General features: G+C 57.9%; 56 protein-coding genes, 2 tRNA genes and 2 pseudogenes (1 of these 60 cut by a window edge). 29 read left to right on the top strand and 31 right to left on the bottom strand.

What is annotated here, in order from left to right; genetic code table 11:
* Together FUU19_RS06130 and FUU19_RS06125 are read right to left on the bottom strand one after the other, a co-directional pair.
* A protein-coding gene (locus tag FUU19_RS06130; RefSeq protein WP_164098892.1) for a methylglyoxal synthase crosses the window boundary here: on the bottom strand, positions 1-209 show its start. The gene continues 250 nt to the left of window position 1, outside the view; the window shows 209 of its 459 coding nt (coding positions 1-209); it begins with the start codon at positions 207-209; the stop codon falls past the left edge of the window.
* Positions 210-331: 122 nt separating this feature from the next.
* Positions 332-997, bottom strand: coding sequence for a DUF2057 family protein (locus tag FUU19_RS06125; RefSeq protein ID WP_230490305.1), 666 nt, complete (start codon positions 995-997; stop codon positions 332-334).
* 255 nt (positions 998-1252) lie between these two features.
* Here FUU19_RS06125 and FUU19_RS06120 point away from each other — a divergent pair, with 255 nt between their 5' ends.
* A complete protein-coding gene (locus FUU19_RS06120) occupies positions 1253-1666 on the top strand; it encodes a CoA-binding protein (RefSeq protein WP_230490306.1) in 414 nt (137 codons plus the stop codon).
* Positions 1667-1723: 57 nt separating this feature from the next.
* Here the strand turns inward: FUU19_RS06120 and hspQ are convergent, their stop codons facing one another.
* Positions 1724-2041 (bottom strand): heat shock protein HspQ, encoded by a 318-nt coding sequence (gene hspQ / locus FUU19_RS06115; protein ID WP_033637900.1) that lies wholly within the window; start codon positions 2039-2041, stop codon positions 1724-1726.
* A 60-nt stretch (positions 2042-2101) separates the two neighbouring features.
* Positions 2102-3292: a 23S rRNA (cytosine(1962)-C(5))-methyltransferase RlmI gene (gene rlmI, locus FUU19_RS06110; protein ID WP_197832779.1), complete on the bottom strand. Its 1191-nt coding sequence runs from the start codon at positions 3290-3292 to the stop codon at positions 2102-2104.
* Positions 3293-3385: 93 nt separating this feature from the next.
* On the opposite strand from rlmI, the gene yccX reads away from it, so the two are divergent.
* On the top strand, positions 3386-3664 hold the full coding sequence (gene yccX, locus FUU19_RS06105; RefSeq protein ID WP_230490307.1) for an acylphosphatase: 279 nt from the start codon (positions 3386-3388) through the stop codon (positions 3662-3664).
* Between the two features lie 34 nt (positions 3665-3698).
* On the opposite strand, the gene tusE is transcribed toward yccX, so the two are convergent.
* Together tusE and yccA are read right to left on the bottom strand one after the other, a co-directional pair.
* Positions 3699-4028, bottom strand: coding sequence for a sulfurtransferase TusE (gene tusE / locus FUU19_RS06100; protein WP_004928095.1), 330 nt, complete (start codon positions 4026-4028; stop codon positions 3699-3701).
* A 111-nt stretch (positions 4029-4139) separates the two neighbouring features.
* On the bottom strand, positions 4140-4799 hold the full coding sequence (gene yccA, locus FUU19_RS06095) for an FtsH protease modulator YccA (protein ID WP_004928091.1): 660 nt from the start codon (positions 4797-4799) through the stop codon (positions 4140-4142).
* A 229-nt stretch (positions 4800-5028) separates the two neighbouring features.
* Here yccA and FUU19_RS06090 point away from each other — a divergent pair.
* The 8 genes from FUU19_RS06090 (at position 5029) to FUU19_RS06055 (ending at position 12550) form a co-directional block, all read left to right on the top strand.
* Positions 5029-5116 (top strand) — tRNA-Ser (locus FUU19_RS06090).
* 228 nt (positions 5117-5344) lie between these two features.
* Positions 5345-5557, top strand: a complete 213-nt coding sequence (locus FUU19_RS06085) for a hypothetical protein (RefSeq protein ID WP_060419649.1) — start codon at positions 5345-5347, stop codon at positions 5555-5557.
* An 810-nt stretch (positions 5558-6367) separates the two neighbouring features.
* Positions 6368-6952, top strand: coding sequence for a fimbrial protein (locus FUU19_RS06080; protein WP_230490308.1), 585 nt, complete (start codon positions 6368-6370; stop codon positions 6950-6952).
* Positions 6953-7000: 48 nt separating this feature from the next.
* Entirely contained in the window at positions 7001-7696 is a 696-nt protein-coding gene (locus tag FUU19_RS06075; RefSeq protein ID WP_141969690.1) for a fimbrial biogenesis chaperone, read from the top strand.
* Positions 7697-7710: 14 nt separating this feature from the next.
* Positions 7711-10206 (top strand): fimbria/pilus outer membrane usher protein, encoded by a 2496-nt coding sequence (locus FUU19_RS06070; RefSeq protein WP_141969688.1) that lies wholly within the window; start codon positions 7711-7713, stop codon positions 10204-10206.
* Between the two features lie 15 nt (positions 10207-10221).
* The gene (locus tag FUU19_RS06065; protein ID WP_141969686.1) at positions 10222-11286 is read left to right on the top strand and encodes a fimbrial protein; all 1065 of its coding nucleotides are present in this window, start codon (positions 10222-10224) and stop codon (positions 11284-11286) included.
* A gap of 135 nt (positions 11287-11421) precedes the next feature.
* Positions 11422-11946, top strand: coding sequence for a hypothetical protein (locus FUU19_RS06060; RefSeq protein WP_141969684.1), 525 nt, complete (start codon positions 11422-11424; stop codon positions 11944-11946).
* An 82-nt stretch (positions 11947-12028) separates the two neighbouring features.
* The gene (locus tag FUU19_RS06055) at positions 12029-12550 is read left to right on the top strand and encodes a LuxR C-terminal-related transcriptional regulator (protein WP_185742305.1); all 522 of its coding nucleotides are present in this window, start codon (positions 12029-12031) and stop codon (positions 12548-12550) included.
* A gap of 47 nt (positions 12551-12597) precedes the next feature.
* Here FUU19_RS06055 and soxR read toward each other — a convergent pair whose 3' ends face one another.
* Positions 12598-13071, bottom strand: a complete 474-nt coding sequence (gene soxR, locus FUU19_RS06050) for a redox-sensitive transcriptional activator SoxR (RefSeq protein WP_141969680.1) — start codon at positions 13069-13071, stop codon at positions 12598-12600.
* Between the two features lie 144 nt (positions 13072-13215).
* Here soxR and FUU19_RS06045 point away from each other — a divergent pair, with 144 nt between their 5' ends.
* The 3 genes from FUU19_RS06045 to FUU19_RS06035 are packed head-to-tail and all read left to right on the top strand — an operon-like array spanning position 13216 to position 17817.
* Positions 13216-13644: a DoxX family protein gene (locus FUU19_RS06045; protein WP_141969678.1), complete on the top strand. Its 429-nt coding sequence runs from the start codon at positions 13216-13218 to the stop codon at positions 13642-13644.
* On the top strand, positions 13641-14726 hold the full coding sequence (locus FUU19_RS06040) for an efflux RND transporter periplasmic adaptor subunit (RefSeq protein ID WP_197832776.1): 1086 nt from the start codon (positions 13641-13643) through the stop codon (positions 14724-14726). Before FUU19_RS06045 ends, FUU19_RS06040 begins: the two co-directional genes overlap by 4 nt.
* A gap of 10 nt (positions 14727-14736) precedes the next feature.
* The gene (locus FUU19_RS06035) at positions 14737-17817 is read left to right on the top strand and encodes a MexW/MexI family multidrug efflux RND transporter permease subunit (RefSeq protein WP_197764768.1); all 3081 of its coding nucleotides are present in this window, start codon (positions 14737-14739) and stop codon (positions 17815-17817) included.
* A gap of 49 nt (positions 17818-17866) precedes the next feature.
* On the opposite strand, the gene FUU19_RS06030 is transcribed toward FUU19_RS06035, so the two are convergent.
* From FUU19_RS06030 to FUU19_RS06015, 4 genes are all read right to left on the bottom strand, one after another.
* A complete protein-coding gene (locus FUU19_RS06030) occupies positions 17867-18667 on the bottom strand; it encodes a DNA/RNA non-specific endonuclease (RefSeq protein WP_015377376.1) in 801 nt (266 codons plus the stop codon).
* A 186-nt stretch (positions 18668-18853) separates the two neighbouring features.
* Positions 18854-19168, bottom strand: a complete 315-nt coding sequence (locus tag FUU19_RS06025) for a hypothetical protein (protein ID WP_016928271.1) — start codon at positions 19166-19168, stop codon at positions 18854-18856.
* Between the two features lie 236 nt (positions 19169-19404).
* Positions 19405-20004: an NAD(P)H:quinone oxidoreductase gene (gene wrbA / locus FUU19_RS06020; RefSeq protein ID WP_141969672.1), complete on the bottom strand. Its 600-nt coding sequence runs from the start codon at positions 20002-20004 to the stop codon at positions 19405-19407.
* A 78-nt stretch (positions 20005-20082) separates the two neighbouring features.
* Entirely contained in the window at positions 20083-20700 is a 618-nt protein-coding gene (locus tag FUU19_RS06015; RefSeq protein ID WP_141969670.1) for a LysE family translocator, read from the bottom strand.
* Positions 20701-20768: 68 nt separating this feature from the next.
* On the opposite strand from FUU19_RS06015, the gene FUU19_RS06010 reads away from it, so the two are divergent.
* Positions 20769-21692 (top strand): LysR family transcriptional regulator, encoded by a 924-nt coding sequence (locus tag FUU19_RS06010; RefSeq protein WP_230490309.1) that lies wholly within the window; start codon positions 20769-20771, stop codon positions 21690-21692.
* On the opposite strand, the gene FUU19_RS06005 is transcribed toward FUU19_RS06010, so the two are convergent.
* Both FUU19_RS06005 and FUU19_RS06000 read right to left on the bottom strand, forming a co-directional pair.
* Complete coding sequence (locus FUU19_RS06005) at positions 21676-22146, bottom strand: helix-turn-helix domain-containing protein (RefSeq protein ID WP_147823343.1); 471 nt, start codon at positions 22144-22146, stop codon at positions 21676-21678. The two genes, FUU19_RS06010 and FUU19_RS06005, sit on opposite strands and share 17 nt — an antisense overlap.
* A gap of 117 nt (positions 22147-22263) precedes the next feature.
* Positions 22264-22839: a helix-turn-helix domain-containing protein gene (locus FUU19_RS06000; protein WP_141969664.1), complete on the bottom strand. Its 576-nt coding sequence runs from the start codon at positions 22837-22839 to the stop codon at positions 22264-22266.
* 67 nt (positions 22840-22906) lie between these two features.
* Between FUU19_RS06000 and FUU19_RS05995 the strand changes: the two genes are divergently transcribed.
* A complete protein-coding gene (locus FUU19_RS05995; protein WP_015377382.1) occupies positions 22907-23830 on the top strand; it encodes a DMT family transporter in 924 nt (307 codons plus the stop codon).
* Between the two features lie 51 nt (positions 23831-23881).
* On the opposite strand, the gene cycA is transcribed toward FUU19_RS05995, so the two are convergent.
* On the bottom strand, positions 23882-25282 hold the full coding sequence (gene cycA / locus FUU19_RS05990; RefSeq protein ID WP_107227744.1) for a D-serine/D-alanine/glycine transporter: 1401 nt from the start codon (positions 25280-25282) through the stop codon (positions 23882-23884).
* Positions 25283-25631: 349 nt separating this feature from the next.
* On the opposite strand from cycA, the gene FUU19_RS05985 reads away from it, so the two are divergent.
* Positions 25632-25707, top strand: a tRNA-Lys gene (locus tag FUU19_RS05985).
* 220 nt (positions 25708-25927) lie between these two features.
* Here the strand turns inward: FUU19_RS05985 and FUU19_RS05980 are convergent.
* Together FUU19_RS05980 and FUU19_RS05975 are read right to left on the bottom strand one after the other, a co-directional pair.
* Complete coding sequence (locus FUU19_RS05980; protein ID WP_197832772.1) at positions 25928-26431, bottom strand: DedA family protein; 504 nt, start codon at positions 26429-26431, stop codon at positions 25928-25930.
* Between the two features lie 74 nt (positions 26432-26505).
* A pseudogene (locus tag FUU19_RS05975) lies at positions 26506-27743 on the bottom strand (MFS transporter).
* Between the two features lie 459 nt (positions 27744-28202).
* Here FUU19_RS05975 and FUU19_RS05970 point away from each other — a divergent pair.
* Positions 28203-28505 (top strand): putative quinol monooxygenase, encoded by a 303-nt coding sequence (locus FUU19_RS05970; protein ID WP_141969657.1) that lies wholly within the window; start codon positions 28203-28205, stop codon positions 28503-28505.
* A 128-nt stretch (positions 28506-28633) separates the two neighbouring features.
* On the opposite strand, the gene FUU19_RS05965 is transcribed toward FUU19_RS05970, so the two are convergent.
* The 7 genes from FUU19_RS05965 to FUU19_RS05935 all read right to left on the bottom strand — a co-directional run bounded on the left by FUU19_RS05965 (position 28634) and on the right by FUU19_RS05935 (position 35707).
* Entirely contained in the window at positions 28634-29176 is a 543-nt protein-coding gene (locus FUU19_RS05965; protein WP_141969655.1) for a hypothetical protein, read from the bottom strand.
* Positions 29160-29726, bottom strand: coding sequence for a GNAT family N-acetyltransferase (locus tag FUU19_RS05960; RefSeq protein WP_141969653.1), 567 nt, complete (start codon positions 29724-29726; stop codon positions 29160-29162). Before FUU19_RS05960 ends, FUU19_RS05965 begins: the two co-directional genes overlap by 17 nt.
* 122 nt (positions 29727-29848) lie before the next feature.
* On the bottom strand, positions 29849-30568 hold the full coding sequence (locus FUU19_RS05955; RefSeq protein WP_230490310.1) for an enoyl-CoA hydratase-related protein: 720 nt from the start codon (positions 30566-30568) through the stop codon (positions 29849-29851).
* The gene (locus FUU19_RS05950) at positions 30561-31733 is read right to left on the bottom strand and encodes an MFS transporter (RefSeq protein ID WP_141969650.1); all 1173 of its coding nucleotides are present in this window, start codon (positions 31731-31733) and stop codon (positions 30561-30563) included. Before FUU19_RS05950 ends, FUU19_RS05955 begins: the two co-directional genes overlap by 8 nt.
* Positions 31730-32941: a 5-aminolevulinate synthase gene (gene hemA / locus FUU19_RS05945; RefSeq protein ID WP_230490311.1), complete on the bottom strand. Its 1212-nt coding sequence runs from the start codon at positions 32939-32941 to the stop codon at positions 31730-31732. Before hemA ends, FUU19_RS05950 begins: the two co-directional genes overlap by 4 nt.
* A 15-nt stretch (positions 32942-32956) precedes the next feature.
* Positions 32957-34168, bottom strand: a complete 1212-nt coding sequence (locus tag FUU19_RS05940; protein ID WP_202669290.1) for an acetyl-CoA C-acyltransferase — start codon at positions 34166-34168, stop codon at positions 32957-32959.
* Positions 34169-34177: 9 nt separating this feature from the next.
* Complete coding sequence (locus FUU19_RS05935) at positions 34178-35707, bottom strand: 3-hydroxyacyl-CoA dehydrogenase NAD-binding domain-containing protein (RefSeq protein WP_230490312.1); 1530 nt, start codon at positions 35705-35707, stop codon at positions 34178-34180.
* Between the two features lie 335 nt (positions 35708-36042).
* Here FUU19_RS05935 and FUU19_RS05930 point away from each other — a divergent pair, with 335 nt between their 5' ends.
* From FUU19_RS05930 to FUU19_RS05920, 3 genes are all read left to right on the top strand, one after another.
* A complete protein-coding gene (locus FUU19_RS05930) occupies positions 36043-36759 on the top strand; it encodes a LuxR family transcriptional regulator (protein WP_141969642.1) in 717 nt (238 codons plus the stop codon).
* 179 nt (positions 36760-36938) lie between these two features.
* Positions 36939-37367, top strand: coding sequence for a universal stress protein (locus tag FUU19_RS05925; RefSeq protein WP_025302347.1), 429 nt, complete (start codon positions 36939-36941; stop codon positions 37365-37367).
* A gap of 176 nt (positions 37368-37543) precedes the next feature.
* Positions 37544-38224 carry a hypothetical protein gene (locus tag FUU19_RS05920; protein ID WP_230490313.1) on the top strand — a complete coding sequence of 227 codons (681 nt, stop codon included), beginning with the start codon at positions 37544-37546 and terminating at the stop codon, positions 38222-38224.
* Between the two features lie 44 nt (positions 38225-38268).
* On the opposite strand, the gene FUU19_RS05915 is transcribed toward FUU19_RS05920, so the two are convergent.
* The 5 genes from FUU19_RS05915 to FUU19_RS05895 form a co-directional block, all read right to left on the bottom strand.
* Complete coding sequence (locus FUU19_RS05915) at positions 38269-39282, bottom strand: Ldh family oxidoreductase (RefSeq protein ID WP_197832764.1); 1014 nt, start codon at positions 39280-39282, stop codon at positions 38269-38271.
* A gap of 19 nt (positions 39283-39301) precedes the next feature.
* A complete protein-coding gene (locus FUU19_RS05910; protein ID WP_230490314.1) occupies positions 39302-40867 on the bottom strand; it encodes an APC family permease in 1566 nt (521 codons plus the stop codon).
* Between the two features lie 44 nt (positions 40868-40911).
* Positions 40912-42528 carry an aldehyde dehydrogenase (NADP(+)) gene (locus tag FUU19_RS05905; RefSeq protein WP_230490315.1) on the bottom strand — a complete coding sequence of 539 codons (1617 nt, stop codon included), beginning with the start codon at positions 42526-42528 and terminating at the stop codon, positions 40912-40914.
* 54 nt (positions 42529-42582) lie between these two features.
* Positions 42583-43503, bottom strand: coding sequence for a dihydrodipicolinate synthase family protein (locus FUU19_RS05900; protein ID WP_141969632.1), 921 nt, complete (start codon positions 43501-43503; stop codon positions 42583-42585).
* 209 nt (positions 43504-43712) lie between these two features.
* On the bottom strand, positions 43713-44567 hold the full coding sequence (locus tag FUU19_RS05895; RefSeq protein ID WP_141969630.1) for an AraC family transcriptional regulator: 855 nt from the start codon (positions 44565-44567) through the stop codon (positions 43713-43715).
* A 389-nt stretch (positions 44568-44956) separates the two neighbouring features.
* Between FUU19_RS05895 and FUU19_RS05890 the strand changes: the two genes are divergently transcribed.
* The 4 genes from FUU19_RS05890 to FUU19_RS05875 are packed head-to-tail and all read left to right on the top strand — an operon-like array spanning position 44957 to position 48546.
* Entirely contained in the window at positions 44957-45904 is a 948-nt protein-coding gene (locus tag FUU19_RS05890) for a 4-hydroxyproline epimerase (RefSeq protein ID WP_141969627.1), read from the top strand.
* On the top strand, positions 45904-47028 hold the full coding sequence (locus FUU19_RS05885) for an NAD(P)/FAD-dependent oxidoreductase (protein WP_141969625.1): 1125 nt from the start codon (positions 45904-45906) through the stop codon (positions 47026-47028). The genes FUU19_RS05890 and FUU19_RS05885 overlap by 1 nt, the downstream gene beginning before the upstream one ends.
* On the top strand, positions 47025-47285 hold the full coding sequence (locus FUU19_RS05880) for a (2Fe-2S)-binding protein (RefSeq protein ID WP_141969624.1): 261 nt from the start codon (positions 47025-47027) through the stop codon (positions 47283-47285). The genes FUU19_RS05885 and FUU19_RS05880 overlap by 4 nt, the downstream gene beginning before the upstream one ends.
* A complete protein-coding gene (locus FUU19_RS05875) occupies positions 47278-48546 on the top strand; it encodes an FAD-dependent oxidoreductase (RefSeq protein ID WP_230507090.1) in 1269 nt (422 codons plus the stop codon). Before FUU19_RS05880 ends, FUU19_RS05875 begins: the two co-directional genes overlap by 8 nt.
* Before the next feature lie 47 nt (positions 48547-48593).
* Here FUU19_RS05875 and FUU19_RS05870 read toward each other — a convergent pair whose 3' ends face one another.
* Positions 48594-48953 (bottom strand): hypothetical protein, encoded by a 360-nt coding sequence (locus FUU19_RS05870; RefSeq protein WP_141969620.1) that lies wholly within the window; start codon positions 48951-48953, stop codon positions 48594-48596.
* A 545-nt stretch (positions 48954-49498) separates the two neighbouring features.
* On the opposite strand from FUU19_RS05870, the gene FUU19_RS05865 reads away from it, so the two are divergent.
* Both FUU19_RS05865 and FUU19_RS05860 read left to right on the top strand, forming a co-directional pair.
* On the top strand, positions 49499-49813 hold the full coding sequence (locus FUU19_RS05865; protein ID WP_141969619.1) for a hypothetical protein: 315 nt from the start codon (positions 49499-49501) through the stop codon (positions 49811-49813).
* Positions 49814-49983: 170 nt separating this feature from the next.
* On the top strand, positions 49984-50415 hold the full coding sequence (locus FUU19_RS05860) for a hypothetical protein (protein WP_141969617.1): 432 nt from the start codon (positions 49984-49986) through the stop codon (positions 50413-50415).
* Between the two features lie 18 nt (positions 50416-50433).
* Here the strand turns inward: FUU19_RS05860 and FUU19_RS05855 are convergent, their stop codons facing one another.
* Both FUU19_RS05855 and FUU19_RS05850 read right to left on the bottom strand, forming a co-directional pair.
* Positions 50434-50775 carry a GlpM family protein gene (locus FUU19_RS05855; protein ID WP_197832758.1) on the bottom strand — a complete coding sequence of 114 codons (342 nt, stop codon included), beginning with the start codon at positions 50773-50775 and terminating at the stop codon, positions 50434-50436.
* Between the two features lie 121 nt (positions 50776-50896).
* Positions 50897-51121: a DUF2594 family protein gene (locus tag FUU19_RS05850; RefSeq protein WP_004927950.1), complete on the bottom strand. Its 225-nt coding sequence runs from the start codon at positions 51119-51121 to the stop codon at positions 50897-50899.
* Between the two features lie 705 nt (positions 51122-51826).
* Between FUU19_RS05850 and uvrY the strand changes: the two genes are divergently transcribed.
* The 3 genes and pseudogenes from uvrY (at position 51827) to pgsA (ending at position 54915) form a co-directional block, all read left to right on the top strand.
* Entirely contained in the window at positions 51827-52483 is a 657-nt protein-coding gene (gene uvrY / locus FUU19_RS05845) for a UvrY/SirA/GacA family response regulator transcription factor (protein WP_004927947.1), read from the top strand.
* Positions 52476-54308, top strand: a pseudogene (gene uvrC / locus FUU19_RS05840) (excinuclease ABC subunit UvrC). The gene uvrY and the pseudogene uvrC overlap by 8 nt, the downstream one beginning before the upstream one ends.
* 58 nt (positions 54309-54366) lie before the next feature.
* Positions 54367-54915: a CDP-diacylglycerol--glycerol-3-phosphate 3-phosphatidyltransferase gene (gene pgsA, locus FUU19_RS05835; protein ID WP_004927937.1), complete on the top strand. Its 549-nt coding sequence runs from the start codon at positions 54367-54369 to the stop codon at positions 54913-54915.
* Positions 54916-55059: the final 144 nt, after the last annotated feature.

The raw sequence follows: 55059 nt of genomic DNA, 5'->3' as shown, positions 1-55059 counted from the left end.
CCGCCCATCGGGCCACTCAGCATGCTGGTGACAGGAATGCTGCTGGCGCGCTGGATCAGATTACCGGTCGTGCCGGTGGCGTACAGCTGGTGCTGCGCCAGAATAGTCTTGTGGCTTTCTACCCACTCCAACAGAGCCTGTTTGCGGTGATCGTGCGCCACCAGCGCAATGTGTTTGCGCGCGGCGATAGTGCGGGTGGTCAATTCCATCTCGGTGTCCTTCGCTAATCGGGGATGTGCGACAGATTACTGAAACTGTTTTTCACTGCCTAGCGTTTGCGCTTGAAAATGCGAAGAGAAGGCGCCTTTGCGGGGAAAGGCGCCGGAAAGGATCAGCGAACCGGTTGTTTATTGGCCCACCGCAGAAAACGCTTCTGTGTTTCCTTGTCGGCTTGCTGGAACCAATATTGCAGCATCTGCTCCGACACGTTTTCACCTTTCAGCGTGACCGTTGGGGCGTTCAGCGGCGTGCCGGCCAACGAGGGCATTGAGGGATTACCGGCGTTCGCCTGAACGAAGGCCGCGACGGAGGCGGAGCGATTCTGGCGGTTGTAATCCGTCATCACCTTTTCCAAATCGGCATTGAAGGTGACGCTGTCGGGATGCAGCACATCATGCCGGAACGGCAGGGCGTTGCCGTCTTTATCGACCACCAGATAATTTAACGTTTTGTCAAAGCGTTGCGCATCGCGGTCGTTCTCGATGCGCGGCAGTTCGATCGCCACCTGGCTGATTTTTTGCGTATTGAAGGAGGCAACCAGCGGCAAGGAAGCATAGGCCTGCGTATGCTGGCCGGCGTGGACGTTTTTGGTCACTTTAAACAGCAGTTGGTGCTGTCCGCCATCCAGTTCAAGACTGTCGGCGCCTTTTAACAACGAACCTGTCATTTTCTTGCCGTCGACCACCAGCAGGTCGATGTCCGGGGAGAGTTTCAGGGTCGTAGCCGCGGCAGGCATGCTAATGCTGAGCAACGCCGCAACCACCAGACCAAATTTCATCATTATCTCCTTATAAAGTGACGTAGCTCTAAGTGTTGAACACGGCATAGGTTGTGTCAAAATTTTTCAATCGGGCATTATGTTCACATTTTTACATATTTAATCGCGATTAGACACGACCATGAGCAGCTGAACCGCGACAGCCTATGACCATAAGATTGCGCTGAAGTTTCCCTCGCGTTGCGTTTAGCTGAGCGGATGCCGATCGGTTACACTCGAAGCGGAGAGTGACGGAGTGATAAACGGGAGTTGAAGATGCAAGATCAAGAGATTGTCGAGCTGTTGCAGCAGGTGAAAACTATCGCGCTGGTGGGTGCCAGCGATAACCCGTCGCGGCCCAGCTATGGGGTGATGGCGTATCTGTTGACGCAAGGGTATCAAGTGATCCCGGTCAGCCCAAAATTGGCGGGGCAGACGCTGCTGGGGCAGCCGGTTTACGCTACGCTGGCCGCTATACCGCAGCCGGTGGATATGGTTGATGTGTTTCGCAATTCGGAGGCGGCTTACGGCGTGGCGCAAGAGGCGATAGCGATCGGCGCCAAGGCGCTGTGGCTGCAGATCGGCGTGATTAACGATCAGGCGGCGGAGCTGGCACAACAGGCCGGGCTGCGCGTGGTGATGGATCGCTGTCCGAAAATCGACATTCCGCGTTTGGGGCTGGAGCGCTGAATAAAAAGGGCCTGGCGCGATGCCAGGCCCTCTCGGGTTTCTCAGGTCTTGGCGCGGTCAATTGCGCAAGCGTGGCGCCTGTAGCTGGTGACGGATGGATTCCGCCAGTTCATCCAGCGATGGTTGCTCGGGGTGTGCCTCCTGGGCTTCGCTATCCAGCTGTGCTTCCGCCAGATAGGTGTGCACCGGTTGGCCCTCCTCGTCTTCCATCACCACGTGGTACCAAGGGGCGGAACGCAGTTCATCGTTCGCCGCTATTTCGTCAGCTTTGGGTTGTTCCAAAGAGTATTCCGGGTCGATATCGATCACGACACCCAAATACCCCAGCAGTTTATGCCTAACCTGTTGTCCGATACCGAATTTGCTGGCAATCATGATGACCTCCTGAGAAACAATGCCTTACTCATATATGGGGGCAAGGCAGCGCATTTCAAGTTACATCACCCGACAAGCGAATCCTTTCAGATACAGCCCCTCAGGATACGTGGCGATCACTGGGTGATCGGCAGCCTGCCGGAACTGTTCTATAAATTGTACATCACGTCCGGCATCTACAGCGGCATCGGCCAAAATTTTCTGGAACAGGTCGGTCGGCATCAGCCCGGAGCAGGAGAAACTGAGCAGAATGCCACCCGGATTCAGCAGCTGCAGCGCCAGCATGTTGATGTCTTTGTAGCCACGGCAGGCGCTGGCCAACTGGTTTTTGTTCTCGACGAACTTCGGCGGATCCATGATGATCAGATCGAATTTCTCGCCCTGGGTACGGTAGTTGCGCAGCAGTTGGAACACGTCATCGCGGACGAACTCTGCCTTGCTCAGGTCCAGCTTGTTGAGCTCGACGTTTTGTTTGGCGATGTCCAGCGCTGCCTGTGAGGTATCCACGCTGATCACTTGCTCGCAGCCGCCCATCAGAGCGGAAACGGCGAAGGCGCCGGTGTAGGAGAAGCAGTTCAGCACCCTGCGGCCGGCGGAGTAGTTACGTGCCGCCAGGCGGCTGTCGCGCTGATCGAGGTAGAAGCCGGTTTTGTGCCCTTGCTGAATGTCCACCAGCAGTTTCATGCCGTGCTCGGTAATAGGCAGCAGCTCCGGCGGCAGATCGCCCAGCACCGGGCCCTGCGCCAGCGGCAGGCCTTCTTTTTTGCGCACCGCAACGTCGGAGCGATCGTAAATCGAGCATTCCGGGTAGCAATGCTGCAGGGCGGAAAGCAGGGCTGGGCGCTGGTATTCGGCACCGGCGGACAGCAGCTGCAGCACCAGGAAATTCTGGAAGCGATCGATAGTGATGCCCGGCAGGCCGTCGGATTCGCCGGCGATCAGGCGGTACCCATCCAGACCGTCGCGCTGTGCGACCCAATCACGCCAGCTTTGCGCTTGCTGCAGGCGGCGAATGAAGAAATCGATGTTAATCTCTTCATCCTGCTGGAAGGTCCAGACGCGTGCGCGGATCTGCGACTCGGGCGAATAGGCGCCGCGAGCCAGCCATTTGCCTTGGCTGTCGAGAATATCGATGGTTTCACCGGAGAGAGCTTTGCCCTCGACGCGTTGAACGGCGCCGGAGAACACCCAAGGGTGGCGACGGAGTAAGGACTTTTCACGTCCTTTGGCGAGAAACAGGCGTACGGTCATAATTAATAATGCTGCCAGCTAGGATAGAAAGAGTGACATGGCGGTGCAAAAGCACGGCAATGCCATAACGAAAACTGAATTAAGGGGGCGATTATGACACAAGTTTGCATTGCTGCGTATGTGTATGGCGTAGTGCAGGGCGTAGGGTTTCGCTATTCCACTCAGCGGCAGGCCGAGGGGCTGGGGGTGACCGGCTATGCGCGCAACCTTGATGACGGCAGCGTTCAGGTGGTGGCCTGCGGCACACAGACGCAGGTGGACAAGCTGGTGGAGTGGCTGAAACAGGGCGGCCCGCGCAGCGCGCGCGTTGAACGGGTGCTGGTGGAGCCGCAGGGTGTAGCCGACTACGATGGGTTCGGCATTCGCTATTAAGCGTTCGCCTGCAGCAACGCTGCGGGCAGAGCGATCAGATACATTTTACCGGTTTCGGCAACCCGGCTATCTTGGTGGCTTGTTTGGCCGGCCCTTTCGGGAACAGGCGATACAGATAGCGGCTGTTGCCTTTTTCTTCGCCGTATTTCTGTGCCATCGCTTTGACCAGCATGCGAATAGCCGGTGAGGTATTAAATTCCTGATAGAAGTCGCGCACGAAGCGCACCACTTCCCAGTGTGCTTCGGTGAGCACGATCTCTTCCTGCGCGGCCAACAGCGGCGCCAGGCCCTCATGCCAGTCGGCGCTGTTTTTCAGATAGCCCTGCGCGTCAGTGTCGATAACCTGACCTTCAAACTCCAACATACTGCCTCGATAACGGATAATTCGGAACGGCCGCCAGTTTAGCAAATTTTTTCGGCCGCAAAAAACAAAGCCCCGCCGGAGCGGGGCCTGGAAGGCAAGCGTAACGTGCGATCAGTTGCTGCGGGCGAAGCCCAGAATGCTCAACAGGCTGATGAACATGTTGTAGAGCGACACGTACAGGCTAACGGTGGCGCGAATGTAGTTGGTTTCGCCGCCGTGAATGATGTTACTGGTTTCCCACAGGATCGCGCCGGCGGAGAACAGGATGAACAGCGCGCTGATAGCCAGGTGCAGGGCAGGGATCTGCAGGAACAGGTTGGCGATCACCGCCACCAGCAGCACCACAAAACCTGCCATCATCATGCCGGACAGGAACGACATGTCTTTACGGGTGGTCAGCACATACGCCGAGCAGCAGAAGAACACGGCTGCGGTGCCGCCCAGCGCCAGCATGATCAGGTCGCCCGCACCGGCGTTCAGGAACGAGCTGAGGATTGGGCCGAGGGCGTATCCCATGAAACCGGTCAGCGCGAACGCCGCCAGAATACCCGCCGGGCTGTTGGCCAGTTTATGGGTCAGGAACATCAGGCCATAGAAACCGACCAGCATCAGCAACAAACCCGGCGCCGGCAGCCCCAGCATCGTGCTGGCGGTGGCGGTCAGGGCTGAGAAGGCCAGGGTCAGGGATAACAGGAAATAGGTGTTGCGCAGGACTTTATGCGTGCTGAGCAGCGAGTCGCGCGAAGAAGATGAGACGACAATGCGGTCCATAATGCTCTCTCTTATCAAGCCATCACAAAATAATCCCGATAATAGGCAGCGCAAGCGGTTGATTAAAGTTTGTTTACCAATCTTTACCCTTAGTTATCATTACGGCAACAGAGGGGGGAAGAGGTGTGCGTTTGTTCGCCGCTTGCTGCGCCTTCGCTGATTTTTCGCGCGGTTGAACGCGCCCGGGCTTTACAAGCGCATGCGGTCTGTTTATAGTGCGCGTCGTTGCGGAGGGGTGGCCGAGTGGCTGAAGGCAACGGTCTTGAAAACCGTCGACGGGAAACCGTTCCAGAGTTCGAATCTCTGCTCCTCCGCCATATATTTTGACCCCGTGCTCTTTGAGCACGGGGTTTTTTGCTTTTGCGTGCGAAGAAACCGAGGCGTTTCTGCAGGAAACGCGATCGGCTATTGATAAGGGCTACGCATCGGTGAGATTATGCGGTCATCAAGGTTGGCTGCTCGGGTGCCTGCTGTGGTCAGGCGTGACCGGCGCGATAATTAACGCCGCCTTACCTATTTTCGCTTAATGCTCTATGGAGACAGAGATGAACTGGTATCAAGTCGCCTTATGGACCATGATCTTTCTGAAGTCCGGCGCTTTCCTGGTGTTCGTGTGGTGGTGGATGTTCAAGCGTGCGACCAAGCCTTATGTGCGCCCGCAAGACGTCGTAGTAGACGATAAGCCGTACGACGAAAATCTCACCATGGAAGAGGTGATGAAGAATCATGGCATCGTTCGGGCTGAAAAACAGCTCTGATCGTCGAATGTCTGTCTTGCTATAAACCCGAGCCGGTGTGTTCGGGTTTTTTATTCCTGCCATTTCTCTTTCTGCGTTTTTTCTCTCCCCATCGTGATCAGCCCCTGTAGCGCTTTATTGGAGTGATTTATCTCTTGGTATATTAAAAAATATACCTAAAAGGTGACTGCGGAAGATATATTCTAGTCTGACGCGTTTAGCCTCGTCGGCTGATGGATGAAATTAATGGGGGCTGTTTTTGATAGGTATAGATATCCAAACGTAGATGGCATCGCGTTTCTGTTCTACTCCTATATCGGTATTTTAAGGTGGAAATAAGCTAGCCCTATGTGGGAGTTAAGAGGGCTAATTAAGAAATTTAAGATTTTTCTTCCTGTATTTTTTCTTTTTATTTTCAATGGTTTTTTGTTTTTATCCCACGCCATACTTCATGCAGAAATGGGTATGCGCATTTAACCTGCGTAGTAAGCTGCATACCGTGCCCACTCTTTTATGAGGCACTGCCTCCCGTCTATTACCTGATTTGTTTTTTTTATTGTTATGAAAATTATTTGATTCGATGTTGCAATCTTTTTGTCTTTGGAATTAATATGTTCTGCATCTGGCGGTGAATGAGACTTTTCCCATTGCTGGATATATTTTAAAATACACTTGGATATATAAAAACATATACCGTCAAATATAAACTTTGAGATGGCAGGATGCTGTCAATGCTCTGCTATTGCCTAAGCTTCGTTAGCCTCTGAACGGTTTAATGGTATAGGTCATTTTATATATGCTCTTTCAGCGAAGAAAGTAATGGAGTTTATTATGATTAATCAAGGTATCTCTTTGGCGGTATTGGCTGCCGCGTTAGCTTCTGTGAGCGCAACGGCGGCAGATAATTCTGCCGGTGGCGTTATTTCGTTTAGCGGTGCCGTTACGGATACCACTTGTACCATCAACGGCGGAAAAAGCGCTGACTTTACCGTTGCGCTCAGCCCAATTTCCGTAACTGATGCGGGCAAAGTCGTCGGGCCAATCACCAAAAACAAGAAATCTTTCTCGCTGACGTTTTCCGGTTGTACGCCGGCTGCGGGAACGGCTGGCACACCACTGAAGATCTACTTCTCTTCGGCGAATAATATCTCTACCGACGGAAAGTATCTGTTAAACAGTTCTGTTAATGAAAACGACGCCGCCGTAGCAAAAAACGTCGGTTTCTCTTTGGCTGAGCCGGGCTCGTCCACACCGATTCCGCTGAATGTGCCTTATCTCACCAAGATCAAAGGTGATAAAACGGCACCTGACGCAGAGACCCTGACGTTGGATGCCTACTACTACAAGACCAATGTGACCGAGGCGAAAGTGGGGGAATTGAGCTCCAACGTGACTTACACCATTTCCTACCTGTAATCGCAATTAAGCCAGGCCTGTGCCAGAGGCCTGGCTTCTGAGGTGACTATGAAACAATGCTTAATCTTTGTTGGGCTATTTTTCGGCAGCTTTTTCGCCGATGCCAACATTGTAATTAATGGAACGCGTGTTATTTATCCCGAAAAAAACAAAGATGTTATCGTTCAGTTGGTGAACAGCGGTAACGATCCGGCGCTCGTGCAGGCATGGATTGATGACGGTGATATAAACTCGACACCTGAGACGGCAAACGTACCATTCTTGTTATCTCCACCGGTGGTGAAAGTGGCTGGAAATAATGGCCAGCAATTGCGCATACAGAAAATGGGAGCCGCGTTTCCTGGCGATCGTGAGTCTGTATTTTATTTGAACGTGTTGGATATTCCACCCACGCCGGAGAATTTGCAGGGTGTCAATACGCTGCAGTTGGCCATAAAGTCGCGTATCAAGTTATTTTATCGTCCGGCAGGATTAAGCAGCAACGCTAATGCCATAACGGATTTTATTGAGTTACAGGCGGCAGGGACGGGATTTAAGATTATCAACAAAAGCCCTTATTTTTTTACGTTGGCTAATGTTGACCAGAAAGGTAAAAAAAACCTGTTGGTTGATTCAGTGATGGTCGCGCCATTTTCCAGCCTATTTGCCGCGACGAAATCTGGAGTGAGCCGAAATGTTGCTTATACCCTGCTGTATATCGACGACCTGGGGGCTTATAAATCTAAAGCCATTACTGCCCGCTAACGTGAAGAATAGCAATGAAGCTTAAAATAAAATTGCTTTCGATACTGACCGTATCTGCATTCATCTCGCCGAGTAAAGTATCGGCAATGAAATTTGACACCTCTTTATTGGCAGGAGCATCCAGCGAGTCAGACCTGTCGCGCTTTTACCTCAACAATGATATGCCGGCGGGCACGCAGACTGTCGACGTTTATGTCAATCAAAGCTGGAAAGGCCGATTCTCGCTGCTGTTCGGTGAGCACCAGGGCGATATTCGCATTGCCGGTCGCGATGCCGCTTTATTGGGCATCGATCTGGACTCATTGCTCGCTGTTGCGGACAACGACCTTATTCCCATTGATAAGTTGGTGCAAGGAGGGCGTTTCGATTTTGACGTGGCGACGCTTAGCCTGAAGTTGACGGTACCTCAGTCGCGAGTCATTCGCGCAGAAGCCGGCTATGTTGACGCCAAATTTTGGGATCGTGGCGTACCGGCGCTGTTGTTGGCTTATAACGCTACCTATTACCACGTGCAATCGTTGCAGGGCGATAAAGCGTCTGCCGACGATTTTTATACCGGCCTGGAGTCCGGGTTTAACCTGGCAGGCTGGCAATTCAGAGACAGCAGCAATTTCCGTAGCAGTTCGCGGCAAGGTAATGATTGGCAAAATAATACTCGCTATGTGCAGCGTGGCTTCGCTGCCATCAAATCAAACTTGACCATGGGCGATTTTTACTCGCCAGGCGATTTGTTCGACTCGATCAGGGTGCGGGGCGGCGCCTTAGCGTCAGACATCAATATGCGACCCAATTCGCAGCAGGGGTTTTCTCCGATAGTGCGGGGTGTCGCGCAGAGCAACGCCTTGGTGAAAGTGCTACAAAACGGCAACCTTATCTATCAGGAGAACGTACCGCCGGGCGCTTTTACGTTGGACAACATCCTGCCTACCGGTTCCGCGGGTGATCTGCTGGTGGTGGTTAAGGAAGCGAACGGGCGAGAGCAGTCCTTTACCGTACCGTTTTCCGCCGTACCCAATATGTTGAAGCAGGGCGTCAGCAAGTACGGTCTGGTTGCCGGTAAAGTCAATCAGGCAAATACCGACTACTCTCCCGCTTTCGTGCAGGGTACGCTGCAGTATGGATTCAATAATCTGGTCACCGGCTATGCCGGCACGATCCTCAGTGAGGATTACCGCGCCTGGCTGCTCGGCAGCGGTTGGAACTTGCCGATAGGCGCAGTATCCGTCGATGTAACTCAAGCCTCGACGTCTTTGCAGGATCGCAAAGAGAATGGGCAAAGTTTTCGCATCGCCTACAGCAAATTTCTGGATGCCACCGCGACCAACTTCACGCTGGCCGCTTATCGTTATTCGACGAAAGGCTATTACAGTTTCAACGATGCCATCTATACCCATCAAGGTTACCGAGAACGCGACAAACACTTTCACGACTACGGGAACAGCCAAGATGACGATGAGCTTGCACCGCTGGATTTGAATACCTGGGATGCCGTTCGCGCCGCTCGTCCGCGCAATACCTTCAATCTGAACCTTAATCAACGGCTCGGTGAGGGATGGGGAACGCTGTATTTTTCCGGCACCCAGCGTGATTACTGGTCGAATACGAATAAAAGCCGGGAATATCAACTGGGGTATTCAAACGCCTTTGAACGTATCAGTTATAACGTTTCCGCCAGCAGGGTAAGAAACTCCGATCGAAAAGAGGAGACGCGGTTTTATCTTTCGCTGAGCGTGCCGCTTTCGGTATTCGACAATAATGCCTATCTCAGTACCGGCTTATCGGCTACCGATTCACATTATCAACAAAGCACGCTAAGCCTGAGCGGCAATGCGCTGGAATCGAACCGATTGAGTTATGCGCTTGCCGGCAGTAATCAAAGCGGTGGCAACAGCATGGCGAGTGTGAATGCAGCCTATCGTGCCAACGCGACGACCGTCGGCGGCTCCTACAGTGAATCCTCTGACTATCGACAATTGGGGATGAGCGCCCGCGGTAGCCTGGTGGCGATCCCTTGGCATTTGTTGGCGTCAAACGAAATGGGCAACACCATGATGGTGGTGGACGCGCCCAAGGCCAAAGGGCTGATGGTGAACGGTGACGAGAGCATCGTCACTAACGACGAAGGGCTGGCTTTGGTGCCGTACGCCACGCCGTACCGGCAAAACTCCGTGACGTTGTCGGATTCAGGCAATAGCTCCGGGGCGGAGATCGTCGGCAATATCGCCAACAGCGTGCCTTATGCCGGCGCCGTCAACTATCTGAAGTTCGAAACCGATCAGCGTCGGCCTTATACGCTTCGCGCTTTTAAGCGCGGAGATGTGCCCTTGCCATTTGGTGCGGAGGTGACGGATCAAAGCGGGCACGCCATTGGCTTTGTCGGGCAGGCCAGCGTCCTGTATCTGCGCGTGGAACAGCAACCCATGTCACTGGAAGTCCGGTTGAATGACGGTGTTTGCAAGATTGAACGCCCGCAAATCTCGATGGACAGCGCAGCCAACATTTGTCGATAAAAGGATAATTACACCATGCTCAGGATACTCGTACTGGCGCTGTCCTTAGTGTTCAGTGGTTACAGTTACGCTTCATGCTACGGCAACGGCATCCAATACGCGCCGCCTATCTACGTCGACTTGTCGGATAAGCTCAGCGACAAGACACCGGTTTGGGATGGCAGTTTTTATACGCAATATAGCGGTTCATTCAGCTGTTCAACCTCGAGCAGTGAATTCGGTTATACCCGCATCCTGTCAACCGACAGCTCGAAAGCGACCATTCTGGGGTTCAGTAATGGAAAGTATTGGGTGCGGGCAGAGATAATCAACGATGTCGCCAACAAGAAACTCAGTGGTTGGGGAACGCACAACGCCTCGGAATTGAATGAGCCGATGAATATTCGCTTCAGTTTGGTCAGCAAGACAGGCACATCGATACCCGGCGATACTGTCAGCCTTAAAGACGTGATGTTCGTGACCGATCTGAGCGGAATGTCGTTGTTGGAGATTATTTTGTGGCCGGCCAAGCAGTTGCTGAAGATTTTGACCTGGCTGCTCAATGGTTTCAACTGGCCTTACGATCAGCGCGACATGTATGGGCAGCCGATGACTATCAAATATGCGCCTAAAATGACGACCTGTTCTTTTGACAACGCCGGCTTGGCGGTGAAACTGCCGACGCTGGGAGTGTCCCAGATAACTCAGGGCGCGAAAAATGGGCTGACGCCTTTTACGCTCAATTTCAGTTGTCAGAATCGACAAAACGACGGGACGACCGATCGTGATATCAATATGTTTTTATCCAGCAACAACCTGCTGTCATCGGATAATTCGGTTTTGATTGACAAGAGTGCCGGGGCGGCGAGAGGTGTAGGTATTCGCCTGGTGAATGCTAACACACCGGATACGCCCGTTATGTTAGCGCTTTCCAACACGGTACAAGGCTCGGCGACATCATTATTTCATGCTGGCGTCGGTAATGCGTTAGATGCACAATTTTCCATCGGCATGGCGGCCTATTATTATCCTTACGACAAGGTTACCGTGAGCAGCGGGACGATTAACACATCCGCCACGCTTAATATTATATATAAATAAATCTTCTGTTGTTTTTAATAATAAAAAACAGGTTGATACGAATAAGAAAAATCTTAACATGGTAATTGATGGCAAATATTATCACTTGAATAATATTGGTTTTTAATCAGGATCTCTATGTTGAGGATGAACTGTATGACGGAACAAATCCAGATCGGTGTTAAGGTGGAAAAGTCGCTAAAAGATGAGGTTGACGTAATTCTTCGCGGTTTGGATATTAAACCGACGACGGCGATAAATGGACTTTATCAATATATTTCGCAGCACGGTGAACTGCCTTTTGTCATATCAACCAGTGTGAAAACCCCGAAGGACATCGCCGGAGGGTTGTTCAAAAGCCTATTTACCTTACAGAACACACTTCGCGTTTTTTTTGATAAAGTCCAATTAAAACAGGGTGTAAGCAGGGGTGAGGTGCTGATTATTCTCGATATACTGCGCGATTTCGTCGTTGGATTCCGCCAGAATGAGCAATATCTAGGGATCTCGCCATTTGGCCAGCGTGTCGTCTGGAAGGATGCGGTATGTGCGGTAGAGGGTATTCATGAGATTTTAGATAATAATGTAAAATACAGTGAAGAAGGTGTTATGTATCTGGATGATTTTTATCTTTCATCGTTGTCCGGGTTGTTGCGCTCATTATGTACTTCTCTGAAGTAAGTTAACCAACATCGATTAACTCACATCGTTTTCATGGGCTGTCTAAAAAATGGCCCATGACGAATGGCAATGGAATGACTTTATGCAAGTGGCTATCTTTTCTGACGATTACTATTTATTTTATGGGATGTCGCAGCTCTTGATGCCTTTTGAGGGTATTGAGGTCATTAATCTCTATTCACCTGCCGGCGGCAGAGTGCATGCCGTTTATTGTCATGCGGATATGGTTATTGTTTCTTTTTCTTCTATATGCCGGATCATGAATTTTTTGTCGCATATTATAGACATGCCTGCCCATGCTATCGTGCTGACCGGTGTGGAAACGCCGCGCCTGTCGAATTTTAATTGCCTAAAAAAAAGCATCGGGTTGGTAGCGTTCACGGAGGCAATCACGTCGTTTGTTGCAAGCGGCAAAGGGCAGCGCCTGTCGTCGAGAGAGATTGCGGTGTTGGCCATGCTGTTGACGGGAAAACCCAATACTCGTATCGCCAAAGCATTAGGCATTTCCGAGAAAACCGTCAGCCAACATAAAATGAATGCCATGCGTAAGCTGGAGATTGAACGTTTTCATCAGTTCATTTTGGCAGCGGATGAACGAGTGTAATCGCTATCTCACGGGCGGGGGGATTGGGTCGCAAGGAGTGCGTCTACTCACCCGTGCTCGTCCGGGCGTTCGAAAATATGCGCGCCGGCGCCCTGTTGGCCCAAAATATCGTTTGGGTTGCGCAGCGGGCAGTCGGTGAGCGACAGGCAGCCGCAGCCGATGCAGCTGTCGAGATGGTCGCGCAGCGCCGTCAGCCGTTGAATACGCTCATCCAGCGTTTTGCGCCAGGCAGAGGACAAAATCCCCCATTGTTCGGCGGTTAGCTTGCTGCCGGTGGGAAAACGCCCCAGCGTGGCGCGGATCTCCTCCAGCGGAATGCCCGCGCCTTGCGCGATCTTGATCACCGCGATGTAGCGCAACACTACCGGCGTATAGCGGCGCTGGTTACCGGCGTTGCGCGTCGCCTGAATCAGCCCCTTGCTTTCGTAAAAGTGCAACGCGGACACCGTCACGCCGCTGCGCTTCGCCACCTCTCCCACGGTCAATAGCCGATTGATGCCAATCGGTTCATTTCTTGCCATTCCGTACCTCTCTGCTTGACCTCAAGTTAACCTGAGGTTTTATAGTTCAGCCAGCTGGGCTTGGCAACCGGCATCTCTCGAGACCTGCCCCCGCCGCGCCGGGGAGAAGGATGGCTTTGGCTGTAAAATCAGGAAGAAACTGCTATGCAACGCTATATCAATACCGCTTTGGACAGTGGCTGGCTTTGGCTGCTCGCGCGTCTGTGTCTGATGGTGATTTTCATTTCGTCGGGGCTGGCCAAGCTGCTTGACGTAGAAGGGGGCATGACAGAGATGCGCGCCGCCGGTTTGCGCCCGGACTGGTTGTTCACCCTGGCGTCGGCGGCGGTGCTGTTGATCGGCGCGGCATTAATCCTGCTGAATCGCTGGGTTTGGCTGGGCGCCGGCATGCTGTCAGTGTTTTTGATCCTGACCATTGCGATCGTACATACGTTCTGGACGATGTCCGCTCCCAGGATGCAAATTTCCCTCTACTTCGCGCTGGAACACATCTCGGTGATCGGTGGCCTGTGGGTGACGGCTATCGCCAGCCGATTGCGCCAACGTCTGGCAGATGTCTGCGAGGAGTCATGATGAAACGATACCTCATTATTGCCGCGCTGTTGGCGGCGCTCGCCGTTGCCGCCGTTGCGATGCGTTCCACCGCGCGACAAAGCGAAGGCGCGCCGGCCTATCCGCCGGTCAAAGTGGCGCTGGCGCCCGCCCTGCGTGAGCAGGCGGCACGCAGCTATGCCGGCGTGGGCGAGCTGGAGGCGGCCAGCCAGGTGGAAGTGGCGGCAGAGACCAGCGGCCGTATCACGCGCATTCTGTTCGAATCCGGCCAAACGGTGCGGCAGGGGCAACTGCTGGTGCAGCTCAACGATGCGGTCGAGCAGGCTGAGCTGGTGCGCCTGCAGGCGCAATTGCGCAATGCCGATATCCTGTTGGCGCGCATGCGCAAGCTGATGAACCTCAACGCCACCGCGCGGCAACAGCTGGACGACGCGCTGGCCGAGCGGGATATGGCGTTCGGTGCGGTGCAGGAAACGCAGGCCAAAATTGCGCAAAAGGCGGTCCGCGCACCGTTCTCCGGCACCATCGGCATTCGCCGCGTGCATGAAGGGCAATACCTCAACGCCGCCGAGGCGGTGGCGAACCTGGTGGACGCCGATACGCTGCGCGTCAATTTCTCGCTGGACGAACAAAGCAGCGCCGGGCTGGCATTGGGGCAGGCGGTGTCGGTGCAGGTTGGGGCGTATCCCGATCGCGCTTTCCCCGCCACCATTACCGCTATCGACCCGATGATCGGCAAATCCCGCACCGTGCAGGTGCAGGCGACGTTGACCAACCGTGAGGGGTTGCTGAAGGCGGGCATGTACGCCGGCATTCGCGTCACGCAACGGCAACGCGTGGCGGTGCTGACGGTGCCGGAAACGGCGCTGACCTATACGGCGTACGGCGATACTGTGTTTCTGGCGCAGCAGGGTGAAAAGGGCATGACGGTCAAACGCATTTCGGTCACCGTGGGTGAGCGCAACGACGGGCGCGTCGAGATCGTCAACGGCCTGCAGGCCGGCGATCGGGTGGTGACTTCGGGCCAGCTCAAGCTGAGCGACGGCATGGCGGCCGAGCCGGTGGCGCAGGATACCCTGAGCGCCGCCCCGGCCGGTTCCTGAGGAGAGACCGATGACATTTACCGATCTGTTCGTGCGCCGGCCGGTGCTGGCGTTGGTGGTCAGCACCCTGATCCTGCTGTTCGGCGCGCTGGCGCTCAGCAAACTGCCGATCCGCCAATACCCGTTGCTGGAAAACTCCACCATTACCATCAGCACCGACTATCCCGGCGCGTCGTCCGAGCTGATGCAGGGCTTTGTCACGCAGCCGATCGCCCAGGCGGTGTCGTCCGTCGAGGGCGTTGACTACCTTTCTTCCTCGTCGGTGCAGGGGCGCAGCGTGGTGACGGTGCGCATGGCGCTGAACCGCGATTCCACCCAGGCGCTGACCGAAGTGATGGCCAAGGTCAACCAGGTGCGCTACAAGCTGCCGGAGCAGGCTTACGATCCGGTGATTGAGCGCTCCGCCGGTGAAGCTACTGCCGTGGCCTATGTCGGTTTTTCCAGCAAAACGCTGTCCACGCCGGCGCTGAGCGAATACCTGACGCGGGTGGTGGAGCCGATGTTCACCACCATCGACGGCGTCGCCAAGGTGGAAGTGTTTGGCGGGCAAAAAATGGCGATGCGCCTGTGGCTGGACAGCGATCGGCTGGCTGGCCGCGGCCTGACCGCCGCCGACGTGGCCGACGCGGTGCGGCGCAACAACTACCAGGCGGCGCCGGGCAAGGTGAAAGGGCAGTATGTGGTTGCCAACGTGCGGGTGAATACCGATCTCACCAGCGTGGAGGAGTTTCGCAATCTGGTGGTGCGCAACGATGGCAACGGGCTGGTGCGCCTGAAAGATGTCGGCACCGTGGAGCTGGGCGCCGCGGCCACCGAAACCAGTGCGCTGATGGATGGCGAACCGGCGGTGTTCCTTGGCGTCTTCCCTACGCCGACCGGCAACCCGCTGGTGATCGTCGACGGCATTCGTCACCTGATGCCGGCGATCGACAAGATGCAGCCGCCGGGCGTGAAGATGGCACTGGCGTTCGAGACCGCGCGCTTTATTCAGGCCTCGATCGATGAAGTGGTGCATACCCTGCTCGAAGCGCTGGCGATCGTGGTGGCGGTGATCTACCTGTGTCTGGGGTCGCTGCGCACCGTGTTGATCCCGGTGGTGACCATTCCTCTGTCGATCCTTGGCGCTGCAGGGCTGATGCTGGCTTTCGGCTTCAGCGTCAATTTGCTGACGCTGCTGGCGATGGTTTTGGCGATCGGTTTGGTGGTAGACGACGCCATTGTGGTAGTGGAGAACGTGCATCGCCATATCGAAGAGGGGAAAACGCCGTTGGCGGCGGCGATGATCGGCGCCCGCGAGGTGGCGGGGCCGGTGATCGCCATGACCCTGACGCTGGCGGCGGTTTACGCGCCGATCGGCCTGATGGGCGGGCTGACCGGCGCGCTGTTTCGCGAGTTTGCGCTGACGCTGGCCGGGGCGGTGGTGGTGTCCGGCGTGGTGGCGCTGACGTTGTCGCCGGTGATGAGCTCGCTCCTGCTGCCGGCCAAACAGAGCGAAGGGCGCGTGGCGCACGCCGCCGAGTGGTTCTTCGGCGGCCTGACGCGGCGCTATGCTCGCGCGCTGGATTTCTCGCTGCACCACCGTTGGTTGACTGGGACGCTGGCGCTGCTGGTGATGATCAGCCTGCCGCTGTTGTACCTGATGCCGCAGCGCGAGCTGGCGCCGACCGAGGATCAGGCCATCGTACTGACCGCCATCAAGGCGCCGCAGCACGCCAACCTGAACTATGTCGAACGCTTCGCCTACAAGCTGGATGAGGTCTACAACCGCATGCCGGAAACCGAAAGCCGCTGGATCATCAACGGCAGCGACGGCACGGCGTCCGGCATTGGCGGCATCAACCTGACGCTGTGGCAGGCGCGCCAGCGCTCGGCGTCGGCGGTGCAGGCCGATCTGCAGCGGGCGGTGAACGACGTCGAAGGCACCAGCATTTTCGCCTTCCAACTGCCCGCGTTGCCAGGCTCCACCGGAGGGCTGCCGGTGCAGATGGTGCTGCGTACGCCGCAGGACTACCCGCAGCTCTACCGCACCCTAGAAGAGGTGAAGCAGAACGCCAGAAACAGCGGCCTGTTTATGGTGGTGGACAGCGATCTGGACTACAACAACCCGCTGGCGGAGGTGCATATCGATCGCGCCAAGGCCAACAGTCTGGGGATCCGCATGAGCGACATCGGCGAATCGCTGGCGGTGCTGGTGGGGGAGAACTACCTCAATCGCTTCGGCATGGACGGGCGCGCCTATGACGTGATCCCACAGAGCCTGCGCGAACAGCGGCTGACGCCGCAGACGCTGGCGCGGCAGTACGTCCGCACGCAGGACAATACGCTGGTGCCGCTCTCCACCGTGGTATCGGTGGCCGTTAAGGTCGAGCCGAACAAGCTGACCCAGTTTAACCAGCAGAACGCCGCCACCCTGCAGGCCATTCCCGCCCCCGGCGTTTCGATGGGCGAAGCGGTAGCCTTCCTCGAACGGCAGGCCAATGCGCTGCCGGCCGACTTTAGCCACGACTGGCAGGGGGATTCGCGCCAATATACCCAGGAAGGCAGCGCGCTGGCATTCGCGTTCCTGGCGGCGTTGGTGATCATCTACCTGGTTCTGGCGGCGCAGTATGAGAGCCTGAAGGATCCGCTGATCATCCTCATCACCGTGCCGCTGTCGATCTGCGGCGCCTTATTGCCGCTGGCGCTGGGTTACGCCACGATGAATATCTATACCCAGGTTGGGCTGGTGACCCTGATCGGGCTGATTAGCAAGCACGGTATTTTGATGGTGGAGTTCGCCAACGAACTGCAGATGCATCAGGGGCTGACGCGGCGCGCCGCGATTTTGCAGGCGGCGCAAATTCGTCTGCGGCCGGTGCTGATGACCACCGGGGCGATGGTGTTCGGCTTGATCCCGCTGCTGTTCGCCAGCGGCGCCGGTGCCGCCAGCCGCTTCGGGCTGGGGCTGGTGATCGTGTCCGGCATGTTGGTGGGCACGCTGTTTACCCTGTTCGTGCTGCCGACGGTGTACACGCTGTTGGCGCGCGATCATGCGGTGGCGTCGCCCCGGCAGCGTGAGTTGGCCGCCGCGCAAAAGGCGCTGACGGAATAAACCGCCGGCGCCCGTATGAAAAATAAACCCGCCTCGGCGGGTTTTTTCGTCAGTTTTTGCAGCCCATCAACTCCGGCAGGACGCCGGGCTTGCTCTTCAGCGAAGCCTGCACGTCGTCCGGCAGACCGGCCCAGATGATCAGGCCGGTACGCTTCTCGATCTCGTCCACCGTCACGCGGAACTGGCAGAAATCGGCGCCCTTCGGCGTGTTCTGATCGAACAGGAAGGCGGCATAGTGGTTCACCGCCGGGCTGTTGTTGATGAAAATCACCTTCCAGTAGGCGCTGGGGATGGTGTGCGCTTTCTGGGTGCCCGGCAGTTTGCCCATATCGCGTTCATACAGTGGCCCGGTCACGGTATAGACCGAGGAGATATCGGCGCGATCGATCAGCTTGCGTTCCTGATCTTCCAGCCGCGCCCAGGCGCCCTGGTTAAGATCGGACTTTTGCGGCGTGATGTTGGACAGGTAGTTCAGCGATTCCCAGTCGGAAACGCCCGCCAGCGAAGCCAGCGGCGCCTGATGACCGCGATCGACCTTCAGCGCCGCATTGGCGCCGGTGTAATCGGCGGGCGCTAACGTGTCCGCCGGGTTGAGCGCCGGATCGGTTTTCCAGTTGCGCGTCTTGCCGCTGGCCGGCGTGTCTTTGGTGATGTGATAGGCCACCCAGTTGGCGAACTTGGTGGTGCTGTTGTTGTTCAACGTATAAGCATGACGCACGATAGACACGTTGCTGCTGCCGCCGGTCGGGCAGCCGACCGCGCAGTTGTCGATGGATTCGAGCGTGTCGGCCGACGCCTGAGCGGCGAACAGCAGGGCGGCCAGGGCCAACATCTTGTTGTTAAAGCGCATATTCATATCCTCAATAAGTTAAAAAATACTGTATATATTTACAGTGAATTAAACTTATCGCAGTGAAACGAATACAACAATGCAACATATTCATGTTGTGAATGTGTCAGTCATGGTACAGCCAAGCCGTACGTGAAATACGGCAGAAATGAAAACGGCGTCCAACAGACGCCGTTTCAAAGGGGGTTATTCCAGCAGGTCGTTGACCGTGCGGCGCACATAGTGCGTCATTTGCGCCAGATCGTCCGGCGACACCGGGCCGCCGCCGGCGCGCACCACCTGTTGTTCGATCTGGGCGATCTCTTGCTCGACCTTGTTGGCGATCTGCACTTTGACTATCTTGTCCACCGAAGACAGCAGCACCTTCAATACCACTTTCAGCGCGATGTTCTCGCAGAACGAGTCGTAGTGATGAACCGGCGGCGGCGGGGCCGGAGCCGGCTCGGGCGCGCGCGGAGCCAGAGCCTTGAAGCTGTCTACATTTTCAATAATAAGATCCATGTCTCTTATTAGTTCATCAAAATCTTTAGACACTGACTTATTCCCTTCGCTGTGCGCAAAAAACAGAACGCCCGTCCTCGGGCTGAAAGCGGATGAGCGACGGGCAGAACGAATTCGGGCCTGGCCTTCAGACGCTGAATGGCCGGGGGAGGGGCATTCTAACCTTGCGGCGGGTTGGCAACAAGATGGGGCCGTGCGAATGCGCGGCCCTTTGAATCACAGGTGCAGGAGGGTGCTTAACTTTTCAGCTTGGCGGTGATTTTTGCCACGTGTTCGCCCTGGTAGCGGGCAATGGTCAGCTCTTCGTTACTCGGCTGCCGCGAGCCGTCGGCGCCGGCGATGGTGGTGGCGCCATACGGGGTGCCGCCGCGCACCTGCGAAACGTCAAACAGTTCCTGCGTGGCATAGCCGATCGGCACGATAATGAAACCGTGGTGCGCCAGCGTAGTCCAGGTCGAGCTGATGGTATGTTCCTGTCCGCCGCCGGTGCCGGTGGAGGAGAAGACGCTGCCAACCTTGCCGTACAACGCGCCGGAAGCCCACAGGCCGCCGGTCTGATCGAGGAAGGTGCGCATCTGCCCGGCCATATTGCCGAAGCGGGTCGGTGTGCCGAAGATAATGCCGTCATAGTCCGCCAGTTCCTGCGGGCTGGCGACCGGCGCCTGCTGATGTTGTTTGCCTCCGGCTTTGGCAAAGGCCTCCGGCGTCATGGTTTCCGGCACGCGTTTAATCGTCACGTCCACGCCGTTAACCCGATTTGCGCCTTCGGCCACCGCCTGCGCCAGGTGTTCGATATGGCCGTACATTGAGTAATAAAGCACCAACACTTTCGTCATGTTCCGTACTCCCGCTCAGATGATTCACAAAAACCCTTGATAAGCATAGAAGCGAATGACGAACTTGGCGTCGCGGCGTTACTTGATGCCGGCGATCGCCAGCAAGGCGCCAAAGGCGATCAGCAACCCGCCAAAGGTGCGGTCGATGCCGCGGCGCAAGCGCAAAAAGCGCGCATTGACGCCAGGCGCGGAAAACAGCAGCGCAACGGCAGCGAACCAGAACACATGGACGGCGGCAATAAAGAGGCCATAGCCGATTTGTACACCGAGCGGGGTGTGTGGAGAGACGACCTGCATGAATAGGCTGACGATGAAAATGGTGGTTTTCGGGTTTAACGCGTTGGTGAAAAAGCCGGTTTTCAGTGCGCCGAAATCGCTGATGGCGGCCGGCGCGGTGCTGGGCGCGGCGTCCTGGTGCACCGCGTTGCGCAGCAGCGTAAAGCCGAGATAGATCAGATAAGCGGCGCCGATGCCTTTGAGCAGGTTAAACAACCAGGGCGACTGTTGGATCAACACGCCGACGCCAATCAGCGTATAGCTGACATGGACCAGTACGCCGGCGCCGATGCCGCAGGCGGTCAAGATGCCGGCGCGGCGTGAGAGCAGCAGGCTATTGCGCGAGACCATGGCGAAGTCTGGCCCCGGGCTTATCACGGCGAGTAAAGTAATGGTGACGACAGCGATGAGTTCAGTCATAGTAATCCTTGCGATGTTTATCAATAGAGTGACTGATTTATAAGAGTAATTTTTATCGGTGACAAACGATGAATAGTGACAATATCGGTGAGAAAAACTCACGCAAAACCGGCAGGCCGTTGCCACTGGGCGGGCTGCGCTGCTTCGAGGCCGCTGCGCGGCTGGAAAGTTTTACGCAGGCGGCACAGGGGCTGAATTTGACGCATGGCGCCGTCAGCCGGGCGGTGCGGGCGTTGGAGGAGGAACTGGGCGTGGCGTTGTTTGAGCGCCGTCATCGGCGAGTTCTGCTCACGGCGGCGGGGCGCAAGCTGTTTCAGGCGACGCAGCAGGCCTTCGGCATTTTGGATCATACCGTGCTGGAACTGCGTCAGCAGGCGCTCGACGCGCCGCTGGTCTTGTCTTGTGAACCGACCTTATTGATGCGTTGGCTGATCCCGCGCCTGCCGGCTTTTCAACAGGCGCACCCGGATATCAACTTACAGCTGGTGGCCGGCGGCGGGCCGTTTTCGTTCCATGACGGCATAACGGCGGCGATCAGGCGCAATGACTTCGATTGGGGAAAGCAGGTGCATAGCCTGGCGCTGTTCAGTGAAAAGGTTGGGCCGGTGTGCCAACCTGCGGCATTGGCAAGGATGACGATCGCTGAGGGCAGCCTGCGGAGTTTGCGGCCCGGCGCGAAGCTGCTGCATGCCGCCACCCGGCCGGATGCCTGGTGGCATTGGGCGCAGCAACAGGGGATGGCCTTGGTGGGGCATCCAGAGCAGCGCTTTGATCATTTCTATTTCAGCCTGCAGGCGGCGGTCGCCGGTCTTGGCATCGCGATGGCCCCGTGGCTGCAAGTGCGAGACGATCTGGCCGCCGGCTTGTTGAGCGCACCCTTTGGCTTTACGCCTGACGGCAGCGGTTATTACCTGCTGTCGCCGCAGGCGATCGTGCCGGGCAGCGCGCTGGCCCGGCTGGCCGAGTGGTTGAGGCTCACGGCAGACGCCTGAGTTTTTGCGCCAGCCGCTGTTCCTGCCAGCGGCTGAAGACATTGCGCAGCAGCAGGGTACGCACCGCCCGCATGACCAGCGCGAGACTCATGCCGCCGATCGCCCACAGCGACCAGAGATATTGCGGGTGGGTAAACCAGTTGATGACGAACAACATCACGCCAATCACGGCGAAACGCAGCGCCATGCTCAGCAGTTTGCCTTCTGCCGCGACCTGGCGACGAAGGCGCTGTTCGTCAGGCGTCTCTTCCTCCATTGCCTGTTGCGGCTGCGCATTGAGATCGCTGACCTGCACGCCCAGCGCGGCAGCGATCGCGGTCAAGGTTTCCAGGCTGGCCTGTTCACCGTTTTCAATCCGCTGGACGGTGCGGGTGCTGAGGCCGGCGATCGTCGCCAGCTGCTCCTGCGACCAGCCTTTTTCCAGACGTAATGGCCTGATGCGGTACTTTTGCATGGTGCACTCCTGAGTTCGCTGTCACTGTCATTCAGTGTAGGGCGAGCGGGATGGCGGCGCCACGACAGCGGCACGACAGCGACACGACATCCGCCGCCGGTGCGGGTCGGCGGGCGGTCAGAAGGCGACGTTGCGGATAAAACGCAGGGGCAGGTCGCCGTGGTTGGCGTAAGCGTAGCGTTGATCGCTGTTGAAGGTTTGCGCGGCGCCGGCGCTGAGCGTCAGCGTATCTTGTTCCAGCTCCAGCGTCAGGGTACCGGCAATCACGTAGATCATTTCGCTCCAGCCTTCGGCGTCCGGCGCAGAGTCATAGCGCTCGCCCGGCATCAGCGTCCATTCCCACAGCTCAGCCCGCTGCCGCGCCGGCACGCTGGCGGCGAACAGCGCCTGGCTGCCCGGCTGCGCGCCTTGCCAGGCCAATTCCCCGACCATATGGCTGCCGCGCGCCTCCGGCGCCTGGATCAGATCGGTGAAGGAAATCGCCAGGGCGGCGGCGATCTTGTCGAGCACCGCCAGGCTGACGTTGCGATCGCCGGCCTCGATGCCCGCCAGCATGCGGCGGCTGACGCCGGAAAGCTCGGCCAGCGCCATCTGGCTCAGGCCCGCCTGTTGGCGGTAGCCGCGCAGATTGCTGCTCAGGTACTGCAGCACCTTGGGGGGATCGGTTTTTGCGTTATGCGCCGTATTGCTCATCGCCGGACTTTATCTCATACTGGCAGGATCTGTGCATTATATTGCACTCAGCAGGAAGGGCAAGCCGGTGTCAGCAGCAAAAAAATCCTTTATTTCCGCCGTGGTTCCGCAAATCAGGCTGCCGGAAGCGGTGTTGATTTTCATCACCATGATCTGGGGCGGCACCTTTTTGGCGGTGCATCACGCGATGCAGGTCAGCGGGCCGTTCTTTTTCGTCGGCCTGCGTTTCGCCACCGCCACGCTGGCGCTGACCCTGTTTTCGCTGCGCGTCCTGCGCGGCTTGACCCTGTATGAACTGAAGGCGGGCGTGCTGATCGGGTTGGCGATTATGTTCGGTTACAGCATGCAAACCGTCGGTCTGCAGACGATTACCAGCAGCCAATCGGCGTTTATCACCGCCATGTACGTGCCGATCGTGCCACTGTTGCAGTGGCTGGTGCTGGGGCGGTTCCCCGGCATCATGTCGTGGATCGGCATTCTGTTGGCCTTTACCGGCCTGATGCTGCTGGCGGCGCCGAGCAGCACCGACATGACGCTGAGCCTCGGCGAAATTCTGACGCTGGCCGGTACCCTGGGGATGGCGGCAGAGATCATTCTGATCGGCGCTTTCGCCGGTAAGGTGAATATCCGCCGGGTGACCATCGTGCAACTGGCGACCGCCTCGCTGGCTTCGTTTTTGATGATGGCGCCGACCGGCGAGTCGCCGCCGCCGTACTCGGATTACCTGCTGTACAGCGCCATTGGGCTGGGGCTGGCCAGCGCTTTGATTCAGCTGACCATGAACTGGGCGCAGCGCAGCGTTTCGCCGACGCGGGCCACGGTGATTTACGCCGGCGAACCGGTCTGGGCGGGCATCGTCGGGCGGTTGGCCGGCGAGCGTTTACCGGGCGTGGCGTTATTGGGGGGCGCGTTGATCGTGATTGGGGTGGTGGTCAGCGAGCTGCGCGTGCGGCGCAAGGATAAAGCGGCGGTGGCGACGGAAGCGGATTAGCGCAGGGGCTTAGAAAGAAGAAAGGGGCGGAGATATCCGCCCCTTTTTGCATCATGCTGTTTTCTTCTTGCGCAGGAACACGTAAGACAGGCCGAGCACGATGAACCACAGCGGGGTGACGATCAGCGCCTGGCGGGTATCTTCGCGCAGCGACAGCAGCACCAGCACGAACACGAAGAACGCCATGCACACCCAGCACATCAGTTTGCCGGCCGGCATCTTGTAGATTGATTTCTGGTGCAGCGCCGGACGCTGTTTACGGTAGACCAGGTACGAGCACAGGATGATGGTCCAGACGAACATGAACAGAATCGCCGACACGGTGGTCACCAGGGTGAAGACGGTCATCACATTCGGGATCAGGTAAATCAGCACCACACCGCCCAGCAGGCAGATGCAGGAGAAGGTGAGGCCGTTGGCCGGCACCGCGCGCTTGGACAGATTGGCGAACGATTTTGGCGCGTCGCCTTCCTGCGCCAGCCCGAACAGCATACGGCTGGTGGAGAACACGCCGCTGTTGGCGGAAGAGGCGGCGGAGGTCAGCACCACGAAGTTGATCACGCTGGCCGCGGCCGGCAGGCCGATCAGCACGAACAGTTCCACGAACGGGCTCTTGTCCGCCACCACGGAGTTCCACGGCGTCACCGACATAATGACGATCAGGGCGAACACGTAGAACATGATGATGCGGATCGGAATCGAGTTGATGGCGCGCGGCAGCGACTTCTCCGGATCCTTGGTTTCCGCCGCGGTGGTGCCCACCAGCTCAATGCCGACGAAGGCGAATACCGCGATCTGGAAGCCGGCGAAGAAGCCGCTGATGCCTTTCGGGAACATGCCGCCGTCATTCCACAGATGGGTGAATGAGGCCACGGTGCCGGTCGGCGACTGGAACTGCATGGCGATCATCACCAGCCCGGCGACGATCAGCCCGACGATGGCGACGATTTTGATCATCGCAAACCAAAACTCCATTTCGCCGAACATCTTCACCGTCGCCAGGTTAAGGCCGAGCAGCAACAGCACGCACAGCAGTGAAGCGATCCATTGCGACAGCCCGGGGAACCAGAACTGGGCATAGGCGGTGATCGCCACGACGTCGGCGATGCCGGTGACCACCCAGCAGAACCAGTAGGTCCAACCGGTGAAGAAACCGGCCCACGGGCCGAGCAGATCCGCGGCGAAATCGCTGAACGATTTGTATTCCAGGTTGGACAGCAGCAGCTCGCCCATGGCGCGCATCACGAAGAACAGCATAAAGCCGATGATCATGTACACGAAGATGATCGACGGGCCGGCCAGGCTGATGGTTTTACCGGAGCCCATAAACAGACCGGTGCCGATGGCGCCACCGATGGCGATCAGTTGAATATGTCGGTTAGTGAGGTTTCGCCGTAGATGATCTTCTGAGGCGGGCGTCGCGTCAGTCGCTATTTTAGAGTGATCTACCATCTGATGATGTCCTGTTTTACCTGTCATTAGTGAAGTCGTGAGCTCTGAAGTGGCTCTTTTTTATACATTTATCCGGTTGGTCCGGCTTTAGTAAGGTAGTGCAATAACGCCACCTTTGTGCAACATGTTTACAACATTTATACGTGGGATAAAAGTCGATCAATCTTTACACGGAGGAGGCAAATCGGACGTTCAGGGAGCGGAAGATTACTCTTCAAAGGGAGGGATTAACAGACCTTATGCGGCTTATCTCGTTGATTAAACAAAGGGTTGTAAAAATCGCATGAGAAAAAGTAATGAGTGGAAGCGTTTGACAGCGGCACTGGCGAGGAGGACAATTTATCGCGTTGGGTCGTTAGCTCAGTCGGTAGAGCAGTTGACTCTTAATCAATTGGTCACAGGTTCGAACCCTGTACGACCCACCAACCAAATCAGCGTGTTACGCACAGACTTTTCTCTGCTTGTTCCCTCATGGCGCCGTTTTAAGCGCGCATTCTGCAAAAAAATTCGCATTTTTCGACTGATGTTCAGAAAGGTGATCTGGCGCAAACTGCGATGTTGCACCGGAGTTTATACGGCAAGGGAGGCTGTGCGCTGGCGCAACGTCGGCGTAGGGGCAGGTCATTTGCCCAAGAATCTTTCAGGTCAAGATACGGGGAATAAATGCGCGGCCGACATCAAGAGCAGTGCCCAAACGGCGGCTGAAAGCGCGGCGGTGGCATAAACGTGTCGCGTCGGCAGTTGCAGCATGCCGGCCATCAGCGGCACGGTGTAACGCATCACTGCCAGGAAACGCGAGGCGAACAGCAGCGGCAGCCCGCGCTTTTGCAAGGAACGTTGCGCGTTGCGCAGCGGGGCGTGAAAGCGTGCCGGCAGCCGGCGGCCCAGATCGCGGCGGCATAGCAGTGCGCCACAGTGGAACGACAAGATTGATCCCAACGCGGCGCCGAAGGCGATGGCCGCCCAAATCGCGCCGAGGGGCAGCGCATGTTTGCCCGCAAGAATGCCCATCAGCAGCGTCACCGAGGCGGGCGGTAGGACGGAAGACACCACGATCACGGATTTTCCCAGCGCGAACAGGAAAATCAGCAGCAGCAACATCTCCGGTTCCGGGCTGTATTTAGCGATAATGTGCGTCAATTCATCCATTTAGCACCTGTGGGTGAGGGGGCTGAATGCCAGTGTCCCACCCGCAGGTTCAATAATGACTAAATAATGCGCCGCTATCCGGTAATCTTTGCGTCTTGCTTGCTCACGTCGGTGCGCCGGTTTCTGAGCGCCCACAACAGCGCCGCGCACAGCAGCGAAAAGGCGGCCAGTACCAGCGGCCCGGCATGCGGGCTGTGAAAACGCTGTTCCGCCTCGGTGCGGATAAGCGGAGCTAAAAAGCTGAATGCGGCGCCGAGCGTGGTGCAAAAGCCGATGCCGGCCGCCAGCGCCGGGCCGGTAAGCAGCTGCGCGGGAAACGTCCAGAAAATGGCTGTACCGCCAGGAAACTGACTGCGCAACAGCTCAGTGCGGCGATAGCGAGCAAAGGGCCGGCATAGGAAGAAACCACCAACCCCAGCGCTGCCGCGATCATGCAGCCGATGGCGATCGGTAATCTTCTGGCGGTTTTTTTGTCGGCATAGCGCGGCAGGAAATAGACGCCCAGCGCGGAGAATGCCCAGGGAATGGCGGCCACCAGCGAGGCTTTGAAGCCAAGATGGGTGCCCATCAACGAGGCGACCTGCGACGGCAGGAAAAACATCAGGCCGTACACGCCGATCTGCAGAGTGCCGTAGATCAACGCCAGATGCCAAACTTTGCCGCTTTTCATCGCCGCTTTGACGCTGCTGGTTTCGGTCTGCTGCTGTTCGGTGGCCAACTGTGCGACCAGCGCCGTGCGTTCGTCCTCAGTCAGAAAGCGGGCATGCTGCGGGCTATCGTCGAGATAGAAAAAGGCGAAGACGCCGAGGGCGACGGCCGGCAACCCTTCCAGCACGAACATCCAGAACCAACCGGGTTTACCCAGCACGCCGTGCATCTCCAGCAATGCCCCCGACAGCGGGGAGCCGAGCGTCAGGGCCGCCGGCACGCCGAGCACGAAAATGCCAATGACCGAGGCGCGCACCTTATTGGGAAAATAGATCGACGCCAGCAGCAGGATGCCGGGGTAAAACCCGGCTTCGGCGATCCCCAGCAGAAACCGCAGGGCGATAAACTGCTGTTCGTTGGTCACCAGCCCGGTGCAGGCCGACAGCATCCCCCACAGTGCGGTGGTGGCGCTGAGCCAGCGTTTGGCACCCCAGCGGTTCATCAGCAGGTTGGCCGGGATGCCGAACAGTGCATAGGCGGCAAAAAATATCCCGGCGCCGAGCGCAAAAGCGGATTGGGACAGCGCGATATCGATGGCCATCGCGTCCTTGGCAAAGCCGACGTTAACCCTGTCGATAAACGCGACAAAGTACATAGCGAACATCAATGGCACCAGTCTGCGCCAGGTTTTGCGAATGGCGGCGTTGAGTGCAGGAGCGGCATAGGTGGAGTGATTCACTGGCGTTAACCTCTCTTCTGAGAATGACAAGCGTCGGTCACAGGACCGTCCTGATGCCGTTGTCCTCAACACGACGGTAACCACGGTTTTTCTTCGCGACCTTTAAAGGTCTAAAGGACTAATGGTCAGGCCTTTAAAGGTGAAAAAAAACGCCGCCTATCGGGTCGGCAGGTGAGTGCAGATATCACCATGGTGAATGGCGTGTTGCTTTTTTGTTAATCGAAAGTTCACACAGGGCTATGGCGCGTTCAAGCGCTTTGATCGAGATCTGTGTGCGCTATCACCGAATTGAGAGTCCGGTGATAGACCGCGAGAGTGACGCTTTCATCTCGGGAGGGAGGACGATAAGGTGAGGCACGGCAAAACAGAATGCAGGAGCGCAACATGCTGAAGGTCATCGCTGAAGATTTTATTCACCCGGAACACATTGAAACCGTTATGCCATGGTATCGCGAGCTGGTGGAGAAAACCCGTCAAGAGCCGCTGTGCATCAGTTATGAACTGTGCATCGACCAGCAGGACCCCGGGCATTTTATTTTTATCGAAAGCTGGCCGGATCGCGCCGCCCTGGATGTGCATTGTCAGACCGAGCATTTCACCCGGCTGGTGCCGCAGATCAACCACTATCAGCGCAAGCCTTGTACCTTCCTGTTTATGCAGGTATTTCCCGGTTTGAACGCTGACTAGATGAAAAAAGCCCCGCAGGGGGGCGGGGCTAATGGCTTCTCAATGCATCTTGTAATGGTTAATAAATAACCTTATTGCTTGAGGCATGCTCTGAGAATGCTCCTAAACGCATTCACTAAATGAATGTATTAGGTGGGGGCTTCGCTGGCGGTTTTGATGGCGTGCAACATACGGCGCCGTATCAACCCGCTCACCAGGCGAATAGTATACCAATAGGGAATAAACCGCCGCCGGCTGGCATCGTCGGGGCAAAAGATGCGCGTTTCCGTCACCAGACGACAGCGCCCGCCCTCGAGAGGACTCACAACATAGCCCAGCGCGAGTTTGGCGACGCCGGGCTGAGCGAAGGCCAGAAAGCCCGCCCCGTCAGCGACCTGCTCCAGACCGTATTCAGCCTGCCAAAATCGGCCGATCAGGCCATAGACTAACGCGTTGTCATCTTGCTCAAGCAGGCAAAAGTTATGCAGGCCAAACGGCGGCTGGCCGGGCTTATCGCGTGGCATCAGTCGCGCGGGCAATTCGCGCAGCGCTATCATGCTGCGGAAGAAGCGATCGTGTTTGGGATCGTAAGCGGCCACGGCCGCCAGGATCCGAGCCTGCGGTGCGGCGATGGCGATCGCATGCCGTTCCGAGAACTGGTATTGCCCAAGGTATTTATTCAACAGCGCCATGTTTTTCATTCTCCCGCCATTCGCTTTGCAGCAAGGCGAAACCGAATTCGTCGCCCCATGCGCCTTTGAAAAACACGTTTTGCCGCCAGCAGGCCTCACGACGAAAGCCCAGCTTGCCAAACAGCGCGGCGGCGCGAAGATTACGCGCGTCCACCACCGCGGTAATGCGGTGTTTCGCCAGCGGCCCGAACAGCAAGGCGATGACGGCGATCAGCGCCTCGCGTGCCTGTCCCTGTCGCTGATGAGCGGGATCGAAAGTCACGCCCAGTTCAGCCTGACGCCCCTCATCGAAGAAATGCACCGCGACATCGCCCAGCAACGCACCGTCCTCACGGCGCTCGACCGCCAGTTGAAACCAGCTGTCATCACGGTTGAACGCGAGCTGCCGTTGCTGTTCGAAAAAGGCCTGCGCATCGGCGGCGCTGTAGTCGCTCCAGCTTTGATAGCGCGCCACGTCTGGGTGGTTTCGGTAGGCGGTAAAGTGGGACAGATCGCTGGCCGTGAATGGGCGCAGGATCAGTCTGGGGGTCTGCAGAGGCAAAGGGCGCATTGTTTTTCCTTATCAGCGCATTAGGGCTACCGGCAGTGTAGCCCAGCGCCGAGAGGCGGGCTGCGTAAAATGAGCTGTGGCGGAAAAGCGGAAATGCCGGTTCAGGCGAACCGGCAGGGGGATTATCGGCGGGCGGCAGCCTGACGAAGGCGCTCGACCGGGCCTTGTTGAAAATCGAATGAGGGGGCTTCTTGCCGTGCCAGCCCCTGGCGCACGATGGCCTTAACCGCTTGGCTGGCAGCAAGGTCTTTTCCGGCGATCTGTTCGGCGATGCGCAGTGCTTCTTCCCGGGCCGATCCCGCGCTGATGCGGGAAATGGCGCCGTGTGACAGTGCCTCCTGCGCATCCACGGTTCTGCCGGTCAGCAGCCAGTCGAGCGCGACATAGGGAGAAATCCGCGCCGGCAAGCGCGCGCATCCGCCTTGCGCGGCGACTAACCCAAGCCCGGTTTCGGGGAAGCTGAAGCGTGCGCCCTGGCCGGCGACGATCAGATCGCACGCCAGCGCCAGCTCAAATCCGCCCCCGTACGCGATGCCATCAACGGCGGCGATGATCACCTTGGCGATCTGTGCATGGATCAGCCCGCCAAACCCCTCCGGCGTGACGATCGGCAGTTCGCCCTGACGAAAGGCGTTGATATCCATACCGGCGGAAAATACCGCCGGTTGGCCCGCCAGGACGATCGCGCGCACCGAGTCATCGTTATCCGCCTGTCGCAGGTAGGTGCGGATCAGCTCGGCCATCTGCAGATTGACGGCGTTCTTTTTTTCCGGCCGATTGAGGGTGATGACCGCAACCTGCTCGCCGTGGCGCTCATAAAGCACCGGGAGGGCGTCACTCATTGTTGGCCTCTCCCCGGAAAAACAGCAGCGTCAGCAGCAGGGCGATGGCGCCGAGCGGCAGCGAAAACAGCGGCAGGTAATGGGCCGGCAACGCATAGAGCGACAGGCCGCCCAGCATGCCGCCGGCCGCGATGCCGGCGTACAGCACCGAGCTGTTGAGCGACACTGTCAGCGCGCCAAAGCGTTTCGACAGCGACAACAAGTGATGTTGGATCGGCACCAGGTACATCCAACCGGTGATGCCCCAGACCAGAAAGATGGCCAGCACCCACCAGGGTGAGGTGACGTAAAAGGCCAGCAGGAACAGGGACAGCGTCTGGATCGCCACGGAAAACAGCAGCACGAACTTGCTGCCGAAGGCATCGGTTAGCGCGCCGGAGGCAAAATTGCCGATCACCGCGCCAATGCCGAACACCAGCAGCGCGAGGGGCAGGATCGCCTGCGGGCCGAACTGGGTGTTTTTCAGCAATACGCTGACGTAGCTATACACGATGTGTTCCGAGCAAACGGCAAAAAAGGTGATCAGCAGCGTAGTCAGCACCGCCTTTTGCCGCAGCGGAGCGAGCCGCTCTTTCAGCGAATGCTTGCCCGGTGGCGCAATGGCGCGCAGCGCCAGCGAAAGGCCCAGCAGCGCAATCGCTCCCAGCAGGGCGATGAACAGAAAGATTTCACGCCAGCCGATCAGTTTGGCGAGAAAGGTACCAAACGGAATGCCGAGCGCAATAGCCAACGTCATACCGCCATAGACGATGGAAATGGCCAGGCCGCGACGCTTTTCCGCCACCAGCCCCACCGCAGCGGCGGCGGCCTGTGGCGTGTAACAGGCCGCCCCCAATGCCGCCAGCACTCTGCCAAACGAGATCTGCAGGTAGCTGGTGGCCCAGGCGCAGGCCAGGTTGCCGGCGATGAACAGCACCAACGCCAACTGCAGGATATGCTTGCGGTTGACGTTACCCAGCAGCCAGGCGGTGAGGGGGGCGAACAGCATATAAGCCAGCGCGAATACCGATATCAACTGCCCCGCTTGCGCGGGGCTGACGGCAAAGGTGTCGGAAATGTCGCTGAGCACGCCGGCGACGATAAAGGCGTCGGTGCCGATGGCGAACGTACCGGTCGCCATCAGACAAAGCGTGACCAGATGGCCGTTATAATCCGCTAACTTCATCCCGCCCTCCGCAGATCGTTCGCTGCCCATACCCGTCCCAGCGCCGCCAGGAACGTCTCTACGTCGGCATGAGAATGCGCCGAGGTTGGTGTCACCCGCAGCCGCTCGCTGCCTGCGGGCACCGTTGGTGCATTGACCGGCTGTACGTAGATATCATGCTCATCGAGCAGCACCTGGCTGATGTGTTTGTTGCGATGGGGATCGCCGACCCGCAGCGGCAGGATATGGCTGTCGGCCGACACCAGCGGGATGCCGGCGGCGCGCAGGCCAGTTTTCAGGTGATCGACGATCGCCAGCAGATGCTTGCGCTGGGTGTCATGCTCTAGGTTGTATTTAAAACTGGCCAGCGCGGCGGCCACCACCGGCGCCGGTGACGAGGTGCTGAAGACGAATGCCGGAGCCCAACTGCGCACCGCCTCTACCACCGAGCGGGGCGCGGCGATATAGCCGCCCGCCGCACCGTAAGACTTGCCGAACCCGCCCTGAATAATGGTGATTTTATCCAGTAGGCCCAGCTGTTCGGCGTAGCCCAGCCCCCGTTCGCCATAGACGCCGGCGGAGTGGATCTCGTCGAGATAGGTCAGCGCCTGATACTGCTCCGCCAGCGCCACGATCTGCGCCAGCGGAGCGAAGTCACCGTCCATGGAATACAGCGACTCGAAAGCGATCAGCTTTGGCCGCGCCGGATCGGCGGCCTGCAGCAGCTCGGCGAGGTGTGCCACATCGTTGTGGCGGAAGATCTTTTTCTCCGCCTTGCTGTAGCGGATACCGTAAATCATCGAGGCGTGATTCAGCTCGTCGGAGAACACGATCAGATCGGGAATGGCGTCGCACAGGGTGGATAAGGTGGCGTCGTTGGCGCCGAAACCGGTGGTGAACAGCAGCGCCGACTCTTTGCCGTAGGCGCTGGCCAGCAGCGTTTCCAGCTCGCTGTGGTAGACCGAGGTGCCGGAAATGCTGCGGGCGCCGCAGGTGCCCAGCCCGACCCGGTTAACCGCGTCGGTGGTGGCCAGCAGTACTTTGGGGTGGTGGCTCATCGCCAGATAGTCATTCGAGCACCAGACGTTGAGACGGCGCTCGCCTTGCTGCCCGTGGTGGGTGGCCCAGGGTTTGTCCTGCACGCCGCGCTCAAGGTTGAGGAACTCGCGAAAACGTCCCTGTTTTTTGGTTTCCGCCAGCTTTTCTTCAAGAATGTTCAGTACGCTCATCGCATATTCCTTGTGTTAAACGGCTTTAAGGTTTAATGACAGGCCCTGACCGACGCCGACGCACATTGTCACCAATGCGTTGCTTGCCTGCCGATCGCGTAATTCCAGCGCCGCCGACAGCACCAGGCGCGCGCCGGACATCCCCAATGGATGACCGAGCGCGATGGCGCCGCCGTTCGGGTTGACACGTGCGTCGTTGGCGTCGATGCGCCAGTGTTTCAGCGCTGCCAGAACCTGTGAGGCGAACGCTTCGTTAATCTCGATGATGTCGAAGTCGTTCAAGGTGAACCCGCCACGCTGCAACAGGCGCTCGGTGGAGGCGATCGGCCCCAGCCCCATCAGCGCCGGTTCAACCCCGGCGGCCGCGCTGTCGCCGATCTCCGCCAGCGGTTGCCACCCCTGGCGTTTTACGTAGCGACCGGAAGCCAATAGCAGCGCGGCGGCGCCGTCGTTGATGCCGGAAGCGTTGCCCGCCGTGACCGAGCCGCCGGCGGAGAACGCCGGTTTCAGCGCCTGTAACTGTTGCAGCGTGCTGAGCCGGGGAAACTCGTCCTGGGCGAATGTGCGGGTCGTTTTACGATCCGCCGGCACGTCTACGGGCGTGATTTCCCGCGCCAGCCGGCCGCTGTCGATCGCCCGGCGAGTCTTTTGCTGCGAGGCCAGCGCGAACAGATCCTGTTCCTCGCGTGAGATATGTTGCCGTTGGGCCACGTTTTCCGCCGTGATGCCGAGCGGATCGCTGCCGTAGCGCTCCGCCAGCCGCGGGTTGACAAAGCGCCATCCCAGCGTGGTGTCGTACAGCTTCACGCCTTTGTCGAACGGCGTTTCGCTCTTGCTCAGCACATAGGGCGCGCGGCTCATGCTTTCCACGCCGCCGGCCAGAATCAGTTCGCTGAGGCCGCTGCGGATTTTCGCCGCGGCGTAGATCACCGCATCCAGCCCGGAGGCGCAAAGGCGGTTGAGGGTGATGGCCGGCACCGACGGATCCAACCCGGAAAGCAGCGTTGCCATGCGGGCGACGTTGCGGTTGTCCTCGCCGGCCTGGTTGGCGCAGCCTAAAACCACTTCGTCCAGATTCGCTTCCGCCGCCGGATGGCGCTGCAGCAGACTGCGAATGATCGTCGCCGCCATGTCGTCGGGGCGGGTATGCGCCAGGCTGCCGCCATAGGCGCCGATCGCCGTGCGCGTGCCGTCGATCAGATAAACGCCGTCATCGTTAATGTTCATCGTGGATCCTTAAGGCGTGCTCGTCAGCGCCGGTTGCGCGGCGTGCAGAAGGGTATAATGCGGCGCATAGCGCGCCGCGTGCAGCAGCTGGGCCAGATTGCTCAGCGTCGTCCTGACGTTTTTCTCCCCCAGGCTATCGAGCCAGTCGAAAATGCCGCCGGCGTAGTTAACGCCCGCGACGGCGGCGACATCGATGTCTTCCCGGCTGCAGACGCCGCTTTCCACCATGATCACCGACTCGTTGATCAGGCTGCTGAGGACGCGAGCGACGATCAGCGCCGGGGAGTCTTTGATAAATTCAACCTGTGGGATTGCCGTGTGCAGCAGGCGTAAAAACAGCGCCTTATTGGTCGCCGAGGCGTGGCGGCTGTGCGCCGCCACCAGATACGCCGTGTCGGCGTAGTTCAGGGCGATATCGACCACAAAAGCGTCAGCCGTCGTCTGCTCGGCTAACTGGCTCGCCGTGCGGCCATCGGTGATGCTGACGGTGAATGCGTCATTGATCTGGACGGCCGGCCCCAGGCCCGGTAAGGCCGGCCGTTGTTCCACGCGTAGCCGTGGCCACTGAAGCGTGGCCCGCTGTTGCAACAGGGTAAAAAAAGGGTGTTCACCGCAGACGCGCAGCGTCTCGACGTCTGCATCGATGGCAGCCGCCACCGGCGGGGCGGTTTCTTCGGCAGCAAAGTAGGAGCGGCCGTTCTTTTTCCCCAACAGACCGGCATCGACCAGCGAACGCTGCAGATGCCCGGGGGTATAACGCGGGTCGTATTGCATGTCCTGCCAGATTTGCCGGCTGACCTGATAGTTGATGTCCTGGCCGATAAAATCGGTCAGCTCGAGCGGCCCCATGCGAAAGTGCCCGCCGGCCTTGAGGGCGCGGTCGATTTGCGGCGCGCGCGCCACGTGTTCTTCCAACAGGCGGAACCCTTCCAGGTAATAGGGGCGGGCCATGCGGTTGACGATAAACCCCGGTGTGGCCTGGCAGACGACATCGCGTTTCCCCAACGTGGCCACCAGTTGACGGCAACGTTCGGTGGTGGCGTGTGCGGTAAAGTAGGCCGGGATGATCTCAATCAGTTTCATCAGCGGTGCGGGGTTGAAAAAGTGCAAACCGATAAACCGCTCGCTGTGCGTCACCGCCGTTGCCAGCTTGTTAAGCGACAGTGAGGAGGTATTGGTGGCGATCAACGTGTCGGGCTTGACCACCGCGGCGATGGCCGCCAGCACTTCAAGTTTGGTTTGCTCTTGCTCGGCGATGGTTTCTATCACCAGCTCGCTGTCGGCAATGGCCTCAAACACCGAGGTGAACGCCAGATTGGCCAGCACCGCGCCTTTATTCTGCGGCGCGATCTTGCCCTGTTCGACTTTTTTGTTCAGGTCTTGCGCGATATAGTCGCGAGCCTGATTGAGGGTATTGCCGTTGCGATTATAAAGCACCGTGCGAATGCCTTTTTGCGCGAAAAGATAAGCGATGCCTCTGCCCATCGTTCCCGCGCCGATAATCGCAGCCGACTGAATTGCCGCATTACTTTCTGCCATAGAAAATCCCCGTCACTGTATGCCATGCGAAATTCGCAAATGCTTATTATCTCTTTGGATTTACGGCGGCACTGAGTGCCTGTGAGGAAAGTAATTGGCGGTGTCCTGGCTGTCTAACGGTAGAAATGACAGGTTTACGTGCCGAGGAGATTATGCTATTCGCGTAGTTTTACTGTTCGGCGCAATAAAAAGGCTTATTTTAAGGGGAATAGCTATTTTCGTTATAACGTTGGTATTTTTTATTATATGAAACGGTTACTGGCCCCGGGCGACGATATTCTATAGTGAGTCTGACCTATCGATAAATTGGCATCGCTATCTGGAGAACCTGCGTTATGGATACCCGCACTCAACGGCTCATGGCGGAGGTGATTGGCAGCCTGGCCGATCGCGAATGCTTTCTGACGCAGCTGGGGCCCTGCGCTGAGGCGCTGGGGTTTGATTATTTCTCCTACATCGTGTTTTCCTGTTATCCGGCCAGCCGCCCTAAAATGCTGATCGAAGGGAATTGTTCCGTGAACTATCTCGAGGATTATCGGCGGCAGCGGGTGTATTTGCAGGATCCGGTTATTGAGCGCGCTCACCATTCCACGCTGCAGTTTCAGTGGGACGAAAGCTTTTATCACGAGCGGCCGACGCTTTGGCGGCGTATGGCGCAATTCGGCCTGTGCGCCGGTTGGTCGCAGTCGGTCAAGGATTGCTATGGCCGCCTCGGGATCCTGACGTTTGCCGGGAAAGCGCTGCCCGAGCAAACGCTGCAAGCGCGCGCGGCAAATGAAACCTTTTTCCTTTGGCTGGCGCAAACCGCCCATAAAACGCTGCGTGAAGCCTTGATATCGGTGAATGACGACGCGATAAAAGATGTGCTGACGCTGCGCGAAAAAGACATCTTACGCTGGTGCAGCGAAGGGAAAACGGCGGAAGAGATCGCGCTGTTGATGGGAGTGAGCGAGCGCACGGTCAATTTCCATATCGGCAACTCGATTAAAAAACTTTCTGTCGCTAATAAGACCGCCGCTACCGCCAAAGCGGTTTATTTGCAGCTGATTTAATCTCGAGTATTAAATAATTAATCGCCTATCCGTTAGCGGCGCGATGTTTATATTTTGTTAAATTAAGAATTGTCCTTACCAGTATTTACCCCCGATCACAAAAGCGTGATAAAGCGATTCACCGCGCCCGTGCGCGGCAGTACTCTGTGGGCACCTGGTTTACATAGAAAGGACGTGATATGTACAAGACTATTTTGGTGCCGATCGATATTGAAGAGGATCTGTTGACCGAGCATGCGCTGAAGCATGTGGAATACTTAGCGAAGATGTCCGGCGCTAAAGTGCATTTCTTCCATGCGCTGCCGGATGCTTCGGCTTTTGTTACTGCCTATTCGTTCGGTCTCAAGGAATTTGAGAATCAGGCGGAAGTGAAGGCGGTGGATAAACTGAAGAAAATCATGTCGGAAATCGATCTGCCGTTGGATCGCCTCAATTACACCGTCAGCTTCGGTTCTGCACGCGATCAGGTGCTGGAACTGGCGGAAGAGATCGACGCCGATCTGATCATTATCGGTTCGCGCCGCCCGAGCGTGAAGACCTATCTACTGGGGTCTAACGCTGCCGCTATCGTTCGCCATGCCAATATTTCGGTGATGGTAGTCAGATAATCCGTCTTAAACCCTCGTTTTCGGGTGCGTTCTGCGGTTGTCGGTCGGCTGCAGAGCGTGCCTGGCGTTTTATTGCCATCTCAGCCTGAGCTGCTACGATTTTAGCTGACGTTTTTATGCCGATCGGGCCACCGGCCTTGCGCATATTCATCATCTCAGCCAGAAGAGGGGCAGCTATGCCATTAGAAGTCGATGGGATCATCAGAGGCGATCGGGGCAGTGAACCGAGCCGTTGGCAACATGCGTCAACCAAACCGCTTATCACGCTGACCTGGCATCACACCATTCCCTGGAACTGTTTGCGTAATGTCTGGAATGGTCTGGTAGCGGGGCAGCATTGGAACGCGCTGGACGAGTTTAAGAACCTGATCGGTGTGCCAAACCGCGCCGAGGTGCTCAAACAGATCAAAAATAAAAACCTGCAGGATCGCGATGGATTACACACTCTGGTGACCTGGCAAGGATGGAATATCGTCGAGGGACCAGGTAATGAGTATCGCGCTCAGGGCGACGATCCCGGTGAAAACTTCGACGGTTGGTCGGGTAAGGGGATGAGTACCAATCAGCAAGCGACGCAGCAGCAGGTCAATGTGTTGTATCTGGTGATGGCGCCGTTGGGAAACCGGGCGCTGGACGCCGCCAGACAGGCGCCGCACATTACTGCGGAAGAAGCGGGCGTCTTGCAACGGACGATTAAACAGACCCGCCCAACGTTGCGAGGAAAGGAACCGATCCGGTGGCAAGAAGACATGTGGCATCAGGTGCAGCCGGGTAAAGAGGCGAAACACTTTGCCCGCTGGGATACCAAACCGGTATGGCGCAAGCGCCTGCACAGCGACCTGGTTCAGGCAAGATAAGACTCCCCCGCGCCGGGTTGCCGGCGCGGGGGGGCAATCCGGCGCTAATCGCACAGCGCCACTATTTCGTCGTACAACGTCCTGGGGATTTTCACACCGTCTTGTTCGCTCTGGCGCCGCTGCCGATAACGCCGCTCGCCGGGGATGCGTGCGCCTTGCGCCTGCATACTGGCAAACATCGCCTCTGCGTTGGCGAAATATTTCGCCTTATCTGCACCGAGAAAACGTTCGGGATCCAACGCGATGATCAATTCACCGCCGTAGGGCGACGAACCGGTACCGTCGTCATAGGCCAGCGACTCTTTGCTGGTCATATCGCCGATCAGCGGGCCAGCCAATAATTCCACCATCGCCGCCAGCGCCGAGCCCTTATGGCCGCCGAAGGTCAGCATCGCGCCTTCCAACACGCTGGCGGCATCGGTGGACGGATTGCCTGCCTTATCAATACCCCAGCCTTCGGGCAGCGGAGTACCCGCGCGGCGATGCAGTTCAATTTCGCCTCGCGCCGCCGCGCTGGTGGCCATGTCGAACAAAAACGGCGGCCGATCGGGTCGTGGCCAGCCGAAGGCGATGGGGTTGGTGCCGAACAGCGGTCGCGAACCGCCGGCCGGCGTCACCCAGGCGTGGCTGGGCGTGCAGGCTAAGGCCACCAATCCCTGCTCGGTCAGCGGTTCGATGTCGGCCCACAGCGCGGAGAAGTGCACGCAGCGGTTGATCGTCAGCGCGGCGATGCCATTGGCGCGCACCTTATCGATAAAGGCCGGCAGAGCGGTGCGGTAGGCCAGCAGGGAAAACGCACCGCCGGCATCGGCGCGCAAGATGGCCGGCGCTTGGTCGAACAGCCTGGGCTTTGCATCGGCAGAGACTTTGCCTGCCCGCAGCGATCGCACGCAGCCCAACAACCGGTACAGCCCGTGCGAAGCGCAGCCGTCGCGTTCGCCCTGGGTGACATTTTGCGCCACCGCCTCAGCATGCGCCTGATTGAAACCGTTGCTGCGCAATGCGCGCAATGCCAGTTGATAAGCCTGTTCCAGCGACAGAACGTGTATGGATGTCATTTCGATGTCCTCCCTGGATTCATTCTTCTTCATCACCGATAAAATTGGCCTGAGGTAAACAGGTATAGGCGCCCCAGTAGTAAACCGCCAGCCCAATCACCGCCATGGTAAGGGTGTCCCACGGGTGGGCAATGGCACCGATGCCGCCGAAGCTGCTGAGGTAGGAGAGTGCGATCACCAGCGCATAGAAGACGATCAGCCACAGCGAGGACCAAATTTGTTGCCGGAGGCTAACGGCGTGGGTCGGCACCTGATTTTTGAACAGGATGTAGATGAAGAACATCAGGATCTGCAAACCGAGCAGCCAGGAGACGGTATCCCAGCCGGACCAGAAGACGATCAGCGCCGAAATGATAAACGACAGCGGGCCGAGCACGCAGAAAGCGCGCACCCGGAACGGACGAGGCATATCGGGCGCATTGCGCCGCAGCCCGGCGGCGGTGACCGGGGCAATGGCGTAGCTCAGCACCAGCGCGGCGGACACCACGCCGATCAGCTTTTCCCACGACGGGAACGGCAGCGTCCAGAATACCGAAAGGGCGAAGGTCAGCCACAGCGCCGGGCGGGGAATGCCGGACTCGCCATCTACCCGGGTGAACAGTTTGAAGAAGGTGCCGGCGCGAGCCCAACCGTAGATCACGCGAGGCGTGGCGTTCATATAGATGTTGCCGGTGCCGCTCGGTGAAACGATCGCGTCGCTGACCACCAGAAATGCCAGCCATCCCATGCCCAGCGTGATGGCGATATCGCGGAACGGCAGGGAGAACTGTTGGCTGATGCCGGCCCAGCCGCCGCTCAGCATCTCACTGGGGATGCTGCCGAGAAACGCTATCTGCAGCAGGACATAAATGATGGTGGACAGCACCACCGACAGGATCAGCGCGATGGGAATGGTGCGCTGCGGCCTTTGCACCTCACTGGCGACCGAAATGATCGGCGTCAGGCCGAGGTAGGCGAAGATGATGCCGCCGGCGGAAATGGCGGCCTCAACCCCGGCGGAGCCGAAGGGGGCAAAGCCTTGGCTGTGCAGGTTTTCCGGTTTGAAAAAGCTGAACAACACCACGATCACTAGCAGCGGCACCAGAAACTTCAGCACGCTGATCAGGTTATTGGATTTGGCGAAGGTTTTGACGCTGTAGTAGTTGAGCGCGAAGAAAAAGCACAGCAGCGCCAGCTGCACCAGCCAGCCGATCGACGTAGGGTCGCCGGAACCCGGCTGGCTGAGGAACGGGAACCAGGCGGCGGCGTATTGCCGGGCGGCGACGACCTCGATGGCGATCAGGCTCGAGAAGGCGATCAGCGTGATAAACCCCAGCAGATAACCCATCAGTTCACCGTGCGAGAACACCGGATAGCGAATGATGCCCCCGGCGCGCGGCAGGGCGGCGCCCAGCTCGCAGTAGACGATGCCGAGCAGCAGCACCGCCAGGCCGCCGATCAGCCAGGAATAGATGCCGGCCGGGCCGGCGATGGAGGAGACATGGCTGGCGGCGAACAGCCAACCGGAGCCGAAGATGGCGCCCAGACCGATGAACGTCAGATCGGTGAGCGTAAGCTGCTTCTTGAATTTGCCTTGGGTTGTCATGGTATTACCCTTTTGTTATTGAGTGGCAGGCAGATGCGGCCGGGCTAATTTTGGGCAGGTGAAACCAGGGGGGCTCGGGTGAAAACGCCGTTCACCAGCCGTCGCAGGTTGAGCGGGTTGGCATCCTGCAGCGGTGGCGGCAGCAGCGCCGCTGGCGTGTTTTGCAAACAGACCGGCCGCAGGAAACGTTCGATGGCCAACGTGCCTACCGAGGTGCCGCGTGCGTCGCTGGTCGCCGGGTAGGGACCGCCGTGCACCATGGCGTCGCACACTTCCACCCCGGTCGGATACCCGTTGAACAGCACCCGACCGGCTTTGCGTGCCAACAGTGTCGTCAGCCCGGCGGCCATATCGAGATCGCCGTCATCCGCCAGCAGCGTGGCGGTCAACTGACCTTGCAATGCCGCCAGCGCCGCATGCAGCTGTGCTTCGCTATCTACAGCGACCAGGATGCTGGCCGGGCCGAAGACCTCCTGTTGCAGCAGGGGATCGGCCTGCAGCAGCAGTGCCTCCTCCGCGTGATACAGCTGTGCCGTCGCCCGATGAGGGGGCGTTTCGCTGCGGCCCGCCAGACGGCGCATACCCGGGTGCGCATCGAGGGCCGCCAGCCCGTGACGGTAGTGCTCAAGCGTGCCGGCATTCAGCATCGGCTGCGGCTCGGCGGCGTTGACCAAGGCGCTCATCGTTTCGGCCAGCCGATCGAAGGCGGCGCCACGCAGCGCGACGATCACGCCGGGTTTGGTGCAGAACTGACCGCAACCGAGCGTGAAGGAAGAGACCAGTTCCTGCGCGATGTGCTGCCCGCGCCGCGCCAGCGCCTGTGGCAGGATCACGACCGGGTTGATGCTCGACATTTCGGCGAAGACCGGGATAGGGTGAGGGCGTTGCATGGCTATATTGAACAGCGCCCGGCCGCCTTGCAGCGAGCCGGTGAATCCTACGGCCTGAATCGCCGGATGTTGCACCAGGTCGGCTCCCACGCGGTTGCCGAAGATCATGTTGAAGACGCCGGCGGGCATCTCTGTGCGTTTCCGGGCGCGCTCGATCGCCTGAGCGGTCAGTTCGGCCGTGATCATATGGCCGCTGTGCGCCTTGAACACGACCGGGCAGCCGGCGGCGAGCGCGGCCGCGGTATCGCCGCCCGCGGTGGAAAACGCCAGCGGGAAGTTGCTGGCGCCGAATACCGCCACCGGGCCAAGCGCCGTGCGGTATTGACGTAGGTCGGGGCGCGGCAGGGGGGAACGCTGCGGCAGCGCGCAGTCGATGCGCACGCCCTCGACGTCGCCGCGCCGCAGCAGCGTAGCGAACAGCCGCATCTGGCCGCTGGTTCTGGTGCGTTCGCCGCTCAACCGCGCCGGCGGCAAGGCTGTTTCCTGCATGGCGAAAGCGAAGAAAGCCTCATCCAACGCGTCTAGCTCCTCGGCAATAGCGTCGAGAAAGTTCGCGCGTTGTTCCGCGCTGAGCTGCGAATAAGGCGCAAAGGCCGCAGCGGCAGCTTCTGCGGCGGCGGCGGTTTCAGCGGCCGTGGCCTGGTGGAAGCGGTAGCCGGTCGGCTGACCGTCGTCGGCGCGCAGGCTGAGCAGCACCGCTTCCCCTTCGGCGCGGCGTTGGCCGCCGATAAATTGTTGGCCGCTGATGGCGGCAGAGCGATCGTTGGGCATCGGTTCCCCCGGTAGAGAAAGCATGACGCCCGGCATGGCCGGGCGGCGAAGGCGTTACAGGCCGACGTTCGGCAGCGCAGGGCGAGTGGCCAGCGCTTTATCAATCACGGCGTTGATCTCGGTAAGCGTCTCGCCCTGCAGCGCCAGGCGCGGTGGACGAGTGACGGCGCTGCCGCGGCCGACCCGCTGTTCGCAGAGCTTGATGCATTGCACCAGATCGGGGCGGGCATCGAGGTGCAGCAGCGGCATAAACCAGCTGTACAGCGCCAACGCTTCCTCATAGCGTTTTTCCTGCGCCAGCCGGAACAGGGTTTCCCCTTCGCGCGGGAAGGCATTGGACATGCCGGAGATCCAGCCTTGCGCACCAACGGCAATGCTTTCCAGCACCACATCGTCCAACCCGGCGAACAGCACGAAGCGATCGCCGACTTCGTTGCGCAGATCGATAAAGCGACGGGTGTCGCCCGACGAGTCTTTGAAGCACACGATGTTCTCGCAGTCGACCAGCGAGGTCAGGATGTCGGGCGTGACGTCATTTTTGTAAATGGGAGGATTGTTGTAGACCATGATCGGCAGATCGGTCGCGCCGGCGACGCTGCGGAAGTGCGTGGCGGTTTCGTGCGGCTTGGCGGAGTAGACCAGCGCCGGCATCACCATAATCCCGTCGACGCCGGCCTTTTGCGCTTCACGCGCCATGTTCTGTGCGAAGGCGGTGGTGAACTCGGCGATGCCGGCGATCACCGGTACTTTACCGTCGGCGGCGTCTCTCGCCACTTCGATCACCGCCAGCTTTTCTTGCACCGTCATCGAAGTGTTTTCACCGACGGTGCCGCACACCACCAGGCCGGAGACGCCGTCGCGCACCAGGTTTTTAATCACCGTATGAGTGGCGTCGAGGTCAAGAGAGAAATCGTTGCGGAACTGGGTCGTCACCGCCGGGAATACGCCGCTCCAGCTTATGGCTTTATGGCTCATCGTGTTTGTCCTGTCGTCCGAAAGTGTTAATGAAAAGTGAATCTTTGGTAAGGCTCACCGACAGATTGACCGGTATTGCGCGGGGAGGCTTGACGCTTTTCGCCGATTGCCGCGACGAAATTGGCACAATGGCGCCGAAAAGCGGGCGTGAAAAAACCGGGCGCCGGCGCACCGTGAACAGAGGAGTATTAACCAGATAAATCAGATCATTAAGCGGAAATCGTCAGGCGGAAATCGCGCGGTGTAGACCCGGTCATCGCTTTGAATTGACGGCTGAAGGCGCTGTGATCGGTGTAGCCGCACAGCAGCGCGATGTCGGTGATCGGCAGATCGCCGGCCAGCAGTTCCGTGGCCTTTTCCAACCGTACTTTGTGGATCATCTGGCGCGGGGTGAGGTGGAAGATACGTTTGCAGTAGCGTTCGATCTGCGCCACCGACAAGCCGGTCAGCCCCGTCAGCTCCTCAAGCGCGATCGGCCGTGCGTAGTGGCGGCGGATGTGCACGTCGATCGCCGCCAGCCGTTGGTAGGCCGGGTGATTGGCCTTAGCTTCCTGCAGATCGTGAGAAATACCCGCCATGCCGATGATTTTTCCCTGCGCGTCGTACAGCGCCAGCTTTTGCGTCAGGCACCAGCCGGTTTCGCGGCCGTTGTACAGGTGCATTTCCAGCTGATCCTGGATCAGCACGCCGTGGCGCAATACCCGCAGATCCTGCTCGGTGTAGCCGGACCCGAGCTGAGCGGGAAAAACGTCGGCGGAGGTCTTGCCCAGCAGCGGCGTGACGGTTTTGAAACCGCAGCGCCTGGCCAGCGTCAGGTTGGCCAGCAGGTAGCGAGCCTGGGCGTCTTTGATAAAGAACACCACGTTGGGGATCGCGTTCAGCAGCGGCGCGATCAGCGCCAGCGTATTCAGCAGATCGCGCAGGTTGTTCGGGCGCTGCTGCGCCAGGCCGTCGCACAGGCGCGACAGATGTTCAACGGCAAAAACGTCCTCCTGCTCCGGCAGCCCCACAAGCGAAGGCGGCGAGAGAGAAACCGGAGGCTGATAGTCTGAAGTGGATCGCATAGCAGTCCCTTTTCGGTCGTTAGCCGGAAAAATAGGCGGATCGGGTTGATGTCTTCGCATCAATATTAACTTTTCTTTAACAAATCAAGCGCTATTTCCGGCCGCCTGCCAAATATGCGGATTGCCGCATACTTTTGCCGTGCGGTGCGTGGCGGTTACTTGAAAACTGCGGCACTTCTCGCCACGTGGAGGTTTAGCATGAAAGTAACGTCATGATAAATAGGTTATTGTTATGGTTTTCGTTAAAGGCGTGCCCGTGACGCGTCAGGCCTGACTTTTATCACTGTGCTGATTTCTTCATTCGCCGCGCCGAAACGCATCAAGCCGTAATGGCCACATTCGTTCAGGCTAATGCCATTGGTAACATCTCATTAACTCAGGAGACGCCGATGGTACTTTCTGCGCATATCACCGCTTTGCGGGCGATCGATTCTCATACCGGCGGAGAGCCGACCCGCCTGATCGTGGAAGGCTTTCCCGATCTTGGCGAGGGCAGCATGGCGGAACGACGGGCGCGTTTCGCGCAATATTATGACGATTGGCGCTGTGCGGTGATGCTCGAGCCGCGCGGTAACGACGTGTTGGTGGGGGCGTTGCTGTGCCGCCCCTGTTCGCCACAGGCCACGGCCGGGGTGATCTTCTTTAACAACAGCGGCTACCTGGGCATGTGTGGGCACGGCACTATCGGGCTGATCGCTTCGCTGGCGCACCTGGGGCGCATCCACGCCGGGCGTCACCTGATAGAGACCCCGGTTGGCCCGGTAAACGCCACGCTGCACGAGGACGGCAGCGTCACGGTGGAGAACGTGGCGGCTTATCGTTACCGCCGCCAGGTGCGGCTTGAGGTGGCGGGTTACGGGCCGGTGACGGGTGACATCGCCTGGGGCGGCAACTGGTTCTTCCTGATCGGCGAGTCGCCGTTGCCCATCGATAAACAAAATCTGGAGGCGTTGACCGCGTTCACCTGGGCGGTGCGGCAGACGTTGGAGCAAGCGGGTATCTGCGGTGAAGACGGCGGGGTGATAGACCATATAGAACTGTTCGGTGACGATCCGCAAGCCGACAGCCGCAGCTTCGTGCTGTGCCCCGGCAAAGCCTACGATCGTTCCCCGTGCGGCACCGGCACCAGCGCCAAACTGGCGTGTCTGGCGGCGGACGGTAAGCTGTCACCGGACACGCTGTGGCGCCAGGCCAGCGTGATCGGCAGCGAATTTCAGGCCTACTATCGCCGGAATGGCCATCGCATTACCCCTTTTATTCGCGGGCAGGCCTATGTGTGCGCCGATAGCCAGCTGTTGCTCGACGAACGCGATCCCTTTGTCTGGGGAATACGCTGATGGGCGTCGGGCGGAAAGCCGATGTCATTGTGGTGGGGGCCGGTATCATCGGCGCCGCCTGTGCCTGGCGGCTGGCGTGGGAAGGGTATCGCGTCTCGGTGGTGGACGATCGCCGCGCCGGCGCCACCGCCGCCGGCATGGGGCATTTGGTGTGCATGGACGACAATCCGGCCGAACTGGCGTTGAGCGCTTATTCGCTGCGGTTATGGCGTGAAGTGACGGGGCGCATGCCGCAAGACTGTGCCTGGCGCGGCTGCGGAACGCTATGGCTGGCGGATAAAGCGGATGAAATGGCCAGCGCCGAGCAAAAGCGGGCGCGGCTGGCGGAGCAGGGCGTGGCCGCAGAACTGCTGACGGCAGAGCAGATCGCCGCCATGGAGCCGATGCTGCGGCACGGCCTGGCCGGTGGGCTGCGGGTGCCGGGCGACGGCATTCTGTATGCACCGCAAGTGGCGCGTTGGCTGCTGGCCGATGCGGGTGCGGCGATCGACGTGGTGCATGGCGAAGCGGCCGCGCTGGAAGAGGGGGCCGTGCGGCTGGCGGACGGCAGGCGCCTGGCTGCGCCGATAGTGGTTCTGGCCTGCGGCCTGCGGGCCAATGGTTTGTTGCCGCAGCCGCTGCTGCGTGCCAAGAAGGGCCACCTGGCGATCACCGATCGTTATCCGCCGCGGGTGCGGCATCAGCTGGTGGAACTGGGGTACGGCGCCAGCGCGCATGCCAGCGACGGCACCTCGGTGGCGTTTAATGTACAGGCGCGGCCCACCGGGCAATGGCTGATCGGTTCTTCCCGCCAGTTCGATTCCGCCGATTCGTCATTGGATATGCCGCTGCTGGCGGCGATGCTCACACGTGCGCAGCATTTCTTGCCCGCGCTGGCGCAGATGAACATCATTCGCTGCTGGACCGGGCTGCGCGCCGCCTCTGCCGACGGGCTGCCGCTGTTAGGCGCGCATCCGCAGCATTCCTGGCTGTGGCTGGCGTTGGGGCACGAGGGATTGGGCGTCACGACTGCCCTCGGCAGCGCCGCGCTGATTGCTGCTCAGATCGGCCGGCAAACGCCGGAGATTGACGATACCCCGTATTTGGCGGCGCGGGCGTTTGCCGCCGAGGAGCTGCCTGTATGAATGAAAGACAAAACATGCTCACGTTGAACATCGATGGCGATCCCTGCCGGGTGCCGGTTGGCATTAGCGTTGCTGCGGCACTCAGCCTGTGTGGCGACGATCGTTGTCGGTTGTCGATTTCTCACCAAGCGCGCGCCCCCTTTTGCGGCATGGGTATTTGTCAGGAGTGCCGGGTGACCATTAACGGTCTGCGTCGTCTGGCGTGCCAGACGCTGTGCCAGGCCGGTATGCGTATTGAGAGGAGCGATGATGAGTAACTTCGACTGTGAGGTGCTGATCGTCGGTGCTGGGCCGGCCGGCATGGCGGCGGCGCTGGCCGCAGCGGAAAGTGGTGGTCAGGTGCGAATGATTGATGATAATCCGCATCCCGGCGGGCAAATTTGGCGCGGTGGGCCGCAGGTGGCTTTGCCTGAAACGGCGAACCGCTATCGGCAGGCGATAGCGACGAGGGAAAATATTGCGCTACAGTCCGGCTGCAAGCTGGTGGCACAGTGTGGCGTTGACCGATTGGCCTATGAAGATGCCGAAGGTTGCGGCGTGATTCGCTATCAAAAGCTGATTTTATGCAATGGCGCGCGTGAACTGTTGTTGCCGTTTCCCGGCTGGACGCTGCCGGGGGTGACCGGCGCCGGTGGTCTACAGGCGCAAATCAAGCAGGGGCTGGCGATCCGTGGCGAGCGCGTGGCGATCGCCGGCAGTGGTCCGTTGTTGCTGGCGGTGGCGAACAGCGTGAAACAGGCCGGCGGCGAGGTGGTGCTGGTGGCGGAACAGGCGCCGCTTTGGCGGTTGGCGGCGTTCGCCGGCGGCCTGTGGCGTTGGCCGGCCAAGCTGCGCCAGGCGTTTTCCCTGATGCCGCGTCCTTACCATGCCGGCAGCCGAGTACTGGCGGCGTTGGGGCAAGAACGTTTAACTTCGGTGCACGTCAATAACGGCGGGCGGGAGAGAACGATCGCCTGCGACAGGTTGGCCTGCGGTTTTGGTCTGGTGGCGAATATTGAGTTGGCGATGCTGCTGGGGTGTCAGATAGAACACGACGCCGTAGCGGTGGATCATTGGCAGCAAACCAGCCAGGCGCAAATTTTTGCTGCCGGGGAGTGTACCGGCATCGGCGGCAGTGAATTGGCGCTCACTGAAGGCGCTATCGCCGGTTATGCCGCCACTGGGCAGCGGGAAAAGGCAGAGCGCCTGGCGGTGCAGCGGCGGCAGTGGCGACGTTTCGCCACGGCGGTGGCAAGCACCTTTGCACTTGATGAACGCTTGAATTTGCTGGCCAAACCGCAAACGATACTGTGTCGCTGCGAAGACGTCACGCTGGAACAGGTGAGCCATCAGCCAGATTGGAACACGGCCAAGCTGAGCAGCCGTTGTGGCATGGGGGCTTGCCAGGGCAAAGTCTGTGCGACGGCGGCAAGGCAGCTTTTGGGCTGGCCTTTACCGCTACCGCGTGTGCCTTTAACGCCGGTCAGAGCGGAAACGCTGGTTGCTCTGGGAGGGCATCGCAGCGACGACGACAATTGATGGCGCGTCGCTGCGGTGACGTTTCAGCTCAAACCCACGTCGCTGCATCACCATTGCGGCCAATAGTAGGTTTTCTCTCGCCAACCTTTGCCGTACATACAGGCTTCGATGGTGGCGTTTCGGGCGGACTGATTGCGATCGGTCTGCACCGTCTTAATCGACGGCTCTTTGTCATAGCGGTATCCCGATGGGCAATCTTTCTTATTTTTCTCGCAAGGGATGTATTTGTTTTCGTAGCTGAACTCCACGTCCCGCACCACGTCCGGCGGAAAACGTTCGTAGCCGCGGCTACGGCATTCGGCATATTCGGCATCCCGGGTACTCTCGACCGCGCCGGGTCTTTCCCATTGGGTGCAGGCGGTCATCATCAAAAGCGGCAAAACAATCAAATAACGGCAATTCTTCATGGTGTCCCTAACTCTTTCTCTATCCTGAGGCTCGCCGCCTAGGAATGTTCCTAACTGGCGAGGTAGGAAAGTGTAATAAACTGACGGAACAATTGGAAATGATAATGGTTATTGTTTAGGTGTGATTGAGGTAGCGCCGCGTCGAGAGAGGATGCTGCCGAAATGATAGGGCTTGTCGTGATCTGCCATCTCGCAACGAGGGGGGAGATGACGCACCTCTTGTTTCATCCATTCTCTTTTTAGTGCAATGATCCGTTCATTCTCGCACCGTTGTGTGAGGAAAAATAATATGCAAGCTAAGTTTTTTCTTATCCTATTTTAATGCCATTTCTATTTAGGATATTTACCCATGCCTAAGATTTAATGTCCGGTATTAATACCTTATTTTTTTATTTCTGTTTTTTTATTGTGGTTTTATTTTCAGATTTCATCCATGAAAGACTTTTCAGTTACAGGGAATTCATTTGCATTTTAAATTTGGATTTTTTAAATTCAGTTCAGATGAAGGATAACCGTTCGCGACAAAGTCAAAAAAGGAGTTTATTTTGTCTGGGATAAAGAAAACGCCTGAAAGTCATGACGGTTTACCTTCACCATCAGAGGATTATGATACTTTTAAGCACCTCTCTGATGTTGGCGCCGTGTTGGGATATGGGCGAACTCGCTTTTATCAGTGGTGCCGTGGGCGCGGATTTCTAACCCCGATGAACGTGCCTTCACATGAAATGATCAGCCTGGGTTATATGGTGGCGGTGCTATCAGAGACCGGTCATACTCGGGTTTACGTCACGCCGGATGGTTTTAGTTACGTCAGCGGTGCGTTTGCGGCAGATATCCAACGTGGCATGATCAAGTTTTAAATTTGCGAGATTCTCCTTTATTTTAAGCGCTTTAATGCAGAATCTTCTTATTCCTGCGGGTTGGTGGGGGCGTGGGAAGTTGTCCGATTTTTCCGTCTCTGCGACATGAATGCTACTGGAGGCAGCCATTCTCTTGTTACGATAAACATTATTTTCTTCAGGAGCCAAGGATGAAGCATTACGCCGCGTTGTTATTTGCCTCTGCACTGTTGACGGGATGTGCGACTCAAGCCATACCGCCGCAACAGGCTCAGTTACCGCCCCCAAGCCGTCTGATGCTCTACCAGAATATCCCGGATACGCCTTACGCCACGGTGGTGGTGGTACGCGACAGCGGAATGCTGGCAGGCAGCTGCCGCACCGGCGTCTATGTGAATGGGGCGTTTGCCGCTTCGCTGGAGGCGAAAGAAAAAGCAGAGTTTCGCGTGCCGACAGGCAATATCACGGTCAGTATCGGGCAAGATATGATCGAGAATCACCTGTGTATTTGGCGTGACACCGGAGGCAGTATACCGATGACGCTGCGCGCCGGTGAAAGCCGCTATCTGCGTATCGCCGGTGACCGGCAGCGTGGTTTCGTTTTGCAGGCGGGGCGACCGTAATCCGCCCAGGCAGGGGCGTTAACGTCCTTGCCACCATCCCCATAGCGTAATTAATAGCCACGCCGCCGCAATCCAGCATAGTACCGCCGCCCCCAGAGCCAACGACAGCCGCAGGCTGTTAATCAGGAAATATAGAGAAATCAAATACACCAGATAGGGCAGCACTGCCCACATGCCGAAAACCAGCGTCGTTTTCAGCGCCGCAATGGAACGCTCGTTGCCGACAATGTAATGCGCAATCAGGGCGAAAGTGGGGAAAAGGGGAACTAAACCGGCGATATAATAGTTGCGCGTTTTGGCCAGCAGGCCGATCAGAACCACGACCAGTGCGCCGATCAGCGCTTTGACAAGGATACCCATAATGGTCTCGGGTGTGGGGGAAAGCCAACACACTGCCCGAAAGCACGAGCAAGATCAATGGGGTGTGACATAGCGCGGGGAAAAGCAGACCCGCATGAAGCGCGGGTCTGAGACGCAATGCTTACTGACGGTAAGCGTGCTTGATTTGTTGAATGCTGTTCTTGAAGATTTCCGCCTGGGTGGGATCTTCAATCTGGGCGATAAAACGTTCCATGTTGATGATAACTTTCCCGGCGTCGGCCTGGCCGATCGACTTCAGGATCAGCGTCAGCGTGGCTTTGAGGCAGGCAACCTCGGTCGCCAAGATCTCCGGGTTTGCAGACGTAGTGAAATCAACGTTGCTCATTTTCTCTCCTGATTTTTTGAGGCCGTAGCCTGATTCAAGCTGCTTTGGCGCACCGCGCGCGGGTTAAAACATCACCCCACGCGCGGCGGCGAATTTAACTGGGCGCGGAGTATAGCATAGCATGCGTCCATCATCTGCACTGGGCTTGCTCCGCTCACGCCGGTGGGCAGCGCCTGTTCACCGTCAGTCTGAATCATCCATTATCGGTAAGTTATTTCGAGGCGGTTAACAAGTATTTGTCCGGTACGTTATTGTTGAACCCTAGGGGTTATTATAATTATTTGAGGCGGCTGACACTGATTTTGCCGATGTCTACCGAGAATAATAGTTTTACACGCCGGGTGTTCGGCCGGCGATGGCGCCGGCTTTTGCTACGTCTTTAAATATCAAATGATTACAAACGGCCAGCAACCGTGTTAATATTATTCATGTCGTGATTGCTTACACAGATTTCCCCCTCGCTGCATGATTATCGCGCTATCCTGTGTCTGACGCGACGCAACGAAATTATTTTCGTCGCACGATCTTTTCCGACGTGACGATTTATTGGCGGCATAGACGGCTAAAATTGAAAAGTTAGCTCTGCTCCGCAAAGTTATTCGAAAGTATGTATTAATCTGTGTTCATTCTTGTCTGAAAAACAAGTAATATCTCTGGCGAAAACAGAGGCTGATTGCGTTACTCCCTTTTTTTGGAGATTTTTCCTTGATTAGCGTTCTTCTTGTTGATGACCACGAACTGGTGCGCGCAGGGATACGACGCATTCTTGAAGATATCAAAGGTATAAAAGTTGTCGGTGAGGCCCAATGCGGTGAAGACGCCGTAAAATGGTGCCGTGGCAACGCTGTCGATATCGTGCTGATGGACATGAATATGCCGGGAATTGGCGGGCTGGAAGCCACGCGCAAGATTGTGCGTTATGCACCCGACGTCAAAGTCATCATGTTGACTATCCATACCGAAAACCCGTTGCCCGCGAAGGTGATGCAGGCGGGGGCCGCCGGTTATCTGAGCAAGGGCGCCGCGCCGCAGGAAGTGATTAACGCCTTGCGTTCCGTGCATGCGGGCCAGCGCTATATCGCGTCTGATATCGCTCAGCAGATGGCCCTGAGTCAGCTGGAGCCCCAGGCCGAAACGCCGTTCAGCTGCCTGTCTGAACGCGAGTTGCAGATCATGCTGATGATCACCAAAGGCAAAAAGGTGAATGAGATCTCGGAGCAGTTGAGTCTCAGCCCGAAAACGGTGAACAGTTATCGTTACCGCATGTTCAGCAAACTGAATATCAGCGGCGACGTCGAACTGACCCACCTGGCCATCCGACATGGATTGTTCAATGCGGAGACGTTGTTAAGCAGTGAATGACCGTTTTGATGCCAAAGCCTTCCTGAGTACCGTCACCAGCCAGCCCGGCGTCTACCGTATGTACGACGCCACGGGCACGGTGATCTACGTCGGTAAAGCCAAAGACCTGAAAAAGCGTCTCGCAAGCTATTTTCGGCAGCAGGTCAGCAGCCGTAAAACCGAGACGCTGGTTAAAAATATCGCACAAATAGACGTAACTGTTACTCATACTGAAACAGAAGCGCTGTTGTTAGAACATAACTACATTAAATTGTATCGCGGCTGATACAATGTTCTTTTGCGAGACGATAAATCTTATCCGCTGATTTTCCTTAGTGCCGATACTCACCCCCGTTTGGCGGTGCACCGCGGCGCCAAACACGCCAAGGGTGAATATTTCGGCCCTTTTCCCAACTCTTACGCCGTGCGTGAAACGCTGGCGCTGCTGCAAAAGCTGTTCCCGATCCGCCAGTGTGAAAACAGCGTGTATCGCAACCGCTCACGTCCGTGTCTGCAATATCAGATCGGCCGTTGTCTGGGGCCTTGCGTCGCCGGCCTGGTGAGCGAAGAGGAATACCAGCAGCAGGTGGACTATGTGCGGCTGTTCCTGTCCGGTAAAGATCAGCAGGTGTTGCACCAGCTGATTGCTCGTATGGAAGAAGCCAGCAAACTGCTGAATTTCGAGGAAGCGGCGCGCATTCGCGATCAAATTCAGGCCGTGCGCCGCGTCACCGAACGCCAGTTTGTCTCGGGCGACAGTGACGATCTGGACGTGATCGGCGTGGCCTTCGACGCCGGTATGGCGTGTCTGCACGTGCTGTTCATCCGTCAGGGCAAGGTGCTGGGCAGCCGCAGCTATTTCCCGAAAGTGCCGGGCGGCACGGAGATGAGCGAAGTGGTGCAGACCTTCGTCGGCCAGTTTTATCTGCAGGGCAGCCAGGCACGCACCCTGCCCGGTGAGATCCTGCTGGATTTCAACCTGCCGGAAAAAGAGCTGCTTGCCGAGTCACTCTCCGAGCTGGCGGGGCGCAAGATTCAGATCCAAAGCAAACCGCGCGGCGATCGCGCCCGTTATCTGAAGCTGGCGCGCACCAACGCTGCAACGGCGCTGACCACCAAGCTGTCGCAACAGTCGACTATCCATCAACGGCTGGCGGAATTGACCAAGGTGTTGAACCTGACGGAAATCAACCGCATGGAGTGCTTCGATATCAGCCACACCATGGGCGAGCAGACCGTGGCTTCGTGCGTGGTGTTCGACGGTAATGGCCCGGTGCGCTCGGAGTATCGGCGCTATAATATCAGCGGCATCACCCCCGGCGATGATTACGCGGCGATGACGCAGGTGCTGAAGCGCCGCTACGGCAAGGCGCTGGAAGAGAAAAAAATCCCGGACGTCATCTTTATCGATGGCGGCAAAGGGCAGCTCGGCATGGCGATCGAGGTGTTCAAATCGCTGAATGTCACTTGGGATAAGAGTAAACCGCTGCTTATCGGCATCGCCAAAGGCGCCGACCGCAAGGCCGGGTTAGAAACGTTGTTCTTCGTGCCGGAAGGTGAGGGCATTTCGCTGCCGCCGGATTCGCCGGCGCTGCATGTGATCCAGCATATTCGCGATGACTCGCACAATCACGCGATTACCGGCCACCGGCAGAGAAGGGCGAAAGTCAGAAATACCAGCGCGCTGGAGCTGATTGAGGGCGTAGGGCCAAAGCGGCGTCAGGTGCTGTTGAAGTATATGGGCGGACTGCAACCTTTGTTGAACGCCAGCGTGGAGGAAATTGCAAAAGTGCCGGGTATTTCACAAGCATTGGCAGAAAAGATCTACAATGCATTGAAACACTGAGGGCAATGTAGCAACATACTCTTAATTTCCACTCTAGCCAGATAGTTACCGTAGCATTATGCAATTGAATATACCGACTTGGCTTACCCTGTTTCGCGTAGTTCTGATCCCATTCTTTGTGCTGGCGTTTTATCTGCCGTTCAACTGGGCTCCGATGGTTTGCGCCGTTATCTTTGTGTTTGCCGCCGTCACCGACTGGTTTGACGGCTTCTTGGCACGCCGCTGGAAACAAACGACGCGCTTCGGGGCGTTTTTGGATCCGGTCGCGGACAAAGTGATGGTGGCGGTGGCGCTGGTGTTGGTGGCGGAGCACTACCACAGCTGGTGGATCACGCTGCCGGCGGCCACCATGATCGCCCGTGAAATCATCATTTCGTCGCTGCGTGAGTGGATGGCGGAAATTGGCAAACGCAGCAGCGTGGCGGTGTCCTGGATCGGCAAAGTGAAAACCATGGCGCAGATGATGTCGTTGGTGGGCTTGCTGTGGCGGCCGGATCGCTCCGTAGAGTATGTGGCGATTGGCTTGTTGTATATCGCGGCGGTGCTGACTTTCTGGTCGATGTTCCAATATTTGAACGCGGCACGCAACGATCTGCTGGAACCGTGATCGATACGCTGCAAAAATCGGCAAACGATCGTGGTGAGCCAACAATTTTATTGACTCATCACGTCAGGTAAGTAGAATGCATCGCATCAGACGACAACGATGAATTGCCGAAAGATAGCAAAGAAATCAGTCAGTTCTGGTAAT

This window comes from Serratia montpellierensis (assembly GCF_020858655.1).
Classification (GTDB): domain Bacteria; phylum Pseudomonadota; class Gammaproteobacteria; order Enterobacterales; family Enterobacteriaceae; genus Serratia; species Serratia montpellierensis.
The sequence above is the reverse complement of the archived record's forward strand: the minus strand, read 5'-3'. Positions and strand labels throughout refer to the sequence as shown.

Bases quoted from the DNA above. Each gene is read 5' to 3' on its own strand.
- FUU19_RS06125 (WP_230490305.1), bottom strand. From the start codon at position 997: ATGAAATTTGGTCTGGTGGTTGCGGCGTTGCTCAGCATTAGCATGCCT.
- FUU19_RS06120 (WP_230490306.1), top strand. From the start codon at position 1,253: ATGCAAGATCAAGAGATTGTCGAGCTGTTGCAGCAGGTGAAAACTATC.
- hspQ (WP_033637900.1), bottom strand. From the start codon at position 2,041: ATGATTGCCAGCAAATTCGGTATCGGACAACAGGTTAGGCATAAACTG.
- rlmI (WP_197832779.1), bottom strand. From the start codon at position 3,292: ATGACCGTACGCCTGTTTCTCGCCAAAGGACGTGAAAAGTCCTTACTC.
- yccX (WP_230490307.1), top strand. From the start codon at position 3,386: ATGACACAAGTTTGCATTGCTGCGTATGTGTATGGCGTAGTGCAGGGC.
- tusE (WP_004928095.1), bottom strand. From the start codon at position 4,028: ATGTTGGAGTTTGAAGGTCAGGTTATCGACACTGACGCGCAGGGCTAT.
- yccA (WP_004928091.1), bottom strand. From the start codon at position 4,799: ATGGACCGCATTGTCGTCTCATCTTCTTCGCGCGACTCGCTGCTCAGC.
- FUU19_RS06085 (WP_060419649.1), top strand. From the start codon at position 5,345: ATGAACTGGTATCAAGTCGCCTTATGGACCATGATCTTTCTGAAGTCC.
- FUU19_RS06080 (WP_230490308.1), top strand. From the start codon at position 6,368: ATGATTAATCAAGGTATCTCTTTGGCGGTATTGGCTGCCGCGTTAGCT.
- FUU19_RS06075 (WP_141969690.1), top strand. From the start codon at position 7,001: ATGAAACAATGCTTAATCTTTGTTGGGCTATTTTTCGGCAGCTTTTTC.
- FUU19_RS06070 (WP_141969688.1), top strand. From the start codon at position 7,711: ATGAAGCTTAAAATAAAATTGCTTTCGATACTGACCGTATCTGCATTC.
- FUU19_RS06065 (WP_141969686.1), top strand. From the start codon at position 10,222: ATGCTCAGGATACTCGTACTGGCGCTGTCCTTAGTGTTCAGTGGTTAC.
- FUU19_RS06060 (WP_141969684.1), top strand. From the start codon at position 11,422: ATGACGGAACAAATCCAGATCGGTGTTAAGGTGGAAAAGTCGCTAAAA.
- FUU19_RS06055 (WP_185742305.1), top strand. From the start codon at position 12,029: ATGCAAGTGGCTATCTTTTCTGACGATTACTATTTATTTTATGGGATG.
- soxR (WP_141969680.1), bottom strand. From the start codon at position 13,071: ATGGCAAGAAATGAACCGATTGGCATCAATCGGCTATTGACCGTGGGA.
- FUU19_RS06045 (WP_141969678.1), top strand. From the start codon at position 13,216: ATGCAACGCTATATCAATACCGCTTTGGACAGTGGCTGGCTTTGGCTG.
- FUU19_RS06040 (WP_197832776.1), top strand. From the start codon at position 13,641: ATGATGAAACGATACCTCATTATTGCCGCGCTGTTGGCGGCGCTCGCC.
- FUU19_RS06035 (WP_197764768.1), top strand. From the start codon at position 14,737: ATGACATTTACCGATCTGTTCGTGCGCCGGCCGGTGCTGGCGTTGGTG.
- FUU19_RS06030 (WP_015377376.1), bottom strand. From the start codon at position 18,667: ATGCGCTTTAACAACAAGATGTTGGCCCTGGCCGCCCTGCTGTTCGCC.
- FUU19_RS06025 (WP_016928271.1), bottom strand. From the start codon at position 19,168: ATGGATCTTATTATTGAAAATGTAGACAGCTTCAAGGCTCTGGCTCCG.
- wrbA (WP_141969672.1), bottom strand. From the start codon at position 20,004: ATGACGAAAGTGTTGGTGCTTTATTACTCAATGTACGGCCATATCGAA.
- FUU19_RS06015 (WP_141969670.1), bottom strand. From the start codon at position 20,700: ATGACTGAACTCATCGCTGTCGTCACCATTACTTTACTCGCCGTGATA.
- FUU19_RS06010 (WP_230490309.1), top strand. From the start codon at position 20,769: ATGAATAGTGACAATATCGGTGAGAAAAACTCACGCAAAACCGGCAGG.
- FUU19_RS06005 (WP_147823343.1), bottom strand. From the start codon at position 22,146: ATGCAAAAGTACCGCATCAGGCCATTACGTCTGGAAAAAGGCTGGTCG.
- FUU19_RS06000 (WP_141969664.1), bottom strand. From the start codon at position 22,839: ATGAGCAATACGGCGCATAACGCAAAAACCGATCCCCCCAAGGTGCTG.
- cycA (WP_107227744.1), bottom strand. From the start codon at position 25,282: ATGGTAGATCACTCTAAAATAGCGACTGACGCGACGCCCGCCTCAGAA.
- FUU19_RS05980 (WP_197832772.1), bottom strand. From the start codon at position 26,431: ATGGATGAATTGACGCACATTATCGCTAAATACAGCCCGGAACCGGAG.
- FUU19_RS05970 (WP_141969657.1), top strand. From the start codon at position 28,203: ATGCTGAAGGTCATCGCTGAAGATTTTATTCACCCGGAACACATTGAA.
- FUU19_RS05965 (WP_141969655.1), bottom strand. From the start codon at position 29,176: ATGGCGCTGTTGAATAAATACCTTGGGCAATACCAGTTCTCGGAACGG.
- FUU19_RS05960 (WP_141969653.1), bottom strand. From the start codon at position 29,726: ATGCGCCCTTTGCCTCTGCAGACCCCCAGACTGATCCTGCGCCCATTC.
- FUU19_RS05955 (WP_230490310.1), bottom strand. From the start codon at position 30,568: ATGAGTGACGCCCTCCCGGTGCTTTATGAGCGCCACGGCGAGCAGGTT.
- FUU19_RS05950 (WP_141969650.1), bottom strand. From the start codon at position 31,733: ATGAAGTTAGCGGATTATAACGGCCATCTGGTCACGCTTTGTCTGATG.
- hemA (WP_230490311.1), bottom strand. From the start codon at position 32,941: ATGAGCGTACTGAACATTCTTGAAGAAAAGCTGGCGGAAACCAAAAAA.
- FUU19_RS05940 (WP_202669290.1), bottom strand. From the start codon at position 34,168: ATGAACATTAACGATGACGGCGTTTATCTGATCGACGGCACGCGCACG.
- FUU19_RS05935 (WP_230490312.1), bottom strand. From the start codon at position 35,707: ATGGCAGAAAGTAATGCGGCAATTCAGTCGGCTGCGATTATCGGCGCG.
- FUU19_RS05930 (WP_141969642.1), top strand. From the start codon at position 36,043: ATGGATACCCGCACTCAACGGCTCATGGCGGAGGTGATTGGCAGCCTG.
- FUU19_RS05925 (WP_025302347.1), top strand. From the start codon at position 36,939: ATGTACAAGACTATTTTGGTGCCGATCGATATTGAAGAGGATCTGTTG.
- FUU19_RS05920 (WP_230490313.1), top strand. From the start codon at position 37,544: ATGCCATTAGAAGTCGATGGGATCATCAGAGGCGATCGGGGCAGTGAA.
- FUU19_RS05915 (WP_197832764.1), bottom strand. From the start codon at position 39,282: ATGACATCCATACACGTTCTGTCGCTGGAACAGGCTTATCAACTGGCA.
- FUU19_RS05910 (WP_230490314.1), bottom strand. From the start codon at position 40,867: ATGACAACCCAAGGCAAATTCAAGAAGCAGCTTACGCTCACCGATCTG.
- FUU19_RS05905 (WP_230490315.1), bottom strand. From the start codon at position 42,528: ATGCCCAACGATCGCTCTGCCGCCATCAGCGGCCAACAATTTATCGGC.
- FUU19_RS05900 (WP_141969632.1), bottom strand. From the start codon at position 43,503: ATGAGCCATAAAGCCATAAGCTGGAGCGGCGTATTCCCGGCGGTGACG.
- FUU19_RS05895 (WP_141969630.1), bottom strand. From the start codon at position 44,567: ATGCGATCCACTTCAGACTATCAGCCTCCGGTTTCTCTCTCGCCGCCT.
- FUU19_RS05890 (WP_141969627.1), top strand. From the start codon at position 44,957: ATGGTACTTTCTGCGCATATCACCGCTTTGCGGGCGATCGATTCTCAT.
- FUU19_RS05885 (WP_141969625.1), top strand. From the start codon at position 45,904: ATGGGCGTCGGGCGGAAAGCCGATGTCATTGTGGTGGGGGCCGGTATC.
- FUU19_RS05880 (WP_141969624.1), top strand. From the start codon at position 47,025: ATGAATGAAAGACAAAACATGCTCACGTTGAACATCGATGGCGATCCC.
- FUU19_RS05875 (WP_230507090.1), top strand. From the start codon at position 47,278: ATGAGTAACTTCGACTGTGAGGTGCTGATCGTCGGTGCTGGGCCGGCC.
- FUU19_RS05870 (WP_141969620.1), bottom strand. From the start codon at position 48,953: ATGAAGAATTGCCGTTATTTGATTGTTTTGCCGCTTTTGATGATGACC.
- FUU19_RS05860 (WP_141969617.1), top strand. From the start codon at position 49,984: ATGAAGCATTACGCCGCGTTGTTATTTGCCTCTGCACTGTTGACGGGA.
- FUU19_RS05855 (WP_197832758.1), bottom strand. From the start codon at position 50,775: ATGGGTATCCTTGTCAAAGCGCTGATCGGCGCACTGGTCGTGGTTCTG.
- FUU19_RS05850 (WP_004927950.1), bottom strand. From the start codon at position 51,121: ATGAGCAACGTTGATTTCACTACGTCTGCAAACCCGGAGATCTTGGCG.
- pgsA (WP_004927937.1), top strand. From the start codon at position 54,367: ATGCAATTGAATATACCGACTTGGCTTACCCTGTTTCGCGTAGTTCTG.